The sequence below is a fragment of the Xanthomonas sp. JL1 genome, from assembly GCF_038405005.1.
In genome coordinates, this window is record NZ_JBBYGR010000060.1 from 1 (window position 1) to 50,249 (window position 50,249).

At 63.9% G+C, this 50,249-nt stretch carries 36 protein-coding genes, 2 tRNA genes, 2 other RNA genes and 8 pseudogenes; 18 read left to right on the forward strand and 30 right to left on the reverse strand.

Going from position 1 to position 50,249, the window contains the following annotated elements:
* Both WJW29_RS14145 and WJW29_RS14150 read left to right on the forward strand, forming a co-directional pair.
* Positions 1–322, forward strand: a 322-nt coding sequence (locus WJW29_RS14145; RefSeq protein WP_075242545.1) for an IS5/IS1182 family transposase, incomplete at its 5' end; no start/stop codon positions are given.
* A 44-nt stretch (positions 323–366) separates the two neighbouring features.
* A pseudogene (locus WJW29_RS14150) lies at positions 367–2,030 on the forward strand (diguanylate cyclase).
* Positions 2,031–2,226: 196 nt separating this feature from the next.
* Here WJW29_RS14150 and WJW29_RS14155 read toward each other — a convergent pair.
* A complete protein-coding gene (locus WJW29_RS14155) occupies positions 2,227–2,460 on the reverse strand; it encodes a hypothetical protein (protein WP_011258999.1) in 234 nt (77 codons plus the stop codon).
* Positions 2,461–2,626: 166 nt separating this feature from the next.
* On the opposite strand from WJW29_RS14155, the gene WJW29_RS14160 reads away from it, so the two are divergent.
* Positions 2,627–3,601 (forward strand): GGDEF domain-containing protein, encoded by a 975-nt coding sequence (locus WJW29_RS14160; RefSeq protein WP_011259000.1) that lies wholly within the window; start codon positions 2,627–2,629, stop codon positions 3,599–3,601.
* Positions 3,602–3,656: 55 nt separating this feature from the next.
* Here WJW29_RS14160 and WJW29_RS14165 read toward each other — a convergent pair.
* From WJW29_RS14165 to WJW29_RS14180, 4 genes and pseudogenes are all read right to left on the reverse strand, one after another.
* Positions 3,657–4,244, reverse strand: a pseudogene (locus tag WJW29_RS14165) (IS30 family transposase); the annotation flags it as partial.
* A gap of 120 nt (positions 4,245–4,364) precedes the next feature.
* Positions 4,365–5,399, reverse strand: coding sequence for a type III secretion system effector XopT (gene xopT / locus WJW29_RS14170; protein ID WP_011259002.1), 1,035 nt, complete (start codon positions 5,397–5,399; stop codon positions 4,365–4,367).
* Positions 5,400–5,545: 146 nt separating this feature from the next.
* A pseudogene (locus WJW29_RS14175) lies at positions 5,546–5,962 on the reverse strand (transposase); the annotation flags it as partial.
* Positions 5,896–6,624 carry an IS630 family transposase gene (locus WJW29_RS14180; RefSeq protein WP_011259003.1) on the reverse strand — a complete coding sequence of 243 codons (729 nt, stop codon included), beginning with the start codon at positions 6,622–6,624 and terminating at the stop codon, positions 5,896–5,898. The pseudogene WJW29_RS14175 and the gene WJW29_RS14180, both read right to left, overlap by 67 nt.
* Positions 6,625–6,946: 322 nt before the next feature.
* Between WJW29_RS14180 and WJW29_RS14185 the strand changes: the two genes are divergently transcribed.
* On the forward strand, positions 6,947–8,080 hold the full coding sequence (locus tag WJW29_RS14185) for a phospholipase A (protein ID WP_011408549.1): 1,134 nt from the start codon (positions 6,947–6,949) through the stop codon (positions 8,078–8,080).
* Between the two features lie 62 nt (positions 8,081–8,142).
* Positions 8,143–8,218, forward strand: a non-coding RNA gene (locus tag WJW29_RS14190) — sX9 sRNA.
* A 290-nt stretch (positions 8,219–8,508) separates the two neighbouring features.
* Here the strand turns inward: WJW29_RS14190 and WJW29_RS14195 are convergent.
* Positions 8,509–9,143 (reverse strand): annotated as a pseudogene (locus tag WJW29_RS14195) (glutathione S-transferase family protein).
* A 136-nt stretch (positions 9,144–9,279) separates the two neighbouring features.
* The gene (locus WJW29_RS14200) at positions 9,280–10,797 is read right to left on the reverse strand and encodes a fumarate hydratase (RefSeq protein WP_011259006.1); all 1,518 of its coding nucleotides are present in this window, start codon (positions 10,795–10,797) and stop codon (positions 9,280–9,282) included.
* 333 nt (positions 10,798–11,130) lie between these two features.
* Between WJW29_RS14200 and WJW29_RS14205 the strand changes: the two genes are divergently transcribed.
* Positions 11,131–13,011, forward strand: a complete 1,881-nt coding sequence (locus WJW29_RS14205; RefSeq protein ID WP_011259007.1) for an ABC transporter ATP-binding protein — start codon at positions 11,131–11,133, stop codon at positions 13,009–13,011.
* Positions 13,012–13,199: 188 nt separating this feature from the next.
* Positions 13,200–13,979 (forward strand): ferredoxin--NADP reductase, encoded by a 780-nt coding sequence (locus WJW29_RS14210; RefSeq protein WP_011408551.1) that lies wholly within the window; start codon positions 13,200–13,202, stop codon positions 13,977–13,979.
* A 150-nt stretch (positions 13,980–14,129) separates the two neighbouring features.
* Here the strand turns inward: WJW29_RS14210 and WJW29_RS14215 are convergent, their stop codons facing one another.
* Positions 14,130–14,615 (reverse strand): glutathione peroxidase, encoded by a 486-nt coding sequence (locus WJW29_RS14215; RefSeq protein ID WP_011259009.1) that lies wholly within the window; start codon positions 14,613–14,615, stop codon positions 14,130–14,132.
* Between the two features lie 241 nt (positions 14,616–14,856).
* Here WJW29_RS14215 and WJW29_RS14220 point away from each other — a divergent pair.
* Positions 14,857–17,031 (forward strand): annotated as a pseudogene (locus WJW29_RS14220) (M3 family metallopeptidase).
* Positions 17,032–17,092: 61 nt separating this feature from the next.
* Here WJW29_RS14220 and WJW29_RS14225 read toward each other — a convergent pair.
* The 3 genes and pseudogenes from WJW29_RS14225 to WJW29_RS14235 all read right to left on the reverse strand — a co-directional run.
* Positions 17,093–17,221, reverse strand: a pseudogene (locus WJW29_RS14225) (HTH domain-containing protein); the annotation flags it as partial.
* Positions 17,222–17,562: 341 nt separating this feature from the next.
* Positions 17,563–18,276, reverse strand: coding sequence for a hypothetical protein (locus tag WJW29_RS14230; protein WP_011259011.1), 714 nt, complete (start codon positions 18,274–18,276; stop codon positions 17,563–17,565).
* Positions 18,277–18,378: 102 nt separating this feature from the next.
* Positions 18,379–19,461 (reverse strand): S8 family serine peptidase, encoded by a 1,083-nt coding sequence (locus WJW29_RS14235; RefSeq protein WP_241762125.1) that lies wholly within the window; start codon positions 19,459–19,461, stop codon positions 18,379–18,381.
* Positions 19,462–19,800: 339 nt separating this feature from the next.
* Here WJW29_RS14235 and WJW29_RS14240 point away from each other — a divergent pair, with 339 nt between their 5' ends.
* Positions 19,801–20,301 (forward strand): RNA polymerase sigma factor, encoded by a 501-nt coding sequence (locus WJW29_RS14240; protein WP_011259013.1) that lies wholly within the window; start codon positions 19,801–19,803, stop codon positions 20,299–20,301.
* Positions 20,298–21,041: a hypothetical protein gene (locus WJW29_RS14245; protein ID WP_228329615.1), complete on the forward strand. Its 744-nt coding sequence runs from the start codon at positions 20,298–20,300 to the stop codon at positions 21,039–21,041. Before WJW29_RS14240 ends, WJW29_RS14245 begins: the two co-directional genes overlap by 4 nt.
* 91 nt (positions 21,042–21,132) lie before the next feature.
* Here the strand turns inward: WJW29_RS14245 and WJW29_RS14250 are convergent, their stop codons facing one another.
* From WJW29_RS14250 to WJW29_RS14260, 3 genes are all read right to left on the reverse strand, one after another.
* Positions 21,133–21,633, reverse strand: coding sequence for a MarR family transcriptional regulator (locus WJW29_RS14250; RefSeq protein ID WP_011259015.1), 501 nt, complete (start codon positions 21,631–21,633; stop codon positions 21,133–21,135).
* A gap of 66 nt (positions 21,634–21,699) precedes the next feature.
* Positions 21,700–22,533, reverse strand: a complete 834-nt coding sequence (locus tag WJW29_RS14255) for a hypothetical protein (RefSeq protein WP_011259016.1) — start codon at positions 22,531–22,533, stop codon at positions 21,700–21,702.
* 50 nt (positions 22,534–22,583) lie between these two features.
* Positions 22,584–22,898: a GNAT family N-acetyltransferase gene (locus WJW29_RS14260; protein ID WP_011408556.1), complete on the reverse strand. Its 315-nt coding sequence runs from the start codon at positions 22,896–22,898 to the stop codon at positions 22,584–22,586.
* Positions 22,899–23,081: 183 nt separating this feature from the next.
* Between WJW29_RS14260 and WJW29_RS14265 the strand changes: the two genes are divergently transcribed.
* Positions 23,082–23,270, forward strand: a complete 189-nt coding sequence (locus WJW29_RS14265) for a hypothetical protein (protein WP_011259018.1) — start codon at positions 23,082–23,084, stop codon at positions 23,268–23,270.
* A 416-nt stretch (positions 23,271–23,686) separates the two neighbouring features.
* On the opposite strand, the gene WJW29_RS14270 is transcribed toward WJW29_RS14265, so the two are convergent.
* Positions 23,687–24,295: a rhomboid family intramembrane serine protease gene (locus WJW29_RS14270; protein WP_012444859.1), complete on the reverse strand. Its 609-nt coding sequence runs from the start codon at positions 24,293–24,295 to the stop codon at positions 23,687–23,689.
* 7 nt (positions 24,296–24,302) lie between these two features.
* Positions 24,303–25,146, reverse strand: a pseudogene (locus WJW29_RS14275) (MFS transporter).
* Positions 25,147–25,496: 350 nt separating this feature from the next.
* On the opposite strand from WJW29_RS14275, the gene WJW29_RS14280 reads away from it, so the two are divergent.
* From WJW29_RS14280 to WJW29_RS14290, 3 genes are all read left to right on the forward strand, one after another.
* Positions 25,497–27,275, forward strand: a complete 1,779-nt coding sequence (locus WJW29_RS14280) for a M14 family metallopeptidase (RefSeq protein WP_011259021.1) — start codon at positions 25,497–25,499, stop codon at positions 27,273–27,275.
* Between the two features lie 128 nt (positions 27,276–27,403).
* Positions 27,404–29,593: a glycoside hydrolase family 3 C-terminal domain-containing protein gene (locus WJW29_RS14285; RefSeq protein WP_041182436.1), complete on the forward strand. Its 2,190-nt coding sequence runs from the start codon at positions 27,404–27,406 to the stop codon at positions 29,591–29,593.
* 140 nt (positions 29,594–29,733) lie between these two features.
* A tRNA-Leu gene (locus tag WJW29_RS14290) sits at positions 29,734–29,820 on the forward strand.
* 342 nt (positions 29,821–30,162) lie between these two features.
* Here WJW29_RS14290 and WJW29_RS14295 read toward each other — a convergent pair.
* Positions 30,163–30,615, reverse strand: a pseudogene (locus tag WJW29_RS14295) (IS30 family transposase); the annotation flags it as partial.
* 304 nt (positions 30,616–30,919) lie between these two features.
* On the opposite strand from WJW29_RS14295, the gene WJW29_RS14300 reads away from it, so the two are divergent.
* Both WJW29_RS14300 and WJW29_RS14305 read left to right on the forward strand, forming a co-directional pair.
* A complete protein-coding gene (locus WJW29_RS14300; protein WP_011259023.1) occupies positions 30,920–32,776 on the forward strand; it encodes an EAL domain-containing protein in 1,857 nt (618 codons plus the stop codon).
* Positions 32,777–32,837: 61 nt separating this feature from the next.
* Positions 32,838–32,912, forward strand: a non-coding RNA gene (locus tag WJW29_RS14305) — sX9 sRNA.
* A 108-nt stretch (positions 32,913–33,020) separates the two neighbouring features.
* Here the strand turns inward: WJW29_RS14305 and WJW29_RS14310 are convergent.
* Both WJW29_RS14310 and WJW29_RS14315 read right to left on the reverse strand, forming a co-directional pair.
* Entirely contained in the window at positions 33,021–34,583 is a 1,563-nt protein-coding gene (locus tag WJW29_RS14310; RefSeq protein ID WP_011408561.1) for a sodium/sugar symporter, read from the reverse strand.
* 259 nt (positions 34,584–34,842) lie between these two features.
* Positions 34,843–37,455 (reverse strand): exo 1,3/1,4-beta-D-glucan glucohydrolase, encoded by a 2,613-nt coding sequence (locus WJW29_RS14315; RefSeq protein WP_011259025.1) that lies wholly within the window; start codon positions 37,453–37,455, stop codon positions 34,843–34,845.
* 433 nt (positions 37,456–37,888) lie between these two features.
* Between WJW29_RS14315 and WJW29_RS14320 the strand changes: the two genes are divergently transcribed.
* A complete protein-coding gene (locus tag WJW29_RS14320) occupies positions 37,889–39,844 on the forward strand; it encodes an alkaline phosphatase PhoX (protein WP_011408563.1) in 1,956 nt (651 codons plus the stop codon).
* 234 nt (positions 39,845–40,078) lie between these two features.
* Here WJW29_RS14320 and WJW29_RS14325 read toward each other — a convergent pair whose 3' ends face one another.
* From WJW29_RS14325 to pcnB, 8 genes are all read right to left on the reverse strand, one after another.
* Positions 40,079–40,702 carry an AAA family ATPase gene (locus WJW29_RS14325; protein WP_011408564.1) on the reverse strand — a complete coding sequence of 208 codons (624 nt, stop codon included), beginning with the start codon at positions 40,700–40,702 and terminating at the stop codon, positions 40,079–40,081.
* A 3-nt stretch (positions 40,703–40,705) separates the two neighbouring features.
* Positions 40,706–41,050: a type II toxin-antitoxin system prevent-host-death family antitoxin gene (locus tag WJW29_RS14330; protein ID WP_011259028.1), complete on the reverse strand. Its 345-nt coding sequence runs from the start codon at positions 41,048–41,050 to the stop codon at positions 40,706–40,708.
* A 158-nt stretch (positions 41,051–41,208) separates the two neighbouring features.
* Positions 41,209–42,723, reverse strand: a complete 1,515-nt coding sequence (gene pgi, locus WJW29_RS14335; RefSeq protein ID WP_011259029.1) for a glucose-6-phosphate isomerase — start codon at positions 42,721–42,723, stop codon at positions 41,209–41,211.
* A complete protein-coding gene (gene panD, locus WJW29_RS14340; protein WP_011259030.1) occupies positions 42,720–43,100 on the reverse strand; it encodes an aspartate 1-decarboxylase in 381 nt (126 codons plus the stop codon). The genes pgi and panD overlap by 4 nt, the downstream gene beginning before the upstream one ends.
* 178 nt (positions 43,101–43,278) lie before the next feature.
* Positions 43,279–44,121, reverse strand: coding sequence for a pantoate--beta-alanine ligase (panC, locus tag WJW29_RS14345; RefSeq protein ID WP_011259031.1), 843 nt, complete (start codon positions 44,119–44,121; stop codon positions 43,279–43,281).
* Positions 44,118–44,933 carry a 3-methyl-2-oxobutanoate hydroxymethyltransferase gene (panB, locus tag WJW29_RS14350; RefSeq protein WP_011259032.1) on the reverse strand — a complete coding sequence of 272 codons (816 nt, stop codon included), beginning with the start codon at positions 44,931–44,933 and terminating at the stop codon, positions 44,118–44,120. Before panB ends, panC begins: the two co-directional genes overlap by 4 nt.
* 35 nt (positions 44,934–44,968) lie before the next feature.
* On the reverse strand, positions 44,969–45,454 hold the full coding sequence (gene folK, locus WJW29_RS14355; RefSeq protein WP_011259033.1) for a 2-amino-4-hydroxy-6-hydroxymethyldihydropteridine diphosphokinase: 486 nt from the start codon (positions 45,452–45,454) through the stop codon (positions 44,969–44,971).
* A gap of 3 nt (positions 45,455–45,457) precedes the next feature.
* Positions 45,458–46,825 (reverse strand): polynucleotide adenylyltransferase PcnB, encoded by a 1,368-nt coding sequence (gene pcnB / locus WJW29_RS14360; RefSeq protein WP_011259034.1) that lies wholly within the window; start codon positions 46,823–46,825, stop codon positions 45,458–45,460.
* A 47-nt stretch (positions 46,826–46,872) separates the two neighbouring features.
* Here pcnB and WJW29_RS14365 point away from each other — a divergent pair.
* Positions 46,873–46,947: transfer RNA gene (locus WJW29_RS14365), tRNA-Glu, on the forward strand.
* Between the two features lie 493 nt (positions 46,948–47,440).
* On the opposite strand, the gene folE2 is transcribed toward WJW29_RS14365, so the two are convergent.
* The 3 genes from folE2 to WJW29_RS14380 all read right to left on the reverse strand — a co-directional run.
* The gene (folE2, locus tag WJW29_RS14370; protein WP_011408568.1) at positions 47,441–48,361 is read right to left on the reverse strand and encodes a GTP cyclohydrolase FolE2; all 921 of its coding nucleotides are present in this window, start codon (positions 48,359–48,361) and stop codon (positions 47,441–47,443) included.
* Positions 48,362–48,398: 37 nt separating this feature from the next.
* Positions 48,399–49,577: an N-acetylmuramoyl-L-alanine amidase gene (locus WJW29_RS14375; protein WP_011408569.1), complete on the reverse strand. Its 1,179-nt coding sequence runs from the start codon at positions 49,575–49,577 to the stop codon at positions 48,399–48,401.
* 324 nt (positions 49,578–49,901) lie between these two features.
* Positions 49,902–50,249: transposase (locus WJW29_RS14380; protein ID WP_341900019.1), on the reverse strand; the 348-nt coding region annotated here is incomplete at its 5' end.

Sequence of the window (50,249 nt, forward strand, 5' to 3'; positions counted from 1 at the left end):
ACCCGCAGGCCGCGCGTTGCTTGAACACCTGGGGCCAGTGGAGCGGCCGGTTCATCTGCTGATGGATCGCGCTTACGAAGGCAATGAAACCCGCCAGTTGGCGCTCGATCTTGGCTTCGTGCCGGTGGTTCCACCCAAGTCCAATCGGGTCGATCCTTGGGAGTACGACAAGGAAATGTACAAGCGGCGCAACGAAGTGGAGAGGCTGTTCCGTCGCTTGAAGGGCTACCGACGGATTTTCACGCGCTTCGAGAAGCTGGATGTCATGTTCCTTGGCTTCCTCAGCTTCGTTCTGGTCGTTGATGGGCTTCGGATGTGTTAACAGGCCCTAGACGAACGAAACGCCGCGCTGCCGGCGCCCTACTGGTGGGCGGGCTGATCTTTCTGCTGATCGGCGTGGGCGGGTATCTCACGACGCGGCAGTCGCTGTCGGACGCCAGTTGGGTGCCCCATACGCAGGAGGTGATTGCCAGCATCGATGAGATACAGGCCGGCATCCTGTCGGCGGAATCGTCGGTACGCGGCTATGTGCTGACCGACAACGAAGCCTTTAGGCGTCTATGCCGATGCGATCGGCCGCCTGCCCGAACGTCTCGTGCGGCTGGATGCCTTGGTGCAGGACAACCCGCTCCAGCAGCGCAATGTCGCGACGCTCAGCCGGCTGGTGGATGGGCGCTTGGTGCAGATCGACGATCTATTGCACAGCTATCGCAAGCAGGGCCTGGACGGCGCACGCACCTCGATTGCACGCGGCGTGTTCCAGACTTTTTCGTCGCTGCGCCGCCAGGTGCAGACCATGACGGAGCTGGAGCGTCAGCAGTTGGTGCGGCGAAACGACGCCACCACGCGCAGTGCGCAATGGGTGCTGTGGGTGACGGTGATCGGTATTTTCAGCTGACTGCTGGTGATGCTGCTGGCCTACCGTTTGTTGTCGCGCGAGCTGGAACTGCGCACGCGTGCAGAAGACGAAGCCAGCCATACCAGCGAGCGCCTGACCGAGTCGTTTGCGGCGCTTGAACGTACCTCTGCCGGTCTGGAGGCGCTGTCGCGGTACTCGGAATTGCTGCAGAACTGCCGCGATGCCGAAGAAGCGCTGGAAATCACTGCGCACACGATCGCCCCGCTGATGCCCGCTGATGCCCGGTGCGGCCGGCGCGGTGTACCTGCTGCGCGCCTCGCGCAACCGCGCCGAACAAGTTATCGCCTGGGGCACGATGGCCGACGACGCCGGTGCCAACATCGCACCGGACAACTGTTTGGCGCTGCGTCGCGACCGCACCCATGTGGTGATGGACGCCAGCCAGGGCATGCTGTATCAGCATGCCGGCGTCAATCTCCCGCCGCAGGCGGGCACGGCCTGCATTCCGCTATCGGCGCAAGGCACGCAATTGGGAATGCTGGCGTTGCGCAGCGAAGACCCCAGCGATCTCGCATCACTGACGGTCGCCGAGGCGGCAGCGGAACAACTGTCGTTGGCGCTGCACAACCTGCGCTTGCGCGAAACGCTGCGTCAGCAATCGATCCGCGACCTGCTGACCGGCCTGTACAACCGCCGCTATCTGGAAGAAACCCTCAATCACGAACTGGCGCGCTGTACACGTCGGGGGCTGCCACTGTCGGTGCTGATGCTGGATGTGGATCACTTCAAGCAGTTCAACGACCTGCATGGGCACAGCGGCGGCGACCGCGTACTGTCGGCCATCGGCGAGTTGCTGCTGTCGCAGACACGTGGTGAGGACATCTGCTGTCGGTATGGCGGAGAAGAATTGACGATCATCCTGCCCGAGGTGGATCTGCCCACCGCCTGCATGATGGCCGAGAAGCTGCGCACCGGTATCGAGGCCTTGCAGGTGATGGGCAATGGCGTCTCCCTGCCCAAGGTCACTGCATCGTTCGGCGCGGCCAACTTCCCCGATCACGCGGGCACCGTGGCGCAGTTGCTGCGGCGGGCGCACGAGGCGCTGTATCGCGCCAAACAAGTGGGCCGCAATCAGGTCGTGAGTGCGCACGTGCTAGCAACTGCGGCCTGAGCGCAGGCGGCCCAAGCGTACTTCGCCAAGCGCGTGTAGAGGCATTGGTCACGTGGCCGATTCTGGCGCTCGCATCAAGCGCCTGCGCTTTGCGGCGATTGGCGCGAGCGGCTGCACGACACCGCGCGCATCATTCACAAAAGCGCATTGCAGTGATGAGCATGCATGCATATAAACCAACGCGTAGGGCAAGGCATCAACCGCAGCAATGCCCAGCGTCATCGGTGGGAATCATGCCGGCGCCGGCCAGCATGCCATCGATGCGCGTGCGCACATAGGCTGCATCGTCTTGCGTCGCGCTGCTCAGAATCGCTTCGGCACGCGCCTGGAAACCCAGATGGTCAACGTCCGCATCTTCATCTGCCAACAACTTCGCCAACTCTCCCTGCAACGCGTCCAGGCGCATCTCGAATTCTTCGCGGGTGGGCATGGCAGACTACGACGACAAAGACAACACGGTTGCGGCAAGGCCGTCAGGGATGTGCGAAGCCTTGCGCTGCGACGCTGCATGTTCCTACCCGTTACGCAGATGAAGACACGCTCAACTTTGACCACACCTCGCCGATAATGTTGCCGACTCCTACAGAACCTTCCCTGTGATCCTCCACCTGCGGCGGGATTTCCGCCTTGGCATCGTCAAGATGCTTGGGCCAATCACTGCGCTGTTGCTTTGCCTCTATGCGGTGTACTTGGCCATGACCGGTCAGGTGGTTGCTTGCCTGGTCACCACGTCGTTGGGTTTGCTTGCGGTATGGCGCGGCTGGCAGATGCGCAGCGCCGAACGAACCGGTGCCGGCGGCGTGTGGCTGGCGTCGATCAATGTCGGCGGGTGTCTGGTCGCGTGCTGGACCGGTGGCGATGGCGCCCTGATCTGGCTGTTCCCGGTCCTGGCCACCAATTATTTACTGTGCGGGCCGCGACGCGCGGTGCTGTTGAGCTTGCCACTGCTGGCCGCATTGCTGTTCTTGCCTGGCTTGATCACCAGCCCCGGCCAGGGCGTGTCGACAATCGTGGGGACGTTGGTGACGCTGGCGGTGGGCTATGCGTTTTCGCTACGGATGCAGGACGACCGCGTGCATCTGGAAGAGCTGGCCTCGCTAGATGCGCTGACCGGCTTGCCCAATCGGCGCATGCTCGAACGCGCGCTGACCGATCAGATCAATCAACGCCAACCGCATGATCGGCTCAACAGCTTGATCATCCTGGATCTGGATCATTTCAAAGAGGTCAACGATTTGTACGGGCATGCCGCAGGCGATGCGGCGCTCTCGGATCTGGCCACCATCCTGCGCTTCGAAGTACGCGACCCGCATCAGGTATTCCGCTTTGGCGGCGAAGAATTCGTGGTGCTGCTGCGGGCCGGTTCGCTGGCGGAACTGGAAGCGGCTACCGAACGCTTGCGCAAGGTGATCCGCAATGGCTTGCGCGGCCCGGGCGGGCGCATCACCGTCTCGCTGGGTGCGGCACGTCACGACGGCGAAACGCATTGGCAAGACTGGTTTTCGCGTGCCGATGCAGCGCTGTATCTGGCCAAGAACGGCGGACGTGACAGCGCGCGGGTTGCCGAGTAAGCGTGACCAGTACGCCTGCATGCCACTGCGTATGCAGATGCACGTGGCAGATGGAGGGTGAATAAGCCAGCAGATGCAGGCGACTGCGGCGTTCGGTCATGCTGACCACCACGCCCTTTCCGTGCGAGGCCCTGATGGTCTCCAGCTCCCAGTCGCCGATACGGCTTCGCTGCTCAACCACACTGGGGCGCTGTGTCCAGCTGCGCCGATGCGTCAGCTGCCCGCGGCCATCGCGCACGCCACGCCGACGGCGCTTGCGGCGGCGTTTGCGTAGATGCATGAACAACTGACCACCGCGCTTCTGATCGGCGTCGATGTGCCGATAGATCCATTCGTGACTGGCCAAGCCGGTGCGGCCGGCGATCTGTTCGGGACTGAAGTCCTCCCTCAGCAGGACCTCGATCTGACGGATACGCTCAGCGTCGATGCGTGGTCGCCGGCTGGCCTGTGCGCGCCGATGGGCGCTGATGCGCTGCGCGTGATCGGGCTGGTACCGCGCAGTGTGCTGATTGCGGCGCAGCTCACGACTGATCGTGCTGGGCGCACGCGCCAATACATCGGCGATGGCGCGCATCGACATCCCGGTTTCATATAACGCATACAGACGGTATCGTTCCGATAGGTCAAGGCGGCTGGATGACATGGGCAACTCCACTTGGTAGTGAAGTCGCTCAGGTCAGGTCGCCTGGACCACGTCACAACCGTTGGTGTTGCGATTCAGAGTTGAAGCCGCCCAGAAAAGTATTTTCACTTCCCCCGACTCTCAATTCCCATGGCGGTCCAACCGCCTTCTCTTACGCATGGCCAGCGCGGCTTTTGACACGACTTCCCCCGTTGCCGGGTCGGTCACCTTCTTACGCATGGCCAGCGTGGCTTTTGACACGACTTCCCCCGTTGCCGGGTCAAGCACCCTCTTACGATTGGCCAGCGTGGCTCTTGACACGGCTTCCCCCGTTTCCGGGTCGGTCACCATCTGACGCTTGGACAGCGTGTTTCTTGACACGAGTTGCCCCGTTAACGGGTCGAGCACCCTCTTACGATTGGACAGCGCGCCTTTGGACACGAGTTCCCCCGTTACCGGGTCGACCACCTGCTCACGCAGGGCCAGCGCGCGTTTTGACACGAATTTCCCCGTTGCCGGGTCGAGCACCTTCTCGAGACTGGACCGCGTGGATTTGGGAATTGGCTCAGGCGTGCTCGAGCCGGGAGCCTGTGAGGGAAGACCGGCAACGATCGGTCCCTTGCCCGTGCTGGCGGGAACCGGCATGACTGTCGCGTGCGTTGACGAACTGGCTAACAATGAAGCGGAAGGGGCGGGATAGTGTCCAACGCCATGGGAATAGCTTGATGGAGGGGCGGGGGGCGCGATTGCAGCGCTATCAACAGACTCTCCCAAGGGCACCGACAGCTCCGACCGGTTGGCAACCTCCTGTAATGCAGGGGCGCTTGGAGCGGAGGATGGAGTGTCTGGTATATCCAGAAACTGCATCGGGTCAAACGCAAGCTCTCCGGACAACGACAACGCAGGTGGCACGGACTGCATGGACATGGAGGTGCGGTTGAGGCGGTGTTGCTGTATCTCCTGGATCCGATACGGGGTGGGATCGGCGGGCAGAACACGCCGTCTCCACGGAGCTGGTGCCATCTCAGCCAATTGCGCCAACGCGTCCTGGCCGTGTTGGGTGCGGCGCCAATTGACGGTGTCGGCGATTGCCTGATCGGGCGAGTCAGAACCGGCAAGGCCGTTGTCGACCAGGTCATTGGCGATGATGGCTGAATTGGGCGAAAGAGGGCGCATTCCTGAGTCCTCATCGTTTTTCGGAGAAGACGTGATGGAACCAGTTTTGGGCAAGCCGCCCTTCGGAAAGGGCGAAATTATGCGCGGAAATCTGAAGCATGAGGGGGCGCCAGGGATTCGTGCAAGAAACCTTTACTGACAGCGAGCTAGTGTCGCGTTCCGTTGATAACTTTGCATAGCCGTTCGATTTTGGCGAGGATCGAGTCAGCTGTCGCAGTCCATTTGAACGGTCGCGGATTTTGATTGTAGTGCTCCACGAAGGCGTTGATCTTGCGCTTTAGATCGGCCACCGAGTCGAAGGAGTCGCGCCTGATCGCCCGTTGGGTGATCAGGCCGAACCAGCGCTCGATCTGATTGAGCCAGGAGCTGTAGGTCGGCGTGTAGTGGATGTGGTAGCGCGGCCGTTTGGCCAGCCATGCCTTGATCCTGGCGTGCTTGTGGGTGGCGTCGTTGTCGCAGATCAGATGCACGTCCAGATCCTGCGGCACCTGCGCGTCTACATGTCGCAGGAACGAGAGAAATTCCTGATGTCGGTGCTGGGTTTGCACTGGGTGATGACGCTGCCGTTGGCGACGTCCAGCGCGGCAAACAGCGTCGTGGTGCCGTGGCGCACGTAGTCGTTGATGCCTTCGACGTACCCCAACCCCATCGGCAGCACCGGCTGGGTACGCTCCAAGGCCTGTACCTGACTCTTCTCATCCACACACAGCACCAGCGCATGATTGGGCGGATTCAGATACAGGCCGACGATGTCGCGCACCTTCTCGATGAAGAACGCATCGGTGGAGAGCTTGAAGCGCTTGGAGCGATGCGGCTGCAGGCCGAACAACGTCATGTAGCGGTGGACGGTGGTGGTGGAACGTCCTGTCTCGACCGCCAGCGTGCGGCGCGACCAGTGCGTGTTGCCGTTCGGCTTGCGCGTCAGGACGGTGTTGACCAGTTCGGCTACCTTTGCATCGCTGGTTGTGCGCGGCCGGCCGGGCTTGAGTTCGTTGTGCAGGCCGGCAATGCCGCGCTCCCGATAGCGGGTACGCCACAACGTGACGGTTGGCCGGCTCACCCCGTAGCGATGCGCAATTGCCGTCTGCGGCTCGCCGTCGGCCATGCGCAGGATCATCTGCGCGCGGCGCGACAAGGCCGCCGGCAAACTTTGCGATCGGGCCATCGACTCCAGTTGCACACGATCGTCGGCGCTGACAACCAACGGCTTGGCGGGCCTTCCCATGATCGAGCGCTCCGGTTTCCAAGAGTGCTTCTTTACACAACGCCAGATAAGAAAAGTTACATGCGGAACGCGACACTAGCTCTTCGCAGCGTTTGGGGGCCGTGTACAGGATCTTCGTCCAGGATGCACGTAACAGCCACATGCACGTATTGGGCGGGCGCACACAATGCGCATACCCACCGTCCGGACGATCATTTCAAGCAACCGCCGGGCGACGTAATCCGAATGTTATGCCACCTTGTACACACTGCGCATGCAGACGCGACCGTTAAGCTGCGTTTCCCTGTGCCTGCCTGGCGCGCTTACCTCGGCCAGACTGCTCATGTCCAAGCACCGCACCCGCCCTCTGACGTTGATCGCCCTGGCCGCTGCGCCATTGGCGCATGCGCAGGAAATCGCCCCGCAGCCGGCCTCGCCGCAAGCCTGCACCTCGGTCACGTCCGATGCCGTGCGTCTGGCCTGTTACGACAAGGCGCTGGGCTACACCCCGCAGCTCACCGCGGAGGCGGATGCCGCAGCGCAATTGGCCAAGCAGAAGGAAGCCAAGCACGACGATACGCGCGCGATCAGCCGGGGCGGCGATTTCTTCCGCGCCGACGGACAGGACCAACCCAAAGAAGAAGCGGTAGCAAACGCGGGCCGCGGCTCGTTGCTGGACCGACGCTGGGAATTGGCCAAGGACTCCAAGTTAGGCACTTTCCAGGTGCGTGGCTACAAGCCGGTGTACCTGTTGCCGGCGTTCTGGACCAGCGACACCAACCGCACCCCGCAGTCGCCCAATCCGGCCGACTCGGTCGACACGCCGCAGCCACTGGACAACACCGAGCTGAAGTTCCAGCTCAGCTTCAAGACCAAGGTCGTCGAAGACCTGTTCGGCGACAATGGCGATATCTGGATGGGCTACACCCAGAGCTCGCGCTGGCAGGCCTACAACGCCGATGCGTCGCGCCCGTTCCGCGAGACCAATTACGAGCCCGAGGCGATGCTGGTGTTTCGCAACAACTACAGCATCTTCGGCTGGAAGGGCCGCATGAGCGGCATCAGCCTCAATCACATGTCCAATGGGCGTGCCGACCCGCTGTCGCGCTCCTGGAACCGGGTCATCCTGAACTTCGGCCTGGATCGCGAGAACTGGGCCCTGACACTGCGCCCGTGGTTCCGCATTAAGGAAGACCGCGCCGACGACAATAATCCCGATATCGAGGATTACATGGGCCGCGGCGATGCGACGCTGGTGTACAACAAGGATGGTCAGGAATTCGCGGTGATCGCACGCCATTCGCTCCGTGGCGGCGAACGCTCGCACGGCTCGGTGCAGCTGGATTACGGCTTCCCGATCACCAGCCTGTTGCGCGGCCACATGCAAGTGTTCGACGGTTACGGCGAAAGCATGATCGACTACAACCACGAGGCGACTTACATCGGCCTGGGCGTGTCGTTGCTGGAGTGGTTCTAAGAGCAGCTAACAAAACGACTGCGCTCACCGCCAGGCGGGCGCGGCCGGTGCTCGGAATCGGCATGTACCACGCGTCCACTGTGGTTCTGAGCGCGCCATCCGCGCCCACTTGAAGCTGCTCGCGACGTGTTGTTGGCCGCTCTACGCCCGATGGGTACGACAGGCGCTGACGTCTTCCGATTTCCAGCACGCAGTCGTGGTCGTTGAACGCATGCGCTGGAGTTAATCGATAAACTCGCATGCGTTAATCCTATAAAAAGCCGGCATGTACGCATGCCGGCTTTTTGATTTTACAAACCATGTTGCAAGACACTTCGGCCCGCCCTGCCCCGGCAATCTCGCCGTTGCCGAAGCTTTCTTGCAATCACTTCAAACGTCGAAAAATCTCCTTGCCGTCCTGCGCAGCGTTTCGCACTCCGCGACGCGGCTCAGGTCCAGTCGGTCAGGCCTTCCCGGCGATAGGTTTCCTGGAACGCTGGGCGCGCCTTCATCAGCGTTGCATGCGCCTGCAGCGCCGGCCAGGTATCGGTCGGGCGTGGCATGTTGCGCGACCAGCGCATCAGCATGGTCAACATGAAATCGGCCGCCGACAAGGTGTGTCCCAGCAGATAGGGGCCATGGACCTGCAGATGCGCAGCGACCTGGGTCCAGGCCGCTTCGAGTTTGCGGCGGGCTTGCACCTGTGCAGCCTCGGCATGCTCGGCACCAGCCGGTTCGCTCGGATAGAACCAGGCGCGGGATGCCGGCTGCAAGGTATTGGCGCAGAAGAACATCCACGTGTAGTACGCCGCGCGTTCGGGTGTGCCGGGCGCGGGTGCCAGCGTCGCCTGTGGATGCAGATCGGCCAGCTGCAGCGCGGTGGCCGCAGCCTCGGTGAGCACGTGCCCATCCAGTACCAGCGGGGTACCACGCCGGCGGGATTGATCACCAGATACTGCGACGATGTGTGCTCGCCGCGTTCGAAATCCAGCGGTTGCAACTCGTGCGGGACATCCAGTTCGATCAGCAGCCAATGCACCACAAACGCTGCGGTGTTGGGGGTGTGGTAAAGCGTCGTCGCCATGCAGATTCCTGAGTGTGAGCGCCGACCAAACCTGCTACGCAGCCGCCTGGTAGAGCCGGCTGATGCTGCGCATCGACTGCAGCTACTGCACGCCCATGCCGCCTGAGGACTGCTCGCTACGTGTCGCTAGCCGCTTTTATTCCACCACCACCGGGATCTTGCCGATGCGCGACTGCCACAGCCGTGGGCCAGTCTTGTGCACCGATTCGCCAGTGGAATCCACCGCTACGGTGACTGGCATGTCCTTGACCTCGAATTCGTAGATCGCCTCCATGCCGAGATCTTCGAACGCAAGCACGCGGGCCGCCTTGATCGCCTTGGACACCAGGTAGGCCGAACCGCCGACCGCCATCAGGTACACGGCCTTGTTGTCGCGGATCGCATCGATGGCCGCATCGCCACGCTCGGACTTACCGACCATGCCCAGCAGGCCGGTCTGCTCCAGCATCTGGCGGGTGAACTTGTCCATGCGCGTGGCGGTCGTCGGGCCCGCCGGGCCGACCACTTCATCGCGCACCGGGTCGACCGGACCGACGTAGTAGATGAAGCGATTGGTGAAATCCACCGGCAGCGTTTGGCCACGGTTGAGCATGTCGATCATGCGCTTGTGCGCGGCATCGCGGCCGGTCAGCAGCTTGCCGTTAAGCAGAATCACCTCGCCCGGCTTGAAGCTGGCCACTTCTTCCTTGCTGATGGTATCCAGATTGACCCGGCGCGCATTGGTCGGGTTGTAGGTGAGCGTGGGCCAGTCTTCCAGCGACGGCGGATCCAGCATCACCGGGCCGCTGCCGTCCAGGGTGAAGTGGGCGTGGCGAGTCGCCGCGCAGTTGGGAATCAACGCCACCGGCAGGTTCGCCGCGTGGGTCGGGTAATCCTTGACCTTGATGTCCAGCACGGTGGTCAGGCCGCCCAGGCCTTGCGCGCCGATGCCCAGTGCATTGACCTTTTCGTACAGCTCAAGCCGCAGCTCTTCGGCACGGTTGGACGCGCCGCGCGCCTGCAGGTCGACGATGTCGATCGGCTCCATCAAGGCTTCCTTGGCCAGCAGCATCGCCTTTTCGGCGGTGCCGCCGATGCCGATGCCGAGCATGCCCGGCGGGCACCAGCCGGCGCCCATGGTCGGCACGGTCTTGAGCACCCAATCGACGATGGAGTCGGAGGGATTGAGCATGGCGAACTTGCTCTTGGCCTCCGAGCCGCCGCCCTTGGCTGCGACGATCACCTCGACATGGTCGCCGGGCACGATCTTGGTGTTGACCACCGCCGGCGTGTTGTCCTTGGTGTTGGCGCGCTTTCCCGCCGGGTCGGCCAGAACGCTGGCGCGCAGCTTGTTGTCGGGGTGGTTGTAGGCGCGGCGCACGCCTTCGTTGACCATGTCTTCCACGCCCATCGTGGCGTCGTCCCAGCGCACGTTCATGCCGATTTCCAGGAACACGGTGACGATGCCGGTGTCCTGGCAGATCGGGCGGTGGCCTTCGGCGCACATGCGCGAATTGATCAGGATCTGCGCGATGGCGTCCTTGGCGGCCGGCGATTCCTCGCGCTCATACGCGGCGGACAAATTCTTGATGTAGTCGACCGGGTGGTAGTAGCTGATGTACTGCAGCGCGTCGGCGACGGACTGGATGAGGTCTTCCTGCTTGATCGAGGTCACGGCTGGCTCTGCGGCTGGCGGGGGGAAACCCGGCCATTTTAGGGCAAAGTGACCGGCGCGCCCGCTGTCACGCCGGCACCCGCTGTTCCGTCCTGGTCGCCGTGAGCCTTGATCCCACCTTCGAAACCCGGCGTCCCCGGCTGGTCGGCCGCAGCCGCGGCGGCCGGCGCGCGAATGAGCGGAGCGCTCCGGCCGCCGGCCCGCCGAACAGGGGCCTGAGCGCCGACGCCGGCCCGGTGCTCGGCGACTGGGCGAGCACGCAACTGCCCCAGCCCCTGCCTCTTACCTGTTGCCCACACCCCGCGCCCACGCCGGGCGCGGCACACTAGTGCGATGTCAGCTTCCCGTTCCGGCGCTACTGCGCCTGCCGCTCCCCGTACCGGCCCCACCCTGCGCGAGCGCCTGGATGCGCTGCGCAATCTTCCACCGTTCCTGCGCCAGATCTGGCAGACCAGCCGCTGGTTAAGTGCCAGCAGCATCGGCCTGCGCGCGCTGCGCGCGCTGATGCCGGTGGCGTCGCTGTACATCGGCAAAGTGATCATCGACGAGGTGATTCATCTGGTCGGCCAACCGCCGGCGTTCGAATCGCTTGCCCAGGCCTTGGGCAGCGGCCGCCTGAATCGTCTGCTGGAATTGCTGGCGCTGGAGCTCGCACTGTCGATTGGTTCGGACCTGCTCGGCCGGCTGATCGGCTACGCCGATGCGCTGCTGTCGGAACTGTTCAACAATGCTGCCAGCGTGCGCCTGATGGAACATGCCGCGCAGCTGGATCTGGAGGACTTCGAAGATCCCGACCGGCAGGACAAGCTGGATCGCGCGCGCCGTCAGACCATGAACCGCATGAATCTGATGAGCCAGCTGTTCGGGCAAGTGCAGGACGCCCTCACCGTGGTCAGCCTGGCGGTGGGCCTGGTGGTCTATGCGCCGTGGTTGATCGTGCTGCTGGCGGTCGCGTTGATTCCGGCCTTCATCGGCGAGGCGCATTTCAATGCCTTGGGGTATTCGCTCAATTTTCAGTGGACGCCGGAGCGGCGACAGCTGGATTACTTGCGCCAGGTCGGCGCCAGCGTGGAGACGGCGAAAGAAGTCAAGATCCTCAACCTGCACCGCTTCCTGATCGCACGCTACCGTCGGCTGGCCGACAAGTTCTTCCAGGCCAACCGCGCCCTGGCGCGCAAGCGTGCAATGTGGGGTGCGCTGCTGGCCGCGCTGGGCACCTTGGGCTATTACATGGCATATGGCTATATCGCCTGGCGCACCGTGCGCGGCGATTTCAGCATCGGCGATCTGACCTTCCTGGCCGGTAGCTTCCTGCGCTTGCGGCAATTGCTGGAAGGCTTGCTGATTGGCTTTTCGCAGGTCGCAGGTCAGGCGCTGTATCTGGACGATCTGTATTCGTTTTTCAACATCGTGCCGGAAATCCGCTCGCGCCCCAACGCGCTGCCGGTGCCGCGCCCGATCCGCCAGGGCTTCGTGTTCCAAGACGTCGGCTTCCGTTATCCGGATGCCGACCAGTGGACGGTGCGGCATCTGGATTTCGAGTTGCGTGCCGGCGAAGTGCTGGCGCTAGTGGGCGAAAACGGCGCCGGCAAGACCACCCTGGTCAAACTGCTGGCGCGTCTGTACGACCCCGATGAAGGACGCATCCTGCTCGATGGTCACGACCTGCGCGATTACGATCTGGACGATCTACGCGCCAACCTGGGGGTGATTTTCCAGGACTTCGTGCGCTATCACCTGAGCGTGGGCGAAAACATCGGCGTCGGCCAGGTCGATGCGATGGACGACACGCCACGCATCCACGCCGCCGCGGAGCGCGCGATGGCGGGCGAGCTGATCGACAGCCTGCCCGACGGCTACAACCAACTGGTGGGACGGCGCTTCAAGAACAGCGTGGATCTGTCCGGTGGGCAGTGGCAAAAGATCGCCATCGCGCGCGCGTACATGCGCGATGCGCAACTGATGATTCTGGACGAACCCACCGCCGCGCTGGATGCGCGCAGCGAGTGCGAGGTGTTCCAACGCTTCAAGGAGCTGTCGGACAACCGTACCGCCGTGCTGATCTCGCACCGCTTTTCCAGCGTGCGCATGGCCGACCGCATCCTTGTACTGGCGGCAGGCCGCATCGAAGCCAACGGCACCCACGAAGCGCTGATGGCGCAGGGCGGCCGCTACGCGGAGCTGTTCGAGCTGCAGGCTGCGGGGTATCGGTGATTTTCGGGATTGGGCATTTGGGATTGGGGATCAGCTTGAGCTGCAACTGGTCCGCTGGCTCCATATCGTTCAGACCCCCAAGGATCCGCTTTTGCGACTCCCCAATCCCCGCATTCAAATGAGATTTCATCTCATTTGGACAGCTTGAGGTAGAATTGAGCAGTACTCCTCCCACGACACTGACCGGTATGTCTTCCGCTTTTGGCGCCGAAACGGTGCTTGAGGTCCGTCATTGGACCGATGCCTACTTCAGCTTCACCACGACCCGCGATGCCGGCTTCCGCTTCGAAAACGGGCAGTTCGTGATGATCGGGCTGGAAACCGAAACGCGCCCGCTGCTGCGTGCGTATTCGATCGCCAGCGCCAATTGGGAAGAACATCTGGAGTTCTTCAGCATCAAGGTGCCGGACGGCCCGCTGACCTCGCGGCTGCAGCACATCCAGCCTGGCGACAAGGTGCTGGTCGGCAAGAAACCCACCGGCACGCTGCTGATCAGCGATCTGCATCCGGGTCGCAATCTGTACCTGCTGGGCACTGGTACCGGCCTGGCGCCGTGGCTGTCGATCATCAAGGACCCGGAAACCTACGAGCGCTTCGACAAGGTGATCCTCACCCAGGGCGTGCGCTTCGTGCAGGATCTGGCCTACCGCGATTACTTCGAACGCGAATTGCCGCAGCACGAATTCCTCGGCGATTTGCTGCGCGAGAAATTGCTGTACTACCCGGCGGTCACGCGCGAAGCCTTCGCCAATCAAGGCCGTTTGACCGAGCTGCTGGCCGATGGCCGCATGCAGCAGACACTCGGGTTGCCGACGCTGGATCCGGCCAACGACCGCTTCATGATCTGCGGCAGCCCGCAAATGCTGACCGACCTGCGCACCCTGCTCGATAGCCGCGGTTTCCAGACCTCGCCGCGCATCGGCACGCCGGGGCATTACGTATTCGAGCGTGCGTTCGTCGAGAAGTGATGCGACGCACGTGGAAAGACCGCGTCGTGCGGCATTTCATATGAAAAACCCGATGTCGTAGGAGCGCACCCGGGCGCGACGAAGCTTTCCCGGTAACGCCTCGTCGCGCCCGGGTGCGCTCCTACAGGTTGAGCACTATGCCCTGCGGGATCATGCGTCCAATGCACGCTCGATATCTGCGGCCAATGCTTCCGGCTTGGTCGTGGGCGCATAACGTTCCAGCACGCGGCCGTCGCGGCCGATCAGGAATTTGGTGAAATTCCACTTGATCGCCTCGGAGCCGAGCACGCCGCGTTGTTCGTGCTTGAGCCATTGCCACAGCGGATGCGCGCCGCTGCCGTTGACCTCGATTTTTTCGGCCAGCGGAAAATCCACTGCGTAGTCGAGCGAGCAAAATTGGCGGATCTGCGCCGCATCACCTGGCTCTTGATGCCCAAACTGATCGCACGGAAATCCGATGACTACCAGCCCGCGCTCGCGATAGCGTTGCCATAAGGCCTGCAAGCCGGCGTACTGCGGCGTAAAGCCGCATTTGGATGCCACATTCACCACCAGCAGCACCTTGCCGGCGTAGTCGCGCATCGTCTGCGTGCGACCCTCAAGGTCGGTGAATTCAAAGGTGGAGAGATCGCTCATGCCGGGCTCGCTTGTTCAGAGGAACGCCAGCGTAGCGCAGCTGTCGGAATGCAGCACTGCGGTCGTATCGCGTACTCGGCAGCGCGACCGCATTGCCGCGGCCATGCGGTCGCGGTCGCCCTCCCCCGTCGACCACATCCGCCAATTGGCTGCACTGCGACCTTGCAGCCATGCCGTTTGTCACACGCCTGTCCCGCGTGGCTGGATTAGCCTCGGCGGTTCGCACTTTGGAGCAACGCTCTTGACCACCCGTCTCGCTTTTGCCCTGGCCGCTTCCCTGGGACTCGCCATGCCGTCCTACAGCATCGCCGCACCCACCAGCACGCAGGCCGCTACCCAAGCCAACCCCTTCTTTGCCGACAGCACGCTGCCGCTGCATTACCCGCCGTTCGACAAGATCATCGACAGCGATTTCGCACCCGCCTTCGATGTCGGCATGGCCGAGCAATTGAAGGAAGTGGAAAAAATCGCCAACCAGAACGCCAAGCCGAGCTTCGACAACACCATCGTCGCGCTGGAAAAGAGCGGCAGCACGCTCGACCGCGCCACCACGGTATTCTTCAATCTGGTCGGTGCCGACACCAACGACGCACGCAAGAAGCTGCAGGCCGACTACTCGGCCAGGTTTGCAGCGCACCGCGATGCGATTTCGCTCAACGGCAAGCTGTTCGCGCGCATCCAGACCTTGTACGACCAACGCACCAAGCTGGGCCTGGATGCGCAAGGCGTGCGCCTGGTCGAGAAGTACGACAGCGACTTCGTGCGCGACGGCGCCAAGCTCTCCGACGCCGACAAGACCACGCTCAAGGCAATGAACGCCGAGCCGGCCAACCTGGGCACCACCTTCAGCCAGAACGTACTGGCAGAAGTGAATGCCACCGCGGTCGTGGTCGATGAGCTCAAGCAACTGGACGGCTTGTCGGAGGAGCAGATCGCCGCTGCCGCCGAAGCCGCCAAGGCACGCAACCTCGACGGCAAATACGTCATCGCGCTGCTCAATACCACCGGCCAACCGCCGCTGACTCAGCTGAAGAATCGCGAGCTGCGCAAGAAGATCTACAACGCTTCGGTGTCGCATGGCAGCCACGGCGGCCAGTACGACAACACCGCGCTGGTGGCGCGCATCATGAAGCTGCGTGCCGACAAGGCCAAGCTGCTCGGCTTCCCCACCTACGCAGTCTATCGGCTGGAAAACCAGACCGCCAAGACGCCCGAAGCGGTCAACGCGATGCTGGGCAAACTGGCGCCGGCTGCGGTGTCCAATGCCAAGCGCGAAGCCGCCGATCTGCAGGCCATGATCGACAAGGAACAAAAGGCCGCGCGCAAGCCGACCTTCAAGCTGGAAGCCTGGGATTGGGCCTACTACAGCGAGAAGGTGCGCCAGCCCAATTATAACTTCGACCAATCGCAGGTCAAGCCCTACTTCGAGTTGAAGAACGTGCTGGAAAACGGCGTTTTCTATGCAGCCAATCAGGAATACGGCCTGACCTTCAAGCAGCGTACCGACCTGCCGACCTAGCGCGACGACATCACCGTCTACGACATGTTCGACGCCGACGGCAAGCAGTTGGCGATCTTCATCGCCGACATGTATGCGCGCCAATCCAAGCGCGGTGGCGCATGGATGAACGCCTATGTGTCGCAGTCCGAGCTGACCGGATTCAAGCCGGTGGTGGCCAATCACCTCAACATCCCCAAACCGCCGGCCGGCCAGCCCACGCTGCTGACCTGGGACGAAGTGACCACCATGTTCCATGAGTTCGGGCATGCGTTGCACGGCATGTTCTCCGACGTCAAATACCCGTATTTCTCCGGCACCAGCGTGCCGCGCGACTTCGTCGAGTTTCCCTCGCAGGTCAACGAAATGTGGGCCGACGAACCATCCATCCTGAAGCACGACGCCAAGCATTATCAGAACGGCTCGCCGATGCCGCAGGCATTGCTGGACAAGGTGATTGCCACGTCCAAGTTCAACCAGGGCTTTGCCACCACCGAGTATCTGGGTGCGGCGATGCTGGATCAGAACTGGCATCAGGTCAGCGCCAACCAGGTGCCGGACGCCGCCGGCGTGATGGCCTTCGAAGCCAAGGCGCTGCAGCAGGACGGCATTGCCTATGCGCCGGTGCCGCAGCGCTACAAGACCCCGTATTTCAGCCACATCATGGGCGGTTACGCGGCAGGCTATTACGCCTACATCTGGTCGGAAGTGCTGGACGCCAACACCCAGCAGTGGTTCAAGCAGCACGGTGGCCTGAGCCGCGCCAATGGCGATCGTTTCCGCAAGACCCTGCTCTCGCGCGGCGGTAGCGTGGATGCAATGGAGCTGTTCCAGAACTTCGCCGGGCATGCGCCGCAGATCGAGCCGCTGCTCGAAAAGCGTGGCCTGACCGAGACAGCGGAAACGCCAAAACGCTAAGTGCACTCCGGCGGGCGATGACGCATCGTTCGCTCGTCTGCTATCGACGCGCGCTCCCCTTTCCCGCCTGTGGGAGACGGGCATCCAGCAGATACAACGGCATGTCCAGGCGATAACCGTCGCCGGCTCGCCCTTCGATGTCGAAACCGGCCGCACGCAGATTCTGGATGCGCTTCCGCATCGTTGCGCGTATGCGCCGCTCATTGCATGCAGCGCAGTACCCAAGTAGTCCCCGGTCGCATTTGATCGCAGATTTCGCCGATGCGAATTTCTGCTGCACACGGAAGGTACCGGAAGGGCAGATAGAGCGACGCCCGCAGTGATGCGTTGATGCGGCTTGTCGGCTTGGCCGGCACGTACGCGGCACTGCCAGCGGCGCAGGTGGGGATTGACACGCCCAGTGCGTTCCACTCCATGGCACATAAATCATTGCGCTCTATACAGACAACAACGGCGCCCGGTGATCCGGGCGCCGTTGAGCTGCCTCTGCACTCACTAGCGCGCATCTGCCTCGCGCGGACTCAGGTCAGGTTACTGCCCCTGGCCCGAAGCGCTGGCGTCGACGCCAGCACCGACCGAACCGCTGGCATTGCCCTGCCCATTCCCGGCCTGCATCGCACCAGACCCGGATGCACTGGCCCCACCCGACGCCCGCGCCGACGACGGGCTCAGGGTGGCATTGGCAGTGTGCGATGCGCTGCCGCCCGCTGCGCCACTGCCGCTCAGCGCCGGAGTGCTTAGCGTGCCGGCACGGCTGGAGGCAGCGGCTCCTTGGACCATCTGCATGCCAGCCGAGCCGGTCGCACGGGCGGCAGTCTGTGCGTTGCCGACAGCACTGTTCGCGCCGCTACGCGCCATCTGCGCGGTGTTACGCGCCGTTGCTACGCTGCTGGCGGCTGTCGTCTCGGTCATGGTCTTCGCACCCATGGCGGCATCGCCGGCCGCATCCTTCGTCGCCGAGGCGGCGGCGGCACCGCGCGCGGCGGTGCGCTGCGCCGCGCCACGCACATGCCGCGACTGCACATCGACGGCACGCTGCCCGTGTTCGAGCGTAGACCCTGCGTCCAGGGTGCCAGCGCCGGCCACGTTACCGCCAAGCGTCGCACCGCCCACCCCACCGACTGTGCCACCCACCGTCCCGGTGAGTCCGCCGGCACCGCCGAGTGCCTGCGCACCAGCCAGGCCGGGGCCCAGCGCCAATACCGCAACCATCACCGCACTGGAGATCAAGGTCTTGTTCTTCATCGCTATCTCCTCCTCTGCCGCAGCCAATCTGCGGCCTCACCCAACCATACGCACCGAACGCGAGCGTTCATCCCGGCATGACCGTGCGCAGACAGGAAGCATTCACCGCCCCGGCTCCCGCTGCAGCGGGAGCTCTTCGCCCAACACGCCATAGCCGTACACCGGGTCAACGCCGCTCGCCCCAAGATCGTGTGCGCGGCGTTGCAACTGTGCAAGCAGCGCAGCAGCGGCCTGCGGATCGGGCTGCGTCAGGGATTGCGCCGCGATGCGCGCCACCAACGGCGCAGCGAAAGAGGTTCCACGCTGCCGTTTCCACTGCCCTTGCGGCGCGGCGGCAATGAGGTCGCCGATCGCGGCAAAGGCGACCTGGGAACCGCGCCCGGCCTCCGGCAGGACACGCAGCCGCGCATCGACCGCGCTCACGCCGATCACACCGGGATAGGAGGCCGGATACAGCGGCGGAGCCGCCGGTCCATCATTGCCGACAGCCGCCACCAGCAAATGCCCGCGTGCCACCAAGGCGGCCACCGCGCGCGCCAGCAGCTTGTTCGGTTCACCGACCAGGCTGATATTGATCACCGCAACGTCTTGCTGCGCCATCCAGGCCAATGCAGCGACCAGTTCGACCGCTGCACCGTCGCCGGGTGCACCGCAATACAGATCGGCCGCATACACGGTGCGCGCGATGGGCCCATGCATGACCGCGCGTCCAGCCAACAGCGATGCCACCGCAGTGCCGTGGAGCTGAGCGGGCGCGCCTCCACCGCAGCCCCAGCGCTGGACCTGCACACCGGCCAGCGCAGGATGCGCCGGGTCGACACCGCTATCGATCAGTCCCACCCGAAACGCAGCCGCTGCATCGGCCTGAGCCGGAACCGGAGGCGCCTGGGCAGCAGATGCCTCGCCGGCCTGGGACTCGCTATAAAGGTGGTTATAGACATACTCGCCCTGCGGGTCGAGCTGGCGCAGCCGCTGCATCGCCTGTTGCGTTGCCAGACCTGGCGGCGCGCGCAACACCACCACGCGCAGGCCCAGCGCATCGAAGCGGCGTTGTTCTGCGACGACGAACCCGGCGCTCTGTGCTGCCTGCAAGGCCGCTGGACGCGGCGCCAATGCCACGATCTGACCACGCATCACGATCGCGCCATCGGCATCGCGATCCAGATCGCGCGGCCGCGCACGCACAAGCGCATCCAGGCGCATCCAGGCGCAGCCTGCGCAACTGCCGTAGATCGCCCTGCGCTTGCTGCAACACGCGATCCGGCGCAGCCGACAGCGGCGGTACGGTTTGCGTCACGTCGTTCGCCAGTCCCCCGACAGAGGGCAGCGCACGTTGCGCCGACACCGGCTGGCCGACGGCCAGCATTGCAAGCCAGCACCAGCGCATGCCGCGCATTTTCGCCATCGTCCACCCCACCATGGTTGCTTGTTGCACGCCATGCCACACTAATCACGCCTCGCAGACGCACCGTGAACGCTTTGCAGCGCGCGCGGAAGAAAACCACCTTGCCAGACGTATAGCTGATGAACGATCTTGATCCTGTGGTAACCGTCAGCGACGGCATCTGCGCACTGCTCCCGCGACTTAGGCGCTTCGCACGCGCGATTGCCGGCCATCCGGCCGATGCCGACGATCTGCTGCAGGTGGCGATCGAACGGGCGTTGCGTCATTGCGCGCAGTGGCGGCCGGAAACGCCGCTGCAATACTGGCTGTTTGGCATCATCCGTCATGCATGGCTCGATGAAGTGCGCGCGCAGCGGCGCAGACGCCAGCTGTTCGTCAGCGCCGCAGAAGGAGAACAGGTCGGCGACAGCCCGATGGAGCGCCAGCAGGAGTGGATGGCGGTACAGGCGGCAATGGCGCAGTTGCCCGACGAGCAACGGTGGCCGATCGCCTTGGTATTGATCGAAGGGTTGTCGTATCGGGACGCTGCAGCGGTCCTGGAAATCCCGATCGGCACCCTGACCAGTCGCCTGGCACGCGGCCGCGAAGCGCTACAGGCGTTATTAGAGGAAAAATCGTGAAGGACATCGACGAATCCACGCTGCTGGCCTACGCAGACGGCGCGTTGACACCCGACCAGGCCGGACGCGTCGAGGCCGTGCTCGCGGCAGATCCGCAGCGGGCCGCCGACGTGCGTCAGTTGCAGCAGGTCAAAGCGCGACTGCGTAACGGCTATGCATCGGTGCTCGAAGAACCCATCCCGGCGCACTTGCTGGATGCGGCGCGACAGCGCCCGCCGGCCTCACCACAGACGTCTGTCGTCACCGCCACTGCTCCCATCCAAGCGCCGGCGACGCGGCAGCACGCAACGCGGCGTTGGGCCGTGCCCACTTCCATCGCGGCCGCGCTGCTGATCGGCCTCTGGCTCTGGCAACGCCAGCCGGCGCAGCCCGCGCCGTCTGCCCTGCTGGCCGAGCAAGGACATGACGCCAGCGGTACACTTGCGCTGGCGCTGGACCGTCAGCTTTCCGGCGAGCAGCAGGGCAAGATTCGTATGGGCCTGAGTTTTCGCGCGCACGATGGACGCTATTGCCGAAGCTTTTCGCTGCAATCCAGCCACGCTGGATTGGCCTGTCGTCAGGGTGAGCGTTGGCGCATCGAAGCAGTTTCGCCACTGCAGCCGCAACGCAACGACAGCGAGTTGCGCATGGCCTCCAGCACACTGCCGGCCGCCTTGTTGGATGCCATCGATGCCCGCATCGACGGTCAGGCCCTAGACGCCGAAGGCGAGCGTAGTGCGCGCGCGCGCCACTGGCGTTGATCCGCGCGCCGAATGCACTCAGGCGCTGGCGCTTAGAGCACCGGCACTCGACCACGAACCCCACGACGGTGTTCGCACGGTACGGCAGTGCTCATTCGGAGATCGCGTCCACACCATCAAGCAGCTTCTTCAACAGCCTCTCCAAACGCACTTGCTCTGCCTCGCTCATGCTGGCCGTTTCTGCATTCACCAACGTGCAGACATCGGGCAACAGGCTTTCGATCAAGGCCAACCCCGCAGGCAGCAACGTCAATACGATTTTGCGTCGATCGTCCGGGCTACTCGAACGCGTAATCAGCCCCTTTTCGCACAGCTGATCGGTGAGCCTGGTAATGTTGGCCGGTTTTTCGCTGGCGGCTTCGGCTACCTCGGTCGGCGTAATCGCTTGCGCTGGTGTGCCATAAAGCATCATCAGAATCTCGTATTCCGGCGGGCTGATGCCATACGGCTTGAGCAGCGTGCAGCCATGCGTATGCAGTCGCTTGTAGATATGCTTGATCAGTCTCACCAGCACTGCCGGCTCCCGCGGGAACGCCGGATAACGGATGCAGGTGTGGTCCACGCGACTTGCGGTTGGATCGAAACTACTCATATCACCCGTTTGAATACATTACTGAATGGCCGGCCTATTCAATCACATCACGCGTGGCGCAACACCTCAGCGAGCGAAGAGATGTACATGTTCCGGTGCGACCCATGGTAATAATGTGGACGCAGCAACTTCTGCCGTTTGCATGTCATCCGAGTATGGGCCCACCTGATACGGCGGAAACACAAATCGCACGGCAGCGATCTGCCCGCTCGCATTCAACACCGGCACGAATTGTGCAAAATTATCCACTTTTGCTGCAGTACCCTCCGCAATCATGCGATCGCTCAATGCAACCTGTTCGGCCTGCTCTTCCACGGGCACGCGATCGGCTTGAACGCGCTGGGTCGCCGCAGCATGCAATTGCGCCGCCACCTCGCCACCGATCTTCTCCCAGCCTGCCGGGTCTGGAATCAGCGCCTGCGCGGTCAATTGCTTGCGCTCCTTGACCAACCACACAAAGCGCGCCATCAGCGGCTCGCCATGCGCGGCGCCGGTGTAACGGCTGCCGTTGGCAGAAATCACGATCAGGTCGGGGGTCTGCAAAACGGTCTCGAACGCCAGTGACAGCTCATACGGCGCGGCTGGCTTGTCGTTGCCCAGGCCGGACACGGCCTGCATCAGTTCGGCGCGCGCATCCTGCGCATAGCCGCGAAGGAGCGCCGTGAGTTCCGGATACGCATCCAGCCCGTGCGGATAGCTGATGCCAATCATGTAGGCGGGCGCATGTTCGATCACATCTTGCAGCGGACCGCTCTCTACGACGATCGGCTCTGCAGGCGGCGCTGTGGCGGCTGCAGGCTCGCTTGGCTCTGCAGTTGTCGGTTCGCGCTGCGTACACCCTGCCAACACGGCCAGCACCAACAAGCCCCGCACTGCCTTCACTCCAAGCAACCGCCCCATTATCGCCCGCTCCCCTGATCAATAGTATTACGAAAAGACGCTTCTGCTGGTCAAGCCAGCAGATCCTGAAATTGCGGATGTTGCCGCACGTAGGCATCGGCATAGCTGCAGGCCGGCACCACTTTCAGACCGCTTTGGCGTGCATAGTCCAGAGCAGCCGCCACCAGGACTGCCGCGATACCGCGTCCGCCGATGGCGTCGGGCACCTGCGTGTGGGTGATGGTCATGATCTCACCCTCGCGGCGATACGCCAGCTCGGCGCGATGTCCATCGGTGCCTATATTGAAACGCTGCCCGGCCAGATCGTGCTCTGCGTGCACTGTCGACATCTCTCTCATTGCCTGCGCCAAGCAGGAAGCGATCATCAGTGTGACCAGCGCGATACCGCGCCTGCGTGAAAGTGAATCGATGCTGTGATCGGTGGCGAAGCGTGTAGAAAACACGCTCAAGTTCGCTCGGAGGGCGCCGATAGCTGGCCTGAAGGCAATGGCTGCAACCGGTCTGCGAAAGCCGCCAACGTCTTCGCCTATATAACAAGGAGCCACCGCATGAACCACGATTCGGCCGAACACAGCGCAGACAGCGATAGCTCGTTGCTGGAAAACTTGCTGCAGTTCGCCCTCAAAGGCGATACCCACAATCCGGATTTCACACAGCTCAACGATACCGTGTACGAGCGCCTGCAGCAGGCCTATGGCGTGGCGTCCAGCGCGGACCAGAAACGCAACGCGGCCTGAGCTGGCGTCGCTGCGCAGTGGCGGTCTCGTCCGCTGCGCAGTCGTCGATCATGGAGTAAACCGCCGCCGGCTGCGTACCGACGGCCTGCCTGTAGCAGGATCAAGTGAGAGATGTCAGCCAGTTTAGGCATCGCTGCACCTGACCCGTGACTGCGCCCCCCCCTCTTACAGGTCGCCGTCATTTGCCAAGCCCATGCCACCATCGCGCGTCAGCGCCGGCTCGGTCTTGGCAAGCACGCTCCCTATCCGTTTCCCGCAACGACCAAGTCCATTCGACGCTGCTGCCGTCGAGCGGCACGCTGCGCTTGCTGCAATCACCGTTGGCACTTCGCGACGCCTGAGAAAGGCTCGCTATGAACAGACGACTGCAGTAGGCCAGCGACCTCACGCCAGCGCGACCATCTTGCCAGCCCCGCTCAGCCGAAGCGCGGATTGGACAGCTGTTCCAGAAACACCTGCCACACGCGCGGCTCCATGATCAGCATGAACATCACACCGAACGCGGCACCGGCCAGATGCGCGCTGTGGTTGATGCGATCGCCGCCACAGCGGTCCATCCACAGGCTGTAGCCGACGTAGAACACCGCATAGATGATCGCCGGTGCCGGAATGAACAGCACCAGGATGATCGTCCATGGCTGCAGCAGGATGAAGGCGAACAACACCGCCGAGACCGCGCCGGATGCGCCCAGGCTGAGGTAATTCGGATTCTTCTGATTCTTCAGGTAGCTCGGCAGGATCGAGACCGCCAGTGCAGCCAGATAGAACAACGGATAGGTCAGCACGCTGCCGGTGAGCTGAGCCATCACGCTCTCGATCACCCGGCCGAAGAAAAACAGCGTCACCATGTTGAAGACCAGGTGCCCCAGGTCGGCATGGATGAAGCCGTAGGTCACCAGCCGGTCGTATTGCTTGTGCTTGTCCACCGCCGGCGGCCACAGGATCAGCCGGTCGCTCAACTTCCGGTTGTTGAACGCCATCCAAGAGACGATGCCGGTGATGGCGATCAGGATCAGGGTAATCATGCAGACCTCAGGCAGTACGGTAATTGTCGACCAGGCGACACCGGCGCGCGTACAGGCCGAAGGCCAGGGCCGCCAGGAACGCAAAAGCCGCGAAGAAGAACATCAAGAATGCCGCGTCGCTGAGCCCAGTATCGGCGATATGCGCGGTCACCGTCGCGTTGCGCACCGCAACGTTCGATAGCAGCACCCACAGCATGCGGGTCCTTCGGCGGCAGCGGCACCAGCACATAGCGCTTGCGCCCCGGCCAGAACACCAGCGTGGCCACCAACATCAGGATGCCGGGAATGCCGAATGCCCAGGCCGGGCCAAGACTCTTCAGCGCCGGCGCAATCAACAGCGAAGCGAACAACGCGCCGAAATTGATGATCCAATAAAAGGCGTCGAACACCAGCTTGGCCAGATGTTTGTTGGACTGGTCGAACTGGTCGCCCACGAACGAAGCCACCAGCGGTTTGATGCCGCCCGCGCCGAGCGCGATCAGGCCCAGGCCAAGGAAGAACCCGTCGCGGCTGCCTTCGAACAGCGCAAGGCAGGCATGCGCGGCGCAAGAAACCAAACTGAACCACAAAATGGTGTTGTAGTTGCCCAAAAAGCGGTCGGCCAGCCAGCCGCCCGGCAGCGGGAAGAAATGCACCCCGATCATGAAACTGTGCAGGATGTGCTTGGCCTCGGCTTCGCGCCCGGGGCCGCTGATCTCCTGCAGCAACAGCCAGGTGATCAGGAACTGCACCAGGATGTTGCGCATGCCGTAGAAGCTGAAACGCTCGCAGGCATCGTTGCCGATGATGAAAGGAATCTGGCGCGGCAGCCGCGCGCCGGCACAAGCGCCTGGCGAGATGGAGGTGGTCAAAGGCAGTCCGGTCGTGCTGAAGACAGGCCCTAATCGTACCGGCGGGCGCACGCATGCCGCCATTGCCCGCCCGAACTGCCACGCACGGGCGCTGAGCGGATGCGGCTGGCAGACGTTATTCCCAAGGGCGACGAGGTCGCGCAGGTTGGCTGGGGCCGACGTTGCGCGGGCTGCGCGTTGTTTGCTCCCGCCTCGCATGCTGATTACGTGGTCGGCAAAAACCCAGTGCCGTGTTCGGTTTGAACCCGCACGTGGCAGGGATTGCGACAAGGCCATGATGCAGTGCAGATTGGCCTTGCACGCTGGCTCGGCTACGTTGCAGATATTTTCCTGGAACACTGGACAGCTGGATGCCCCGTTTCACCCGCCTGGCCCTGCGCCTGTTGCTGCTGACGTCCACCTCTGCCGCCCTGGCTGCCACGCCCCTGAGTACGCAGGCAGAGCGCAGCGGCTTCGTGCAGACCGGGCGCTACGATGAAGTCATTGCGCTGTGCGATGCGTTTGCGCAGCGCTCCCCCCAGGCGGTGCGTTGCATCCAGTTCGGCACCACGCCGGAAGGCCGGCCGATGAAGGCCTTGGTCGCCTCCACCAGTGGCGCGCTCGACGCCCAATCGGCCGCGCAGCAAAAACTGCCGGTGGTGTTGATCCAGGGCGGCCTCCATGCCGGCGAGATCAATGGCAAGGACGCGGGCTTTCTGGCACTGCGCGAGCTGCTCGACGGCAAGGCCGGCAAAGGCGTGCTCGACAAGCTGGTGTGGGTGTTCGTGCCGGTGTTCACCGTCGATGGGCATGAGCGCTGCGGTGCGTGGAACCGCCCCACTCAACGCGGCACCGAGCAGATGGGCTGGCGCACCACCGCACAGAACTTCAATCTCAATCGCGACGACGTCAAGGCCGACGCGCCGGAAATGCAGGCGATGTTGCAACTGGTGCAGCAGTGGGACCCGCTGATGTACGTGGACCTGCACGTCACCGATGGTGCCAAGTTCGAGCACGACGTGCCGGTGCAGGTGGAACCAGCGCATGCCGGCGATGCGACCTTGCAGCGCGATGGCACCCGCTGGCGCGACGCGGTGCTTGCCGATCTGAAAAAACAGGGCTCGCTGCCGCTGCCGTATGACCCGTCGTTCGTGCACGAAGACGACCCTGGCTCCGGCTTTGCACACGATGTGTCGCCGCCGCGTTTTTCGCACGGCTATTTCCTGCTGCGCAACCGCTTCGGCATGTTGGTGGAAACGCATTCGTGGAAGGATTACCCCACGCGCGTGCGAGTCACCCGCAATGCCATCGTCTCGGTGCTGCAGCAGGCTGCACGCAACGACGCGCAGTGGCGCACCGACGCAGTGGTTGCCGATCAACGCGCCACGCACCTGGCTGGCACGTCCGAGCCGTTGAGTTTTGCGGCCGGCCCGCAAGCGCGCACGGTCGCGTTTCGTGGCTACGCGTATACGCGCACGCCGTCGCCGATTTCCGGCGCGCTGATGACGCGCTACGACGAGAGCAAACCGCAAATCTGGAAGGTACCCCTGCGCGACCAGATCAAGCCCGATGTGGTGGTGGATGCCCCGCGCGGTGGCTATCTCGTGCCGGCGGCGCAAGCCGCCTTGGTAAGCGAAAAACTGCGCCTGCATGGCATCGCGTTTCAGACGATCGGCAATGCAGCGGAGCGCCCGGTGCAGACCGTCCGCGCCGATACCGTCACGTTCGCGGCACGCTCCAACGAAAGCCATCAGACCGTCAAACTTAGCGGCCAGAGGCGCGATGAAACCCGCACCGTGCCGGCTGGCTCGTTGTTCGTACCGATCGCGCAACCCAAGGCACGTCTGGTAATGGCGATGCTGGAACCGCAGGCACCGGATTCGCTGCTGCAGTGGGGCTTTTTCACTACCGCGTTCGAGCGTAAGGAATACATGGAAGCCTATGTCGCCGAAGAAGTGGCGCGCGACATGCTTGCCAAAGATGACGCATTGAAGGCGCAGTTCGAACAGCGCATCGCCAGCGATTCGGACTTTGCCAAGAATCCGCAGGCACGCCTGGAATTCTTCGCCAAGCGCCATGCATCGTGGGATGAGCGCTACCAGCTCTATCCGTTACTCCGCACCGCGCAGACCGACTTCGCGCCCAGTTGATCAGCCATTTCGGTGCCCCTCTGATTCGTTATGACCCAGCACTACAAGGACACGCCGTGCCGCAGCTTGATATGAAAACCTTTACACGCCGCCAACATCGCCCTCGTCCGTTGATTCTGGCGGTGGGCTTGGGTCTCGGCATCGCTTTGACTGCACCACTGGCAGCCGCGCAAAACGCGCCGTCCTCCCAGCCGTGGAGGGACACCGCATTGACTGCGGACCAGCGCGCCGACCGCTTGCTGGCGCAAATGACCGAAGACGAAAAATTCCAGATGCTGCGCAGCTATTTGGGCCTGGGCACCGACAAGATTCCCAAGCCTGCAGGCGCGCTGGGTTCGGCTGGCTACGTGCCCGGTATCGCAAGGCTGGGCATCCCCGCGCAGCAGCTGGCCGATGCCGGCGTGGGCGTGACCAACCCCGGCGGCATCCGCAAGGGCGACTACGCCACCGCAATGCCATCGGTTCTGTCGACCGCATCGAGCTGGAACCGGCAATTGGCGTATGCCGGTGGCAAGACCATGGGCCGCGAATCCTGGCAGCAGGGCTTCAACGTATTGCTCGCCGGCAGCGTCAATCTGCAGCGCGACCCGCGTAACGGACGCAATTTCGAATACGCGGGTGAAGATCCGTTGTTGGCCGGCACCATGGTCGGTGAATCGATTCGCGGCGTGCAAAGCGAACATGTGCTGTCGACAATGAAGCACTTCGCGCTCAACGACATGGAGACACGGCGCAACTTCCATAGCGCCCAGATCGGCGAGCAGGCGATGCACGAATCGGACCTGCTGGCCTTCGAGATCGCGCTGAAGATCGGCGACCCGGCCTCGGTGATGTGTTCGTACAACAAGATCAATGGCGTCTACGGCTGCGAGCACGATTACCTGCTCAACCAGGTGCTCAAACAGGAATGGAAATACCCCGGCTATGTAATGTCCGATTGGGGCGGCGTACACAGCGGCTCCAAGGCGGCGCTGGCGGGTCTGGATCAAGAATCGGCAGGCGAAGTGTTCGACGTGGCGGTGTTCTTCGATGCACCGTTGCGCATGGCGGTGTCTGCCGGCGTGGTGCCACGCGCGCGCTTCGACGATATGGTCAAACGCATCCTGCGCAGCCTGTTCGCGCATGGCGCGTTCGATTACCCGACCCAGCGCCAACCCATCGATGGCAAGGCCGGTCTGTTGGCTGCGCAGCATGTGGCCGAAGCAGGCAGCGTCTTGCTGCGCAACGAGCAGGCCATGTTGCCGGTGTCCCAGGACGTGCGCCGCATTGCCGTGATCGGCGGCTACGCCGACAAGGGCGTGATGTCCGGTGGCGGCTCCTCGCGCGTGGACGTCACCATCAACGGCGGCAACGCGGTGCCCGGCATCACCCCGACCACCTGGCCCGGCCCGGTGATCATCCACCCGTCCTCGCCGCTGCAGGCGCTGCGCGCGGCATTGCCGAACGCGCAGATCGATTACGTCGACGGCAAAGATCGCGCCGCTGCCGCACGCGCCGCCAAGGCGGCCGACGTGGCGATCGTGTTCGCCACCCAATGGGCCACCGAATCGGTGGACCTGCCGGATATGCGCTTGCCCGACAACCAGGACGCGCTGATCGAAGCGGTGGCCAAAGCCAACCCCAAAACCACCGTGGTACTGGAAACCAACGGGCCGGTGCGCATGCCGTGGGCCGAGCGCGTGCCGGCGGTGTTGCAAGCGTGGTATCCGGGCATCGGTGGCGGCGAGGCGATCGCCAATCTGCTGACCGGCACGGTGAATCCTTCCGGCCACTTGCCGGTGACCTGGCCGGTGGACGAATCGCAGCTGCCGCGCCCCTCGATTCCGGGCCTGGGCTTCAAACCGGCCAAGCCGGGCGAAGACACCATCGACTACGCCATCGAAGGCGCCAACGTCGGTTACAAGTGGTTCGCCGCGCACAAGCTGACCCCGCGTTATCCGTTCGGCCATGGCCTGTCGTACACGCAGTTCCGCATGGATGGACTGCGCGTGGAGGCGAACGGCAGCCAGCTCACCGCCAGCTTCGAAGTGGAAAATATCGGCCAGCGCGAAGGCGCCGCCGTGCCACAGCTCTACGTCACCCTGCCCGACGGCCACGCCACCCCGCTGCGGCTGATCGGCTGGCAGAAGCTCACGCTCAAGCCGGGCGAAAAGCGTAGCGTGCAGGTAGTAGCCGAGCCAAAGACGTTGGCCGACTTCGACGCCCAGGCACGTCGCTGGACGATTGCGGCGGGCACTTATCGCGTGCAACTGGCGCGCTCGGCGAGCGAACCCGTGCAGAGCGCAGCGGTCACGCTGCAAGCCGCGCAGTTGCCGTGAGCGTAGTGGGCGCATGCACTGAAGCGTGCGTGCGCCAGCTCGGGCTGGTTCGGTTGCCATGCGGCGCACGTCGCCAGGAAAAAATGTGGCGGATGCGTTGACAGTCTTGCGCGCAGCTTGCACAATTCGCCCACTGAGTCGCCCAGGTGGCGGAATTGGTAGACGCACTAGCTTCAGGTGCTAGCGGGGGCAACTTCGTGGAGGTTCGAGTCCTCTCCTGGGCACCACGACTCACGGTAGATCGTAAAAAACCTCGCTTCGGCGGGGTTTTTTTGCGTTTGGGCGGGTGCCTGATAGATCGCTTGCTGTCGCAAGCGCTGTCCGGAGGCAAATCGGCGAGCACATCCCCTGGTTTGACGACGACGCGCCCAAAGCCGGCGAGCAACACGCTGCTCCGCCTCTGAGCACGATGATCCGCAAGCAGCGCACACGTAACGGAGTGTTGGCTGCGGCTTGCAGGTAGCGCGTAGCCTCAGCGCGATCCAGTCACGTACCGTGCGATGCAGTGACCTTCGACACGCGTGGCCGGTCGCCACCAAGGGTGAGGATGACGCGTCGCCCATCAAGGCACTCCGCCCATGCGTCGCCCGTTGCAGCTGCCCGCGGCCATCGCGCACGCCACGTCGACGGCGCTTGCGGCGGCGTTTGCGTAGATGCATGAACAACTGACCACCGCGCTTCTGATCGGCGTCGATGTGCCGATAGATCCATGCGTGACTGGCCAAGCCGGTGCGACCGGCGATCTGTTCGGGACTGACGTCCTCCCTCAGCAGAACCTCGATCTGGCCGATACGCTCGGCGCGAATGCGTGGACGCCGGCTGGCCTGTGTGCGCCGATGGGCGCTGATGCGCTGCGCGTGATCGGGCTGGTACCGCGCAGCGTGCTGATTGCGGCGCAGCTCACGACTGATCGTGCTGGGCGCACGCGCCAATACATCGGCGATGGCGCGCATCGACATCCCGGTTTCATATAACGCATGTAGGCGGTATCGTTCTGACAGGTCCAGGCGGCTGGATGACATGGGCAACTCCATTTGGTAGTGAAGTCTCTCAGGTCAGGTCGCCTGGACCACGTCACAACCGTTGGTGTTGCGATCCAGAGTTGAAGCCGCCCCCTAATTTACTGACTTATGAGTAAGCAGATAACGATTGCTCGGGAAGGCAGCGTCGCGCTGTTGCGTTAGCCGGATGGCGCCATGGAGCGATTGCGGCGTACTTCTGGCGCAGCGCTCATCAGCACCAATCAGCCCAAGGCCTGCCCGGCCGAAACTGAACGGAGTCCATCACCGCCAATCAAGGGATTAGGCTTCAGGCCGATACGAGCATATGACTTCATTGCCCGCCTCCGTTGAATCTCTTCTTCCACCAGCGCTGGACGAGTCCACCCGGCTCGCAGTGCTGCGCGGCCTTTGCCTGCTGGATTCGCCGCCAGACCCGGTGTTCGACACCGTGGCCGCCATGGCAGCGCGCAGCATGGGGACGGAAATTGCGCTGGTATCGCTGGTGGACGAACACCGCCAGTGGTTCAAGACACGCATTGGCCTGGAAGAGCGGGAGACGCCACGCAGCCAGGCGTTCTGCACGCACGCGATCCGCTCGGACGAAGTGATGGTGGTACTGGATGCGCGGCTGGATCCGCGCTTGTGCGACAACCCGCTGGTGCTGGGGCCGCCATTCATTCGCTTCTATGTCGGCGCACCGCTGAAGCTACGCGATGGCCACAGTATCGGCACCTTGTGCGCCATCGGCACCAGCCCGCGCGAAGGACTGGATGCAGGGGCGATTACCCAGCTGGAAGGCCTGCGCGACCTGGCCGTGTTGCGCGTGGAAAACCTGCGCAGCAACACCTACCGCGACGGTCCGACCGGGCTACCCAACCGCTCGCGTTTCAGCGAAGACCTGGATACCTGGCTGTCGCAGCGCGATACCGCACCAGCCACCACGGCGGTGGCGATCGATGTGTGCGGCAGCGATTACTTGCGCGACATGGTCAAGGCGCTGGGCTGGGAATACGCAGATGGCTATGTCTCCACGGCACAGCGCCGGCTGACTGCCTATCTGCCCGGCGGCACCATCCTGTATCGGTTGGACCCCACCACCTTCGGCTTCCTGGCGCAGGCCGAAGGCCAGCGCCTGGCCACGCTGTGCACGAAGGTCTCCAAGGCGTTCACCGAGCCATTGGAACATCAAGGCATCCCGCATACCGCAGTGGCTTCGATCGGCGCGGTCTCGCTGCAGTCCAGCTACGGCGCCACTGACACCATCCGCTCGCTGACCACCTCGGTGGATATCGCGCGCGAGCGCTGCATGCCGTGGAGCATGTATGAGCGCAAGCACGATGTTGCCCAGCGCAATACCTTCCGCCTGCTCGCTGCCCTGCCCGCCGCGCTGGACAGCAACAACCAGCTGCGTCTGCACTATCAACCGCGCGTGGATCTGCACGACCACCGCTGCGTGGGCGTGGAGGCATTGCTGCGCTGGCAGCACCCGCTGATCGGCCCGGTGGTGCCGTCGGATTTCATTCCGATGGCCGAGAAAACCGCGCTGATCAACCGCATCACCGCCTGGGTCATCGACAACGGCATCGCGCAGGCCGCGCGCTGGCAGCAGCAAGGCCTGGACTTCAATCTGGCCTTGAACGTGTCGGCTGCCGATCTGGATCGCCCCGGCTTTGCCGACCTGCTGCAGCGTGGCCTGGATCGCTACAAGCTGGACCCACGCCGGCTGGAAATCGAATTCACCGAAAGCGCAATGATCCGCCACCCCGAACACCTGGCCGAACAACTGGCCGCCATCGCAGCGCTGGGCGTACATATCGCCATCGACGACTTCGGCACTGGCTACAGCAATTTCAGCTATCTCAAGCAACTGCCGGCCAGCGCGTTGAAGATCGATCAATCCTTCATCCGCTCGTTGCCGGACAACCGCACCGACCGCACCCTGGTACCGGCGATGATCCAGCTTAGCCATAGCCTGGGCCAGCGCGTGGTCGCCGAAGGCATCGAATCGGCGGAGGCGTATGCGCACTTGCGCGCCTGGGGCTGCAACGAAGGCCAGGGGTATTGGATCGCCAAACCGATGCCGGCCGCCGCACTGGAAACCTGGTTGGAAACGCCGTGGCACGAGCAACATGCCGCACCGGTCAATCAGCTTGCCGCCAGCCTGGCGGCGGCACGCGTCTAAGCGCAGCCAGCAAAACGACTGCGCAATCGCCAGGCGTGCGCGCCCCGTGCTCGGAATCGGCATGTACCAGTGTGCACTCCGGTTCCTGCGCGCCGTCCACGCCCACCTGACGACTGCTCGCGACGTCTTGGTAACCGCACTAAGCAACACCAGAAACGCAGGCCCCAGACGCAACGCGGAGCTGCGCGGCACCCAAGTGTCGCGCAGTGTTGCGTCTGAAGACATCAACCTGCCGATGTAGCGCTTACCAGAACACCGTGTACAGCACGATCAGAATCGCGATGACGCCGGCCGCGCCGATCTTGAAGCTCAGCGTGGTGCCGTAGGCGACTTCGTTGGTGCGAATCAGATCGCGTGCCTGCGTTGCCGGCGTCAGCAGCGACACCAGCACAGCCAGCATCAGCGCAGCGACGAACACCACGCCAATGCGGTCCATGAACGGCAGTTCCGGCCACGCGAACTTGAGCACGAACGACAACACCACCGAGCCGATCGCCGCGGTCAGCGCGCCGGCTTCGTTGGCGCGCTTCCAGAACAGACCCAGCATGAAGATCACCACCACGCCGGGGGTAAAGAAGCCGGTGAATTCCTGGATGAACTGGAAGCCCTGATCGAAGTTGCCAAGCAACGGCCGTGCGGTAAGGATGCCGATCAGCACCGAGACGGCGGCAACGATACGGCCCACGCGCACAAGTTGCTTCTGTTCGGTCTGCGGGCGGAACTTGGCGTAGAAATCCAGGGTGAAGATGGTCGCCACCGAATTGATCTTGGACGCCAGCGAGGCCACGATCGCCGCCACCAACGCAGCGAACACCAGCCCCAGCATGCCGGTCGGCAATAGCTGCATCATGGTCGGGTACGCCTGATCGGGCTTGGCCAGATCCGGCGCCAGCACCACCGCGGCAATGCCCGGCACCACGATCACCAACGGCATCAGCAGCTTCAGGAATGCCGCAAACACCATGCCCTTCTGCGCCTCGCCGATGTTCTTGGCCGCCAGCGCACGCTGGATGATGTACTGGTTGAAACCCCAATAACTGATGTTCATCACCCACAGCCCGCCCAGCAGCACGCTCAGGCCCGGCAGATCCTTGTAGAACGGGTTGTCTTTGGTCAGGATCATGTGGAAGTGCTCGGGGTGCGCATTCCACAGGTGTTGGAAGCCTTCCAGCACGCCAGCGCCATCGCCGATGCGCGCCAGGGTCAGCGCGGCCACCAGCAGCCCGCCCAAGACCAACAGCGTGACCTGCACGATGTCGGTCAGCGCCACCGCCTTCAGCCCGCCGTATAGCTGGTAGACCAGCGCAAACACGCCGATCAACGCCAGCGCCAGGGTCTGGTCCATGCCGGTGACCTGGCTGACCGCGATCGACCCCAGCCACAGGATCGAGGTGAGGTTGACGAACACGTACAGCAGCAGCCAGAACACCGCCATCAGCGTACGGATCCACTTGCCGTAACGCTGCTCCAAAAACTGCGGCATGGTGTAGATGCCGTTGCGCAGGAAGATCGGCAGGAAGAATTTGCCGACGATCAGCAGCGTCAGCGCCGCCATCCATTCGTAGGACGCAATCGCCAGACCGATCGCATAGCCGGAACCGGCCATGCCGATGATCTGTTCGGCCGAGATGTTCGCGGCAATCAGCGATGCGCCGATCGCCCACCACGGCAACGACTTGCTGGCCAGGAAATAATCCTCGGCACTCTTGCTGTGGCCTGCCTTCTCGCGCGACACCCATTGCGCGAGCACGAAGATGCCGGTCAGGTAGACCAGCACAATCACGATATCCAACGTCGCCAAACCCACTGCACTCTCCTGTCTGGCTCTGGGGGTGCGCGTCGAGCGCTTGACGAACCTGCAGAATGCTGCCGCAACGCATCGCGTGCGCCACGGCAGCGCGGCGAACCGCAGCTGCAGGCCATCCCGGCCGATCGACGCGCGCGTCCCGCGGCGGCTGATGACACCACCGATCAGGGTGGCCGCTATACCGCGCCGCCAGCAGTGGCGACGCGCCTGTTTCATCCGATCTCCCGCAGGCGCGCACGCACGCCTGCGGGAATGCTGCTTATTTGACCGGGCAGTCGACGCCGACTTCGGCTTCGTTGAGCGCGCCCAGCGCCACCTTGGATATCGACAGAGTCAGCGCGGCAGCGCTTTCAATGCTGGCAACCTCGCTCAGCTTGGTCACGTCGGCGCCTGCCACAGCGAAGCACTTGAGCGGCACGCCGACCACTTTCCACTGGCCTTGCGGCAGCGCAGCCAGGGTCTTCTGCACATCGACGCGGCCACCACACTTCTCGCCGCAGCCCACGCCCAGCCACACCGGTGCGGTCACTGCGCTGTCGCGGCGCAGGGTCAGCTGCAACTGCACATCGCCGTTGCTCTCACGCGAAACGTCCACCGGCTTGCCAGACACCAGCAGCACGCTGGCAACCGAACTGCCGGACCACACCAGACGGCGCGCATCTTCCTGCACCTTGTGGTCGACTGCGGTTATCTTCAGGCTGTCGTCGGACAGGCCCACCGGCAGCGTGGTCGCCGGCACATGCTTCTGGGCAACACCGGACATCTGCATCGCAATCCCCAGTGCCGGCTTGCCGCGCACGAAGTACAGCCCGCTCACCGACTGCTCGCCTGACACGCCCGACGCTTCCGGCAGTGCCGCCAAGTCGCCCTTGTCGGCGTAAGTCAGGCCGAAGCCGAACTTGAACTGCGGGTCGTAGTCCTTCTGGCCGACGTTGTTGGCGAACTGCACCGCGGTCTTTGGCCAGGAAAAGCTCAGCTTGCCCTTGAAGTCGTGCTGCACCGTGCCATCGGCCTTGCGCAACAGCACATCGGCGATGCCCTCGCCTTCGGAACCCGGCAACCAGGCCGCCACGAATGCGTCGGAGGCATTGATGTACTGGTTCATCCACAGCGGACGCCCGCTCAGGAATACCGCCACCACCGGGATGCCTTCTGCCTTGAGCTTCTTGATCAAGGCCAGCTCGCTCTCGTCGCCTGGCTTGTACAGCAAGGTGGCGATGTCGCCCTGGAATTCGGCGTACGGGTTTTCGCCGAACACCACCACGGCCACGTCCGGCCTGGTCTTGTAGGCGCCATCCACAGCCAGCTCGGCGCTGCCGCCGGCCGCCGTGATCTGCTTGTCCAGGCCTTCCCAGATGGTGGTGCCGTTGGGGTAGTCGCTGCGCTTGGTGCCGGTGCCCTGCCAGTTCAGCGTCCAGCCGCCGGACTGCTTGCCCATGTCGTTGGCACCGTCGCCCAGCACCAGCACGCGCTTGGTCGGATCCAGCGGCAGGATGCCGGCCTGGTTCTTCAGCAGCACCAACGACTCACGCACTGCCTGGCGGGCGATCGCACGGTGTTCCGGTGCACCCAGCAATTCGTACTTGCCACCGAGCGGGCGCTTGGACGGCTTGCCGGCTTCGAACAGGCCCAGACGCAGCTTGACGCGCAGGATGCGGCGCACCGCATCGTCCAGGCGCTCGGCCGAGATCTGCCCGGACTTCACCGCCGCCAGTTCGGTTTCGTAGATGCCCTTCCAGCTGTCGGCGGCCATCGCCATGTCGACGCCGGCAATGAACGAGGCCGGGCAGTTCTGGTTGGTGCAGCCCTTGACCTGGCCGTGGCCGTTCCAGTCGCCGACCACGAAGCCGCCGAAGTTCATGCGGCCCTTGAGCACGTCGGTCAGCATGACCTTGTTGCCGTGCATCTTTTCGCCGTTGAAGCTGTTGAACGAGGCCATTACGCTCTGCGCGCCGGCAGCGATCGCCGGCGGATAACCGGCCGCATGGATGTCGCGCATGGTGGCTTCGGACACCTTGGTGTCGCCCTGGTCCTTGCCATCGGTGGTGCCGCCGTCGCCGACGAAATGCTTCACCGAGGAAATCACGTGGCTGCCGTCCAGGAACTGCGGCGTGCCCGGTGTGCCCTGGACGCCTTCGACCATCTTGCCGGCGAAGCTGGCCACCACGTCCGGCGACTCGGAATAGCCTTCGTAGGTGCGGCCCCAGCGGTCGTCCTGCGGCACCGCCACGGTCGGCGCGAAGGTCCACTCCATGCCGGTGACGCGGGTTTCGGCAGCGGTGATTTCGCCAATCTTCTTGATCAGATCGGGATTGCGCGTGGCACCCAGGCCGATGTTGTGCGGAAACAGCGTGGCGCCGACGATGTTGCTCTGGCCGTGCACCGCATCGATGCCGAAGATGATCGGAATCGCGTTGCCGCCCTTGGAGGTGTCCATCGACGCCTCATAGAACGCGTCGGCCAGCTTCAACCAGTCGGCCGGGCTGGCGTTGTACTTGCCACCCGGATCGGAGTTGCCGCCGGCCAGCACCGAGCCGATGCGATATTTGCGCACGTCGTCCGGGGTCATGCTGGCGATATCGCCCTGTATGGTCTGGGCGACCTTCTCTTCCACGCTCATCTTGGCCATCACATCGGTGATGCGCTGCTCCAGCGCTGCGTCCTGCGGGAACGGCCACTTCGGCGACGGCCATTGGTCCGGATGGATGGTGGTCGACGACGCGGCAGGTGCAGCAGCCGGGGCGGTCTTGTTCGCCTCGCCAGCGGTGTCCTTGCCTTGGCAGGCGGCCAACATCAGCACCGCTGCAGCGGTTGCCAGGCAGAGGGCGCGACGCGCGACGGGCGCGGCGGCACGACGGAGCAGCTTGTCCAAGATCAGGTTCTCCAGGGTGGTTCTCCCACGGCGATGCGTTGCGCCGCAGGCCATCAGGCGGCGTACGCTTGCGTGATTCCCCTACCCTGTCAACAACCGCCGACCGTATGCCGAATCGCTGGCAACTTATTGGCCGCGGCTATAGCGTTGGAATACCGGCAGCACCTGTGAAACCAGGCAAAACGCCCCAATCCGCCATCGTGGCTGGTGTTGGAAGCAAGCGCACTTTGTTGCATCGCACCACCTGCCGATTCGGTCAGTGCGCAGCATCGGCACGCAATGGCGTCTGGCAACGCGCGCGTGCGCAGACGTGTTCGAACACCGGCCAACGGGTGAGCTCGCCGTCAAACAACTGTCATACCGGCGGCCTAGCGTAAACTGCCTGGCGATGCGCCACTGCCATTGTCGATCGTTGCTTTTGCCTGGAGTTTCGATGTCTGCCTCCCCCGACCCCTCCCGTCGTCGCCTGATGCAATTTCTGGCGGCCATCCCCCTGTTGCCGCTTGGCAACGCCAGCGCAGCTGCTCTGCAACAACTTGGCGGTGCCGCGTGGGCCGCGCGCCCGTTGCGACCATCGGACAATCCGACCCGCCTGGTGTCGGCCACCTTCCACGGCATGCCGGCGCCCAGCCTGGCCAACCCGGCGGCGATGGCCACCACCACGGTCGGCTCGGCACTCAGCGTAACGCGCAGCGACGGCAGCACGCAGCGCTATGCACTGGCCTACCACCCGTTCTTCGTCACCGGCGACCAGGTGCCCGACGGCAACGGCGGCACCGTGCTGGCGGGTGGGTACTACGACATCCAGCATCGCCCGATCATCGACCGCTCCAAACCCGGTGCCGAACGTGCGTTCTTTTCCGATTGCCCGGACGGCTCCTCGCTGCTGACCCTGCCCCATGCCAAGGTGCCGGGCGTCAAGGGCAACCACGTATTCGCGGTAGTGCAGTTCGAATACACCACCCGCGACCAGGCCGGCAACGACGTCAATCGCCACCTGCCCGCGCCGATCGCGGTGTTGACGCTGGATCAGGACCCGGCCACCGGCAAGCTCTCGCTGGTGAAGTACCACAACGTCGACACTGCGCCAGTGCATGGGCTGTGGACCACCTGCGGCGCCAGCCTGTCGCCGTGGAATACCCACCTGTCCAGCGAAGAGTACGAGCCCGACGCCACCGCGCTGGCTGGCAATACCCAGTTCCGCAGCTACAGCACGCATTTGTACGGCGACCCGGAAAAAGCCAACCCCTACCACTACGGGCATCTGCCGGAAATCACCGTGCACCCGGACGGCACCGGCAGCGTGCGCAAGCACTATTGCCTGGGCCGCATCTCGCACGAACTGGTGCAGGTGATGCCCGACCAACGCACCGTGTTGATGGGCGACGACGCCACCAATGGCGGACTTTTCATGTTCATCGCCGACCGTAAGGCGGACCTCTCTGCCGGCACATTGTATGTCGGCAAGTGGCACCAGACCTCCGGCATCGGCCCGGGTGCGGCCACGTTGAGCTGGATCAAGCTCGGCCACGCCACCAGTGCCGAGATCCAGGCCATGGCCGACCGCCTTACTGCCGCCGACATCCTCGATGTGCACCTGAGCGATCCGGGCGACGCCGCTTTTACCAAGATTCCGTTCAACGGCACCTTCAACTGGATCCGCATCAAACCCGGCATGGAAAAGGCCGCCACCTATCTGGAAACCCATCGCTATGCCGCGCTGGCCGGCGGCAGCCTGGGCTTCACCAAGCTCGAAGGCACCACCGTCAACGCGCACGACAAGGTCGCCTATATGGCGATGTCCTACATTGTCACCAGCATGCTCAACGGCTCGGGCGATGTAAAAGTACAGGGCCCGGAAGCCGGCGCGGTCTATGCCTTGAATCTGCGCGGCGGCCAACGCGACAGTCACGGCGCGCCAATCCACAGCGACTGGGTGCCGATCGATATGGCCGCCCCGGCGGCCCTCACCGGCCACAACCTGGCCAAGGCCGATGCGCTGGGCAATCTGGCCGACCCGGAACGGATCGCCAACCCGGACAACCTCAAGTTCTCCGAGTCGTTGCGCACCTTGTTCATCGGCGAAGACAGTAGCCTGCACGTCAACAATTTCCTGTGGGCCTACAACGTGGACAACGGCACGCTGACGCGCGTGCTGTCGGTGCCGGCAGGCGCCGAATCGACCGGTTTGCACGCGGTCGACGAAATCCACGGCTGGACCTATGTGATGAGCAACTTCCAGCATCCTGGCGACTGGGAAAGCCCGTTGCACGACACCGTCAAAGCCACGCTGGACCCGCTGGTCCGCGCCAACTACAAGGACCGCTTCGGTGGTGCCGTGGGTTATCTCACCGGCGATCCGGTGGCGGTGCAGTTGGGCAAGGCATAAGCGCTGATGTTTCCAGTTGCGGCGCTGCGTGACGCTGCAGCTGACACGTGCAGCGGTGCATTCCCGCTGCTGTCGCATACCGGTAGGAGCGCACCTGGGCCGGTAGCAGCGCACCCGGGCGCGAGGAGCGTTGCCGATATGGCCTGTTGCGCCTGGATACGCTCCTGCGGGTGAGGTCGATGCCTGGCCGCGTCGGTGAGACGCCGATCAGAGCGCAGGTGCCTGAGCGCGCGGTCAAGACTGCCGCAAGTCCAGCGCCGCCATCACGATGGGCTTGGCCCAATCGGGCACCTGCGCCAATTCTTCCGGCGTTTGCGGGTAATGCAGACCGCTGCGGTCCAGTTCCAGTACCAGCACGGGTGCCACCTGGCCCGCCGCATCGGCCGGAGCGCTGTTGTCGTAGACATGCAGCACGGCCAGATATGGCAGCAACGCAATCAGGTTGGCCCGCGAGGCATCGTAACGCTCGCGGATCTTGTGCTCAGGGATGGCATGACCACCGGCAGCAACCCGCGCGGCCACACGCTGGATGTGCAGATCCACTGTCGCCAACCCGCAGAACCAGACCGCCACCGTGTGCTGCGCGCACGCCTCGCGCAGCAGGCGTGGAATGGTGCTCGCACCCAGCGTGGTTTCGAATGCGAAATCGCTGCCGTTGGCCATGGCATGGCGCAGCCGCCGTACACCTTCTTCCCAGGCCTGCGCGTTCGCTTCCGCAAGCGCCCAGCCCTGCTCCACCAGTTCCTTGGTGAACGCATCGGGGTTGAACCAGGTGGCGCCGTCCTCTTGCAGAAAACGGCCCAATAGCGAACTTTTGCCGGCGCCATTGACGCCGGCCAGCACCAGGAGATTGCCCATCGGTTACAGCGACGGACCCAGGGTGATCTTGCGGCCGCGGCGTGCCGGCGTGGCGATCGCCTTGGCCAGACCTGCACCCTCGGTCGCCGCCGCAAGCTGCGCGTCGAACTTCGCCTGCAATGCCTGCAGCGATTGCGCGCGCGACGGAGCCGCCGCCGCCGCACTCGCCTGATTGACCAGGCGCCGATATTCCTCGGCGTCCACGACGACCGCTTCGGGATGATTGTGGTTGGTGATGACCACCGCCCCATGCGAGCGCACCTTGCGCATCAGGCTGGGCCAGCCCTTCACCTTGATGTCGGCGGCGGGGGATTTTTCAAGCTCGGGCAAATCCTGGAGGCGCGACATGGCGGCAGTCCGGCGCGGAGTGATGGCGATCAGCCTACTCTCAAATTCCCAATTTAGGAAATTTGTCTATTCTGGCCTCAGCGCAGTCGGTCATGTCGTCCAAAACAAAAAACGGGGCCCGCAGGCCCCGTTCTCTGTCTGCGCGATGCGCAAAATGCTTAGCCGCGCAGTTTGCTCAGCAATTCGCGCGTCACCGGGTCGGCCACATCGGCCGATTCGCCCTTCAGCGCCGGCAACAACTGGCTGGCCAGCTGCTTGCCCAGCTCCACGCCGAACTGGTCGAACGCATTGATGCCCCACATCACCGATTGCACGTACACGCTGTGCTCGTACATCGAGATCAGCGCGCCCAGCGCCTGCGGGGTGAGCGCATCGAGCAGGATCACCGTGCTCGGACGGCCGCCCGGGTAGCTGCGGTGCGGGTCGCTGCTGTCCTGGCCATTGGCCAGCGCCTCGGTCTGCGCCAGCACATTGGCCATCAGCGCGACATGGTTTTCCGCATACGGGTCGTCGTTGTGCACGGTGCCGATGAAATCGGCCGGCACCACGCTGGTGCCCTGATGCAGCGCCTGGAAGAAGCTGTGCTGCACATCGGTGCCCGCGCCGCCCCACCACACCGACACGGTGTCGCTGTCCACCGCCGAGCCGTCGAGCTTGACGCGCTTGCCCAGGCTCTCCATCACCAGCTGCTGCAGATACGCCGGTAGCAGTGCCAGGCGCTGGTCGTAAGTCATCACCGCGTGCGTGGCGCTACCGAGCAGGTTGCGGTTCCACACTGCGGTCAGGCCGTGCAACACCGCGACGTTTTCTTCCAGCGGCGTGTTGAGCGCATGCGCGTCGAACTGCGCGGCGCCTTCCAGCAGTTGTTCGAAACGTTCGAAACCAATGGCCAATGCAATCGGGAAGCCCACTGCCGACCACAGCGAGTAGCGCCCACCCACCCAATCCCACATCGGCAGCACGCGGCCGGGTGCGATATCGAAGGCCTTGGCGGCGCGCTCGGGGTTGGCACTGACTGCGTACAGCCGCTCGCTGCCACCGAGCCAGGCATGCAGGATGCTGCCGTTGAGCAGGGTTTCCTGGGTGCCGAAGGTCTTGGAAATCAGGATGCCGGCGGTGCGTGCCGGGTCCAGCGTGGCCAGCGTGCGCTGCATTGCTGCGCCATCCACATTGGAGACAAAATGCACGCGCAAGCGGGCACCGGACACCGGACGCAACGCGTCGGCAACCAGACGCGGGCCCAGGTCCGAGCCACCGATGCCGACACTGACGATATCGGTGACGTCGGTGGCTTCGAGCTGCTGGATCAGCGCGCCCATCCGCTGCCGCACTTCTGCAGCAGTGGCGTAGGCCTCCGAGGCCACGGGCGCGTCGGTCAAGTCGCCACGTAACGCGGTGTGCAAGGCCGCGCGCTGTTCGGTCACATTGACCTGCTCGCCACGGAACAACCGCTGGAACGCGCCGGCCAGATCGCGCTCGCGGGCGATGGCGAACAAGGCATCGAGCGCGGCGCGGTCGTACTTCTGCCGCGCGAAGTTGAAATACAACGGACCGACTTGCCAGGCGTATTGCGTCGGCCGTTCCGGCTCTGCGGCAAGCAATGCGGGGATGGCAGCGCCGCGCAGGCGCTGGGCGTGGGCGTGAAGCGCGTCGAATCCGTTGGTCTGTGTCATGCGGCCTGCGTGGGGATGCTGTGGTTGGTGTGGGAGATCGCGTTGCGCGCGTTCACATATACCAGATTGGGCTTAAAGGTCTTGGCTTCGTCTTCGCTCATGCTGGCGAACGCCGCCACGATGATCAGATCGCCCACCTGCACGTGACGCGCTGCGCCGCCGTTGAGCGACATGATGCCGCTGCCGTCTTCGGCGCGGATGGCATAGGTGCTGAAACGCGCACCGTTGGTGACGTCCCAGATATGGACCTGTTCGAATTCGCGGATGCCGGTCGCTTCCAGCAGCAGGCCGTCGATGGCGATCGAGCCTTCGTAGTTGAGCTCGGCGTGGGTGACGGTGGCGCGGTGGATCTTGGCTTTCAGCAGGGACAGATGCATGGACGCGGGCAACGACAAAAGGAAAGCCGGCATTTTAGCGGAAAGCGCCCGCCCCCAACCGGTTTGCGCTGCGGTCGGTGGTGAGGGCTTCAGGCCTACGCCGCGGGAAGACCGGCCTGCATCGGTTGACTCGCGCTACTGGCGGAGGTCAGACGCCACGTACGCAGCGCCGGCCTGCTCAGAATTCCAGGTTGTCGATCAAGCGCGTGCTGCCCAGGCGGGCCGCGATCAAGGCCACGTGCGCACCGGTGTGGCCGTCGCCCGGCTCGCTGAGGTCGGGCAGCCGCACCACTGCGTAATCGACCCGGAAACCAGCCTGCTCCAGCGCGTGGCTGGCCGCGTCTTCCACCTGCGCGCGCGGCGTGCCGACGGCATAGCTGTCGCGCATCTGCAGCAGCACCTTGTGGATATTGGCCGAGATCGGGCGCTCTTCGGCCGACAGATACTGATTGCGCGAGCTCATCGCCAGGCCATCGGCCTCGCGCACGATGCTGCCGCCCAGGATCTCGATCGGAAACGCCAGGTCGGCCACCATCTGCCGGATCACAGCCAATTGCTGGTAATCCTTCTTGCCGAAGGCGGCCACGTCCGGCTGCACCTGATTGAACAACCGCGCCACCACGGTGCATACGCCATCGAAATGCCCCGGCCGGCATTCGCCCTCAAGCACATCGCTGACGCCGGGCGCGTGGATGGGCGTGGCCAGCGCGGTGCCGAGTGGGTACATCGTGTCCACGTCCGGCAGCCACAGCGCATCGCAGCCGGCATCTTCCAGGCCGCGCAGGTCGGCCTCGGGCGTACGCGGGTAGCACGCAAAATCTTCATTCGGGCCGAACTGGGTCGGGTTGACGAACACGCTGGACACCACACGGTCGGCGTACTGGCGCGCCAGCATCACCAGCGAGTAATGCCCGACGTGCAGGTTGCCCATGGTGGGCACCAGCGCCACGCGCAGGCCCTCGCGCTTCCAGCCGTTGACCAGAGCGCGCAGGGCGGAAAGATCGGTGAGTGTCTGGATCATGCGGCGTACGCGTGCTCTGCATCGGGAAAGCTGCCATCGCGCACGGCCTGCGCGTAGGCACGCACCGCACCAGCCACCGAGCCGCCTTCGGCCAGGAAATCCTTGACGAACTTGGGCCGACGATGACCGCTGTCCAGGCCCAGCATGTCGTGCATCACCAGCACCTGGCCGTCGCAACCGGGGCCGGCACCGATGCCGATGGTGGGCACGCTGAGTTCTGCGCTGATTTGCGTGGCGATCGGCGTCGGCACGCATTCCAGTACCACCAGGCTGGCACCGGCGTCGACCACCGCCTGCGCATCGCGGCGCAACTGCTCGCCGGCTTCGCCGCGGCCCTGCACCTTGTAGCCGCCGAAGCGCAGCACCGATTGCGGGGTCAGCCCCAGGTGCGAGCAGACCGGAATCTCGCGCTCGACCAGGTAACGGATGACCTCGAGCTTATGCCCGGCGCCCTCGATCTTGACCATCTCCGCACCGGCCTGCAGCAGTTGGGTGGCGGCATCCAATGCACGTTCGGGCGTGGCGTCGGCCTGGAACGACAGGTCGGCCACCAGCAATGCGCGATCGAGCGCGCGGGCCACCGCGGCGGTGTGGTAGACCATGTCGGCGGTGGTCACCGCCAAGGTGGAATCATGCCCCTGCATCACCATGCCGAGCGAGTCGCCAACCAGGATCAGGTCCACGCCATTGACGTCGAAGGTGCGCGCGAAGCTGGCGTCGTACGCGGTCAACATGACCAGTTTTCGACCCGCGCGCTTGGCCTGCGCCAAGGCGGGCACGGTCCAGGGATTGCTGTCGGCGTGGCTGCTCATGAAGTCATTACGTGGGGTGATAAGCCGGTCATTATCTACCCAATCGGCTCCAGCCCGCAGGTATCGATGGCTTGCAGGGCGTGCCGCACTGTTCCATGGCCCGGAATGATCGCCTGCGGCGCCAGCTCGGACAGCGGCAGCAGTGCGAAGGCACGCGCGTGCAGATGCGGATGCGGAACCTGCAACTGCGGCAGATCGATCACCTGTTCGGCGTACAACAGCAGGTCCAGATCCAGCGTGCGCGGGCCCCAGCGCTCGCCGGCGCGACGCTCGCGGCCGAACGCCTGTTCGATGCCGAGCAAGGCTTCCAGCAGCGGCAGCGGCGCGAGGCCGGTGCGCAGCTGCGCCACGGCATTGATGAAATCCGGCTGGTCTGCGCGGCCCCAGGCCGGCGTACGGTACAGACACGACGCTGCGATCAGCGTGGTCTGCGGCACAGCGCCCAGCGCGGCGATGGCCGCGCGCACGCTGGCCTCGGCCGGGCCCAGGTTGGCACCCAGGCCGACAAAGGCGGTCTGCATGCCCTAGTCGCCTGCGGGCGCGCCGGTGCGGCGCCGGCGGCGGCGACGCTTGCGCGGTGCGCCCTCCTCGCCTTCCTGGTCTGCCTGCGCCGATTCGATCGCCTCCACCAGCTCCTGGCCGGGCGACTTCTGCGCCTCACTCCAGAACTCCACATCGCCGGCGTGATCGGGCGAAGCGCACTGGCGCAGCACCAGGAAATCGAACGCCGCGCGGAAGCGCGGATGCGACAAGGTGCGCAACACCCGCTTGCGCTGACGCGACGAGAAGCGCGTCTGCATCAACCAAATTTCCTGCATCGGCAGCGAGAAGCGACGCGGTAACGCCACGCGCTCCAGCTGGTGCAAGGTGACGCGATCGGCTGCGCGGCGCTGCGCATCTTCCGGTTGCACGCCTTGCGCCTGCAGCCCCATCAAGGTGCGGCAGAACGCCGGCCACAGCAGCAACGCAAACAGGAATGCCGGCGACACCGGCTCGTCGTTGGCCACGCGGGCATCGGTGTTGCGCAGGCCTTCCAGCACCATGGCGCGCAACGCGCCGCTGCGGTTGGATTTCAATGCTGCCGCGCTTTCGGGAAACAACGCGCCGAACAGGCCATAACGCTCCAAGCCTTCGAAGCTGGCCACGCCATGTCCGGACAGGAACAGTTTGAGGATTTCTTCAAACAGACGCGCAGGTGCGGCCTCGGATAACAGCCCGGCCAGGCGCGGGATCGGTTCGGCGGTGCCGGCTTCGATCTCGAAGTTCAACTTGGACGCCAGGCGCACCGCGCGCAGCATGCGCACCGGGTCTTCCTGGTAACGCAGCTCCGGGTCGCCAATCAACTTCATCAGGCGCGCCTGCACATCTTCGAAGCCGCCGCAGTAATCGCGCACCGAGAAATCTTCGATGGCGTAGTAAAGGGCGTTGCAGGTGAAGTCGCGGCGGATCGCGTCTTCTTCGATGGTGCCGTAAACGTTGTCGCGCACCAGCCGGCCGTTATCGAGTTCGCGGTCGCCGCTGCCATCGTCGCTATTGGCGCGGAAGGTGGCCACTTCGATGATTTCGCGACCGAACACCACGTGCGCCAGACGAAAACGTCGGCCAATCAGGCGGCAGTTGCGGAATAGCGCCTTGACCTCTTCCGGCGTGGCGCTGGTGGCGACATCGAAATCCTTGGGGTGGTGACCGACCAGCAGATCGCGGACCGCACCACCGACCAGGTAGGCACCAAAGCCCGATTCGCGCAGGCGATAAAGCACGCGCAGCGCGTTGGGGCTGATGTCCTTGCGCGAGATGGTGTGCTGGTCGCGTGGAATGACGCGCAGCGTGAACGCAGATGTCACTGAGGCTTCGATGATGGCGCTTCCGTCTTGTGTTGCAGGATTGCCCAACGGCTATTACCTCACTATAATAACGCTGCGCACAACACGTGACAAAAGCTCCCTTCGTCTAATGGTTAGGACGTGGCCCTCTCAAGGCTAAAACAGGGGTTCGAGCCCCCTAGGGAGCACCACCTCGCGTCTCGCTGCAGAAACGCCAGAGCCCCGCATCGCGGGGCTTTTGCGTTGTAGCGCGGGCACTTCGCACGTGTGCTGGGCTGCACTGCGGTGCGACGTGCCGCAACGGTCTCCGCGGCCTGGCCTGGCCAGGACCGCCTGGACTGACGAAGTGGTCGAGGTTGGTTGCCGGCCTGCATCGATGGTCGGATTGCATCGGACGCGCGCCATGCGGCAGCCCTTGTCAGGATGCCATGCGGCAACCACCATCCACGCACCGCAGCCAACGCGCATGCATCGTCAGGCGCATCGCGCGGTGCGGACTGGACGACGTATCGATCACAATGACGCCGCTCAGATCAGTCAGATCAGCACAAAGAACACAGACTGGTACAACAGCAACGCGCCACGCCAGCCATACTTGCCATTCTTCGGTGCGACAGGCGACTTGCCTGGCTTGTGCGCCATTCGCACTGGACGCTTTGGCAATTTGCAGTACATGGCGTCTGCTCACAGAGCGGCTGGGAAGAATGTCTCGTCGTCGCTTCCGGTTTCGGCAACGGCGTCATGCGCATGCAGGCTTTCCAGATGGCGTACCGCCACATGAAACGTCGCATAGTGCTCAGCCAGCTGCTTGCGCAGGCGGCGCGCCGCGTCTTCGACATACATCAGGTTTGCGCCGTTCAAGCGCGCAAATGCCTGTTCGTCGGGCCGTCGCACCGCGGCCTGCACCGGCGTTGCCAACGCCTGCTCGCACAGACCGATCAGTTCCTGGATTGCGAAGCCCTGCGTATCCGCGGGCAGATCGACGCACACCTGCGCCACGCTACGCTGGCTATGCGGGGTGGCGTAGGAACCGTGATCCTGCAGCCACTGCGCAACGTCTTGCAGCGGCAGCGCATCGCACCAGGCGTGCTGCTGCACGAACGCATCGCTCAGCAACTGCCGCGACAACGCCGCCGAACAGGGGCAGGTGGACGCGTACAACACCTCGACCTGTAGCTGGATTGTGGTGCGCCCTGCCCTGCACTGCGCGGCAATGCGCACCGGGTAGGCACGCCAGCCGCTCAGCCCTTCGCTGCGTAGTGCCGGCATGCGCAGCATCAGTGCGAAGCTGAGCGTCAGCCGTGCAGCGCGGCTTGCGCAATCTGCATGGCTTTCGATCAGCGCCTGCAGCAGCTGCGGGAGCATGGCCGGCGACAATGGCCGCTGCAGGTGCAGGTCCAGCAGACGATACAGCCGCGACATGTGGATGCCTTTGAGCTCGGCCCGCGGCAGATCGACCTGCACGCTGGCACGGGCTGCAAGGCCACTGCCACTGGCGGCGTCCAGATGCACGGGAATCGCGATGTCCTGCATGCCGACCCACCGCAAGGGCGCGCTCAGCGTGAATGCTTCGGTCACAGCAACATCGGGAAGCGTGGCGGACATCGGGTACTCGTCGGAGGGTAAGGGTGACGATCGCGGCTCAAACGCGACCAGGAAACGCAGCGAAGTAGTCGTCGATTCCCGCATGCAGCGTCTGTGCAAGTTCGTCCTGATGCGTATCGCCACACAAACGCTGGCAATCGTCGCGATTGCTCATAAAGCCGGTCTCCACCAGCAACGATGGGATATCCGGCGACTTCAGTACCGCAAAACCTGCCTGCCCCACCTGGTTTTGATGCAGGTGCGTCACCTGCTGCAGGCGCTCCAGCATCAACGTACCGAAGGCCAGGCTGCTGGCGATGGTGCCGCTCAGCGATAGGTCCGCCAATACCTGCGACAGCACCGGGTTGCTCGGCACCCGCAGCCGGCGTGCGGTGTCGCCCATGTCGTCGGCAGCGTTTTCGCTATCGGCGATCCAGCGGGCAAGTGCGGAGCTGGCGCCAGTCTGCGACAGCGCAAACACCGAGGCGCCGCGCGCTTCGCGCGTTGGTGCGGCATCGGCGTGGATGGAAACGAACAGATCCGCGCTGTGGCGATGCGCGATCAACACACGCTCGTGCAGCGGCACGAAGCGGTCATCGCTGCGGATCATGGTGGGCCGGTAACGCGCATCGGCCGCCAAGCGCTGATGTAGCCGCCCGGCCACCGCCATGACCACATGTTTTTCGTAACGCGCATCGGCACTGACCGCACCCGGATCCTTACCGCCATGGCCGGCGTCGATGGCGACCACATAGGGCTGCAGGCGCGAGCGGGGCGGCTCTGCTGGGGCTGGAGCTGGGGCTGTCGCTGGCGTTGGAGCAGCATCGCTCGCGGCCAGCGCCACGCCGCCGGAGAGGGGGGCAAGCTCCAGCACCAGCGCACTGTCCTCCCAGCGCAGGTTGACCGAACAGGGCTGCTGCAGATCGAACACGACCCGCAGCCCATCGAGATGCGCAGCGCTGCGTATGCGGGTCACCGCAGCGCCTGCGGGGATCGGGTCGATGCGCGGCGCCTGCGACGACACGCCAGAGAGATCGATGACCAACCGCTCAGGATCGGCCAGCCTGAAACTGCGATAGGCAACCTGCGCACCAAGCAGCTCCAACCGAAGACGCAGCAACCCGCCCTGCTGCTGCACGCTGCATTCCCGCAAGACTGGAAGCCCTTGCGCGGCAGCCAAGGCCGGCGACAGCATCAGCGCAGCGGCTCCGCCTTGTAATAGGTCCCGGCGCTTCATCGCGCCCTCCCCTCGCAATCCCAGTCATCGACCCACCACAGCAAACGGCAGCACAGGCTGCGGTGCGATTCCAGACAGCACACAAGAGAACAGGGATGGCGGGACACGGTAGACAAGCCGCGAGGCGAATTATTGTTATAAAGTAACATAAATTCAGCGGAAGCAAGCCTATCCCTTTCATCCTGCGCCTCCGCATTCATCTCCTCATATAGAAGTCACCCAGGTCCCAGCATCTCCCGGAGAGCGATGCAGCCTGGCGTCACTGCACCGAGATCGGCTGTGCCCCAACGTCCCCCCGATTTTGAGTAGTCGCCCCTGCAAAATTCACCAAACACACCAAGCCAACCGATGTGGGCGTGTGTTCCTCGCTCGCAATGACATTGCGAGCACTGTGGCCAGCATGATGAGTCTCGCAACCATAGGCGCAAAAAGACCCTTCAGTCCCAGACGCACCATGGCCCGCAGCAACCAGCGGATGTTGTCCCCCGCCGCGCACAGCACTGCGTGCAGCGCATCGCCGTTCGCTCCTTGCAACCAGCACCGATCCATGCCGTTGTCGTGCTTCAAGTGTCCGATGGCCGGCTCCACCGCCTGGCGTCGCTTCAGCCAGCGGCGCTGCTCATCTGTCAGGCGTTTGAACGTGCCCCGGTGGATGATCTCAACGCCGGGATT

Excerpts from the sequence above, each read along its gene's own strand:
- WJW29_RS14155 (WP_011258999.1), bottom strand. The coding sequence starts at position 2,460 with ATGCCCACCCGCGAAGAATTCGAGATGCGCCTGGACGCGTTGCAGGGA.
- xopT (WP_011259002.1), bottom strand. The coding sequence starts at position 5,399 with ATGCGCCCTCTTTCGCCCAATTCAGCCATCATCGCCAATGACCTGGTC.
- WJW29_RS14180 (WP_011259003.1), bottom strand. The coding sequence starts at position 6,624 with ATGGGAAGGCCCGCCAAGCCGTTGGTTGTCAGCGCCGACGATCGTGTG.
- WJW29_RS14185 (WP_011408549.1), top strand. The coding sequence starts at position 6,947 with ATGTCCAAGCACCGCACCCGCCCTCTGACGTTGATCGCCCTGGCCGCT.
- WJW29_RS14205 (WP_011259007.1), top strand. The coding sequence starts at position 11,131 with ATGTCAGCTTCCCGTTCCGGCGCTACTGCGCCTGCCGCTCCCCGTACC.
- WJW29_RS14210 (WP_011408551.1), top strand. The coding sequence starts at position 13,200 with ATGTCTTCCGCTTTTGGCGCCGAAACGGTGCTTGAGGTCCGTCATTGG.
- WJW29_RS14215 (WP_011259009.1), bottom strand. The coding sequence starts at position 14,615 with ATGAGCGATCTCTCCACCTTTGAATTCACCGACCTTGAGGGTCGCACG.
- WJW29_RS14230 (WP_011259011.1), bottom strand. The coding sequence starts at position 18,276 with ATGAAGAACAAGACCTTGATCTCCAGTGCGGTGATGGTTGCGGTATTG.
- WJW29_RS14240 (WP_011259013.1), top strand. The coding sequence starts at position 19,801 with ATGAACGATCTTGATCCTGTGGTAACCGTCAGCGACGGCATCTGCGCA.
- WJW29_RS14250 (WP_011259015.1), bottom strand. The coding sequence starts at position 21,633 with ATGAGTAGTTTCGATCCAACCGCAAGTCGCGTGGACCACACCTGCATC.
- WJW29_RS14255 (WP_011259016.1), bottom strand. The coding sequence starts at position 22,533 with ATGGGGCGGTTGCTTGGAGTGAAGGCAGTGCGGGGCTTGTTGGTGCTG.
- WJW29_RS14260 (WP_011408556.1), bottom strand. The coding sequence starts at position 22,898 with ATGATCGCTTCCTGCTTGGCGCAGGCAATGAGAGAGATGTCGACAGTG.
- WJW29_RS14265 (WP_011259018.1), top strand. The coding sequence starts at position 23,082 with ATGAACCACGATTCGGCCGAACACAGCGCAGACAGCGATAGCTCGTTG.
- WJW29_RS14270 (WP_012444859.1), bottom strand. The coding sequence starts at position 24,295 with ATGATTACCCTGATCCTGATCGCCATCACCGGCATCGTCTCTTGGATG.
- WJW29_RS14280 (WP_011259021.1), top strand. The coding sequence starts at position 25,497 with ATGCCCCGTTTCACCCGCCTGGCCCTGCGCCTGTTGCTGCTGACGTCC.
- WJW29_RS14300 (WP_011259023.1), top strand. The coding sequence starts at position 30,920 with ATGACTTCATTGCCCGCCTCCGTTGAATCTCTTCTTCCACCAGCGCTG.
- WJW29_RS14320 (WP_011408563.1), top strand. The coding sequence starts at position 37,889 with ATGTCTGCCTCCCCCGACCCCTCCCGTCGTCGCCTGATGCAATTTCTG.
- WJW29_RS14325 (WP_011408564.1), bottom strand. The coding sequence starts at position 40,702 with ATGGGCAATCTCCTGGTGCTGGCCGGCGTCAATGGCGCCGGCAAAAGT.
- WJW29_RS14330 (WP_011259028.1), bottom strand. The coding sequence starts at position 41,050 with ATGTCGCGCCTCCAGGATTTGCCCGAGCTTGAAAAATCCCCCGCCGCC.
- pgi (WP_011259029.1), bottom strand. The coding sequence starts at position 42,723 with ATGACACAGACCAACGGATTCGACGCGCTTCACGCCCACGCCCAGCGC.
- panD (WP_011259030.1), bottom strand. The coding sequence starts at position 43,100 with ATGCATCTGTCCCTGCTGAAAGCCAAGATCCACCGCGCCACCGTCACC.
- panC (WP_011259031.1), bottom strand. The coding sequence starts at position 44,121 with ATGATCCAGACACTCACCGATCTTTCCGCCCTGCGCGCTCTGGTCAAC.
- panB (WP_011259032.1), bottom strand. The coding sequence starts at position 44,933 with ATGAGCAGCCACGCCGACAGCAATCCCTGGACCGTGCCCGCCTTGGCG.
- folK (WP_011259033.1), bottom strand. The coding sequence starts at position 45,454 with ATGCAGACCGCCTTTGTCGGCCTGGGTGCCAACCTGGGCCCGGCCGAG.
- folE2 (WP_011408568.1), bottom strand. The coding sequence starts at position 48,361 with ATGTCCGCCACGCTTCCCGATGTTGCTGTGACCGAAGCATTCACGCTG.
- WJW29_RS14375 (WP_011408569.1), bottom strand. The coding sequence starts at position 49,577 with ATGAAGCGCCGGGACCTATTACAAGGCGGAGCCGCTGCGCTGATGCTG.